The organism is Pseudomonas sp. B5(2017), from assembly GCF_002112825.1.
Lineage (GTDB): Bacteria > Pseudomonadota > Gammaproteobacteria > Pseudomonadales > Pseudomonadaceae > Aquipseudomonas > Aquipseudomonas putida_Z.
This window is the reverse complement of the sequence record NZ_NEIR01000002.1, coordinates 1-57,671: the sequence shown is the minus strand read 5'-3', so window position 1 is coordinate 57,671 and position 57,671 is coordinate 1. Positions and strand designations below refer to the sequence as shown.

General features: G+C 64.1%; 49 protein-coding genes (1 of these 49 running past the window's edge). 23 read left to right on the top strand and 26 right to left on the bottom strand.

What is annotated here, in order from left to right; genetic code table 11:
• The 5 genes from betA to trxC all read left to right on the top strand — a co-directional run.
• On the top strand, window positions 1-858 hold the 3' portion of the coding sequence (gene betA / locus CAG00_RS03050) for a choline dehydrogenase (RefSeq protein WP_085587752.1). 840 nt of this gene lie to the left of the window's left edge; the window shows 858 of its 1,698 coding nt (coding positions 841-1,698); its start codon lies off the left edge, out of view; its stop codon occupies window positions 856-858.
• A gap of 264 nt (window positions 859-1,122) precedes the next feature.
• The gene (locus CAG00_RS03045) at window positions 1,123-2,865 is read left to right on the top strand and encodes a potassium/proton antiporter (RefSeq protein ID WP_013974590.1); all 1,743 of its coding nucleotides are present in this window, start codon (window positions 1,123-1,125) and stop codon (window positions 2,863-2,865) included.
• A 35-nt stretch (window positions 2,866-2,900) separates the two neighbouring features.
• Entirely contained in the window at window positions 2,901-6,236 is a 3,336-nt protein-coding gene (gene mscK / locus CAG00_RS03040; RefSeq protein WP_085663475.1) for a mechanosensitive channel MscK, read from the top strand.
• Window positions 6,237-6,416: 180 nt separating this feature from the next.
• Window positions 6,417-7,877, top strand: a complete 1,461-nt coding sequence (selO, locus tag CAG00_RS03035; protein WP_023660966.1) for a protein adenylyltransferase SelO — start codon at window positions 6,417-6,419, stop codon at window positions 7,875-7,877.
• A gap of 127 nt (window positions 7,878-8,004) precedes the next feature.
• On the top strand, window positions 8,005-8,439 hold the full coding sequence (gene trxC / locus CAG00_RS03030; protein WP_085663474.1) for a thioredoxin TrxC: 435 nt from the start codon (window positions 8,005-8,007) through the stop codon (window positions 8,437-8,439).
• Here trxC and CAG00_RS03025 read toward each other — a convergent pair.
• Both CAG00_RS03025 and CAG00_RS03020 read right to left on the bottom strand, forming a co-directional pair.
• Window positions 8,436-9,209 carry a ParA family protein gene (locus tag CAG00_RS03025; protein WP_025340949.1) on the bottom strand — a complete coding sequence of 258 codons (774 nt, stop codon included), beginning with the start codon at window positions 9,207-9,209 and terminating at the stop codon, window positions 8,436-8,438. The two genes, trxC and CAG00_RS03025, sit on opposite strands and share 4 nt — an antisense overlap.
• A 165-nt stretch (window positions 9,210-9,374) precedes the next feature.
• The gene (locus tag CAG00_RS03020) at window positions 9,375-10,286 is read right to left on the bottom strand and encodes a LysR family transcriptional regulator (RefSeq protein ID WP_085663473.1); all 912 of its coding nucleotides are present in this window, start codon (window positions 10,284-10,286) and stop codon (window positions 9,375-9,377) included.
• 166 nt (window positions 10,287-10,452) lie between these two features.
• Between CAG00_RS03020 and CAG00_RS03015 the strand changes: the two genes are divergently transcribed.
• Complete coding sequence (locus tag CAG00_RS03015; RefSeq protein WP_256578952.1) at window positions 10,453-11,640, top strand: MFS transporter; 1,188 nt, start codon at window positions 10,453-10,455, stop codon at window positions 11,638-11,640.
• A 100-nt stretch (window positions 11,641-11,740) separates the two neighbouring features.
• Here CAG00_RS03015 and CAG00_RS03010 read toward each other — a convergent pair whose 3' ends face one another.
• From CAG00_RS03010 to pilM, 11 genes are all read right to left on the bottom strand, one after another.
• On the bottom strand, window positions 11,741-12,088 hold the full coding sequence (locus CAG00_RS03010; RefSeq protein WP_039612521.1) for a NirD/YgiW/YdeI family stress tolerance protein: 348 nt from the start codon (window positions 12,086-12,088) through the stop codon (window positions 11,741-11,743).
• Between the two features lie 116 nt (window positions 12,089-12,204).
• On the bottom strand, window positions 12,205-13,269 hold the full coding sequence (hemE, locus tag CAG00_RS03005) for a uroporphyrinogen decarboxylase (protein WP_025340953.1): 1,065 nt from the start codon (window positions 13,267-13,269) through the stop codon (window positions 12,205-12,207).
• A 237-nt stretch (window positions 13,270-13,506) separates the two neighbouring features.
• Window positions 13,507-14,925, bottom strand: coding sequence for an FAD-dependent oxidoreductase (locus CAG00_RS03000; protein ID WP_013974599.1), 1,419 nt, complete (start codon window positions 14,923-14,925; stop codon window positions 13,507-13,509).
• A gap of 106 nt (window positions 14,926-15,031) precedes the next feature.
• Window positions 15,032-19,477 (bottom strand): glutamate synthase large subunit, encoded by a 4,446-nt coding sequence (gene gltB, locus CAG00_RS02995; protein WP_025340954.1) that lies wholly within the window; start codon window positions 19,475-19,477, stop codon window positions 15,032-15,034.
• 372 nt (window positions 19,478-19,849) lie between these two features.
• A complete protein-coding gene (locus tag CAG00_RS02990) occupies window positions 19,850-21,484 on the bottom strand; it encodes an AAA family ATPase (protein WP_085663471.1) in 1,635 nt (544 codons plus the stop codon).
• 15 nt (window positions 21,485-21,499) lie between these two features.
• Window positions 21,500-22,597, bottom strand: a complete 1,098-nt coding sequence (aroB, locus tag CAG00_RS02985) for a 3-dehydroquinate synthase (protein ID WP_015272135.1) — start codon at window positions 22,595-22,597, stop codon at window positions 21,500-21,502.
• A 96-nt stretch (window positions 22,598-22,693) separates the two neighbouring features.
• Window positions 22,694-23,212 carry a shikimate kinase AroK gene (aroK, locus tag CAG00_RS02980; protein WP_025340956.1) on the bottom strand — a complete coding sequence of 173 codons (519 nt, stop codon included), beginning with the start codon at window positions 23,210-23,212 and terminating at the stop codon, window positions 22,694-22,696.
• Window positions 23,213-23,216: 4 nt separating this feature from the next.
• Entirely contained in the window at window positions 23,217-24,485 is a 1,269-nt protein-coding gene (locus CAG00_RS02975; protein WP_085663470.1) for a type IV pilus secretin PilQ, read from the bottom strand.
• A complete protein-coding gene (locus tag CAG00_RS02970) occupies window positions 24,409-25,410 on the bottom strand; it encodes a pilus assembly protein PilP (protein ID WP_176240853.1) in 1,002 nt (333 codons plus the stop codon). The genes CAG00_RS02975 and CAG00_RS02970 overlap by 77 nt, the downstream gene beginning before the upstream one ends.
• A gap of 11 nt (window positions 25,411-25,421) precedes the next feature.
• The gene (locus tag CAG00_RS02965) at window positions 25,422-25,958 is read right to left on the bottom strand and encodes a PilN domain-containing protein (RefSeq protein ID WP_085663468.1); all 537 of its coding nucleotides are present in this window, start codon (window positions 25,956-25,958) and stop codon (window positions 25,422-25,424) included.
• Complete coding sequence (gene pilM, locus CAG00_RS02960) at window positions 25,955-26,836, bottom strand: type IV pilus biogenesis protein PilM (protein ID WP_085663467.1); 882 nt, start codon at window positions 26,834-26,836, stop codon at window positions 25,955-25,957. The genes CAG00_RS02965 and pilM overlap by 4 nt, the downstream gene beginning before the upstream one ends.
• A gap of 207 nt (window positions 26,837-27,043) precedes the next feature.
• Here pilM and CAG00_RS02955 point away from each other — a divergent pair, with 207 nt between their 5' ends.
• On the top strand, window positions 27,044-29,494 hold the full coding sequence (locus tag CAG00_RS02955; RefSeq protein WP_371915762.1) for a penicillin-binding protein 1A: 2,451 nt from the start codon (window positions 27,044-27,046) through the stop codon (window positions 29,492-29,494).
• 214 nt (window positions 29,495-29,708) lie between these two features.
• Here the strand turns inward: CAG00_RS02955 and CAG00_RS02950 are convergent, their stop codons facing one another.
• The 3 genes from CAG00_RS02950 to rpmE form a co-directional block, all read right to left on the bottom strand.
• On the bottom strand, window positions 29,709-30,977 hold the full coding sequence (locus CAG00_RS02950; RefSeq protein ID WP_024087853.1) for a malic enzyme-like NAD(P)-binding protein: 1,269 nt from the start codon (window positions 30,975-30,977) through the stop codon (window positions 29,709-29,711).
• A gap of 177 nt (window positions 30,978-31,154) precedes the next feature.
• On the bottom strand, window positions 31,155-31,976 hold the full coding sequence (locus CAG00_RS02945; RefSeq protein ID WP_085663465.1) for a thermonuclease family protein: 822 nt from the start codon (window positions 31,974-31,976) through the stop codon (window positions 31,155-31,157).
• Window positions 31,977-31,978: 2 nt separating this feature from the next.
• The gene (gene rpmE / locus CAG00_RS02940) at window positions 31,979-32,194 is read right to left on the bottom strand and encodes a 50S ribosomal protein L31 (RefSeq protein WP_003257833.1); all 216 of its coding nucleotides are present in this window, start codon (window positions 32,192-32,194) and stop codon (window positions 31,979-31,981) included.
• A 167-nt stretch (window positions 32,195-32,361) separates the two neighbouring features.
• On the opposite strand from rpmE, the gene CAG00_RS02935 reads away from it, so the two are divergent.
• The 3 genes from CAG00_RS02935 to CAG00_RS02925 all read left to right on the top strand — a co-directional run bounded on the left by CAG00_RS02935 (window position 32,362) and on the right by CAG00_RS02925 (window position 37,247).
• Window positions 32,362-34,581, top strand: a complete 2,220-nt coding sequence (locus tag CAG00_RS02935) for a primosomal protein N' (protein WP_085663464.1) — start codon at window positions 32,362-32,364, stop codon at window positions 34,579-34,581.
• 229 nt (window positions 34,582-34,810) lie between these two features.
• A complete protein-coding gene (gene argS, locus CAG00_RS02930; protein ID WP_013974613.1) occupies window positions 34,811-36,547 on the top strand; it encodes an arginine--tRNA ligase in 1,737 nt (578 codons plus the stop codon).
• Window position 36,548: 1 nt separating this feature from the next.
• A complete protein-coding gene (locus tag CAG00_RS02925; RefSeq protein ID WP_025340965.1) occupies window positions 36,549-37,247 on the top strand; it encodes an SPOR domain-containing protein in 699 nt (232 codons plus the stop codon).
• Between the two features lie 147 nt (window positions 37,248-37,394).
• On the opposite strand, the gene CAG00_RS02920 is transcribed toward CAG00_RS02925, so the two are convergent.
• Entirely contained in the window at window positions 37,395-37,814 is a 420-nt protein-coding gene (locus tag CAG00_RS02920; RefSeq protein WP_085663463.1) for a TM2 domain-containing protein, read from the bottom strand.
• A gap of 166 nt (window positions 37,815-37,980) precedes the next feature.
• Between CAG00_RS02920 and CAG00_RS02915 the strand changes: the two genes are divergently transcribed.
• Complete coding sequence (locus CAG00_RS02915) at window positions 37,981-38,616, top strand: C40 family peptidase (protein WP_085663462.1); 636 nt, start codon at window positions 37,981-37,983, stop codon at window positions 38,614-38,616.
• Window positions 38,617-38,743: 127 nt separating this feature from the next.
• Here the strand turns inward: CAG00_RS02915 and CAG00_RS02910 are convergent, their stop codons facing one another.
• On the bottom strand, window positions 38,744-39,742 hold the full coding sequence (locus CAG00_RS02910) for a type IV pilus twitching motility protein PilT (RefSeq protein WP_085663461.1): 999 nt from the start codon (window positions 39,740-39,742) through the stop codon (window positions 38,744-38,746).
• Between the two features lie 65 nt (window positions 39,743-39,807).
• On the opposite strand from CAG00_RS02910, the gene CAG00_RS02905 reads away from it, so the two are divergent.
• From CAG00_RS02905 to CAG00_RS02865, 9 genes are all read left to right on the top strand, one after another.
• On the top strand, window positions 39,808-40,494 hold the full coding sequence (locus CAG00_RS02905; RefSeq protein ID WP_085663460.1) for a YggS family pyridoxal phosphate-dependent enzyme: 687 nt from the start codon (window positions 39,808-39,810) through the stop codon (window positions 40,492-40,494).
• Between the two features lie 38 nt (window positions 40,495-40,532).
• Window positions 40,533-41,351 carry a pyrroline-5-carboxylate reductase gene (gene proC / locus CAG00_RS02900; RefSeq protein ID WP_085663459.1) on the top strand — a complete coding sequence of 273 codons (819 nt, stop codon included), beginning with the start codon at window positions 40,533-40,535 and terminating at the stop codon, window positions 41,349-41,351.
• A gap of 10 nt (window positions 41,352-41,361) precedes the next feature.
• Window positions 41,362-41,952 carry a YggT family protein gene (locus CAG00_RS02895; RefSeq protein ID WP_013974619.1) on the top strand — a complete coding sequence of 197 codons (591 nt, stop codon included), beginning with the start codon at window positions 41,362-41,364 and terminating at the stop codon, window positions 41,950-41,952.
• 99 nt (window positions 41,953-42,051) lie between these two features.
• A complete protein-coding gene (locus CAG00_RS02890) occupies window positions 42,052-43,191 on the top strand; it encodes a homoserine O-acetyltransferase (protein WP_085663458.1) in 1,140 nt (379 codons plus the stop codon).
• 7 nt (window positions 43,192-43,198) lie between these two features.
• On the top strand, window positions 43,199-43,819 hold the full coding sequence (metW, locus tag CAG00_RS02885; protein ID WP_015272149.1) for a methionine biosynthesis protein MetW: 621 nt from the start codon (window positions 43,199-43,201) through the stop codon (window positions 43,817-43,819).
• 22 nt (window positions 43,820-43,841) lie between these two features.
• The gene (locus tag CAG00_RS02880; protein ID WP_025340971.1) at window positions 43,842-44,276 is read left to right on the top strand and encodes a DUF4426 domain-containing protein; all 435 of its coding nucleotides are present in this window, start codon (window positions 43,842-43,844) and stop codon (window positions 44,274-44,276) included.
• Window positions 44,273-44,869, top strand: a complete 597-nt coding sequence (gene rdgB, locus CAG00_RS02875; RefSeq protein WP_003257822.1) for an RdgB/HAM1 family non-canonical purine NTP pyrophosphatase — start codon at window positions 44,273-44,275, stop codon at window positions 44,867-44,869. The genes CAG00_RS02880 and rdgB overlap by 4 nt, the downstream gene beginning before the upstream one ends.
• On the top strand, window positions 44,866-46,041 hold the full coding sequence (hemW, locus tag CAG00_RS02870) for a radical SAM family heme chaperone HemW (protein WP_085663457.1): 1,176 nt from the start codon (window positions 44,866-44,868) through the stop codon (window positions 46,039-46,041). Before rdgB ends, hemW begins: the two co-directional genes overlap by 4 nt.
• A gap of 9 nt (window positions 46,042-46,050) precedes the next feature.
• Window positions 46,051-46,377: a DUF3392 domain-containing protein gene (locus CAG00_RS02865; RefSeq protein ID WP_003257821.1), complete on the top strand. Its 327-nt coding sequence runs from the start codon at window positions 46,051-46,053 to the stop codon at window positions 46,375-46,377.
• Window positions 46,378-47,175: 798 nt separating this feature from the next.
• Here the strand turns inward: CAG00_RS02865 and trmB are convergent.
• From trmB to CAG00_RS02845, 4 genes are all read right to left on the bottom strand, one after another.
• Window positions 47,176-47,898 carry a tRNA (guanosine(46)-N7)-methyltransferase TrmB gene (gene trmB / locus CAG00_RS02860; RefSeq protein ID WP_013974624.1) on the bottom strand — a complete coding sequence of 241 codons (723 nt, stop codon included), beginning with the start codon at window positions 47,896-47,898 and terminating at the stop codon, window positions 47,176-47,178.
• 9 nt (window positions 47,899-47,907) lie between these two features.
• Window positions 47,908-48,702 carry a thiazole synthase gene (locus CAG00_RS02855; protein ID WP_013974625.1) on the bottom strand — a complete coding sequence of 265 codons (795 nt, stop codon included), beginning with the start codon at window positions 48,700-48,702 and terminating at the stop codon, window positions 47,908-47,910.
• 53 nt (window positions 48,703-48,755) lie between these two features.
• The gene (gene thiS / locus CAG00_RS02850; RefSeq protein WP_003257817.1) at window positions 48,756-48,956 is read right to left on the bottom strand and encodes a sulfur carrier protein ThiS; all 201 of its coding nucleotides are present in this window, start codon (window positions 48,954-48,956) and stop codon (window positions 48,756-48,758) included.
• A gap of 103 nt (window positions 48,957-49,059) precedes the next feature.
• Complete coding sequence (locus CAG00_RS02845; RefSeq protein WP_015272153.1) at window positions 49,060-49,431, bottom strand: DUF423 domain-containing protein; 372 nt, start codon at window positions 49,429-49,431, stop codon at window positions 49,060-49,062.
• 64 nt (window positions 49,432-49,495) lie between these two features.
• Here CAG00_RS02845 and mtgA point away from each other — a divergent pair, with 64 nt between their 5' ends.
• The gene (mtgA, locus tag CAG00_RS02840; protein ID WP_015272154.1) at window positions 49,496-50,206 is read left to right on the top strand and encodes a monofunctional biosynthetic peptidoglycan transglycosylase; all 711 of its coding nucleotides are present in this window, start codon (window positions 49,496-49,498) and stop codon (window positions 50,204-50,206) included.
• 183 nt (window positions 50,207-50,389) lie between these two features.
• Here mtgA and rpoH read toward each other — a convergent pair whose 3' ends face one another.
• The 4 genes from rpoH to ftsY all read right to left on the bottom strand — a co-directional run bounded on the left by rpoH (window position 50,390) and on the right by ftsY (window position 54,575).
• Complete coding sequence (gene rpoH / locus CAG00_RS02835; RefSeq protein ID WP_015272155.1) at window positions 50,390-51,244, bottom strand: RNA polymerase sigma factor RpoH; 855 nt, start codon at window positions 51,242-51,244, stop codon at window positions 50,390-50,392.
• 111 nt (window positions 51,245-51,355) lie between these two features.
• The gene (gene ftsX, locus CAG00_RS02830) at window positions 51,356-52,378 is read right to left on the bottom strand and encodes a permease-like cell division protein FtsX (RefSeq protein ID WP_013974629.1); all 1,023 of its coding nucleotides are present in this window, start codon (window positions 52,376-52,378) and stop codon (window positions 51,356-51,358) included.
• Window positions 52,375-53,046: a cell division ATP-binding protein FtsE gene (ftsE, locus tag CAG00_RS02825; protein ID WP_013974630.1), complete on the bottom strand. Its 672-nt coding sequence runs from the start codon at window positions 53,044-53,046 to the stop codon at window positions 52,375-52,377. The genes ftsX and ftsE overlap by 4 nt, the downstream gene beginning before the upstream one ends.
• Window positions 53,047-53,048: 2 nt before the next feature.
• Window positions 53,049-54,575, bottom strand: coding sequence for a signal recognition particle-docking protein FtsY (gene ftsY, locus CAG00_RS02820; protein WP_085663456.1), 1,527 nt, complete (start codon window positions 54,573-54,575; stop codon window positions 53,049-53,051).
• Between the two features lie 230 nt (window positions 54,576-54,805).
• Here ftsY and CAG00_RS02810 point away from each other — a divergent pair, with 230 nt between their 5' ends.
• Both CAG00_RS02810 and CAG00_RS02805 read left to right on the top strand, forming a co-directional pair.
• Window positions 54,806-56,161: a pitrilysin family protein gene (locus CAG00_RS02810; protein ID WP_025340974.1), complete on the top strand. Its 1,356-nt coding sequence runs from the start codon at window positions 54,806-54,808 to the stop codon at window positions 56,159-56,161.
• Entirely contained in the window at window positions 56,154-57,644 is a 1,491-nt protein-coding gene (locus CAG00_RS02805; RefSeq protein ID WP_025340975.1) for a pitrilysin family protein, read from the top strand. Before CAG00_RS02810 ends, CAG00_RS02805 begins: the two co-directional genes overlap by 8 nt.
• Window positions 57,645-57,671 lie beyond the last annotated feature (27 nt).

Below are 57,671 nucleotides of genomic sequence, written 5' to 3'. Positions count from 1 at the left end.
GAAAGCCTCGACATCCCGGTTGTGCACGACCTGCCGGGCGTCGGCGAAAACCTGCAGGACCACCTGGAACTGTACCTGCAGTACGCCTGCACCCAACCGGTGTCGCTGTACCCGTCGCTGCTGTGGTGGAACCAGCCGGCCATTGGTGCCGAGTGGATGTTCAACGGCACCGGCATCGGCGCCAGCAACCAGTTCGAGGCCGGTGGTTTCATTCGTACCCGCCCTGAATTCAAATGGCCGAACATTCAATACCACTTCCTGCCGGTGGCCATTAACTACAACGGCTCCAACGGCGTGAAGGAACACGGCTTCCAGGCGCACATGGGTTCCATGCGCTCGCCTGCTCGCGGCCGCATCCAGGCCAAGTCGAAGGACCCGCGCCAACACCCGAGCATCCTGTTCAACTACATGTCCACTGAGCAGGACTGGCAGGAATTCCGTGACGGCATCCGCCTGACCCGCGAAATCATGGCCCAGCCGGCACTGGACCCGTACCGTGGCCGTGAGATCAGCCCGGGCGCGCACGTGCAGACCGATGAAGAGCTGGACAAGTTCATCCGCGAGCACGCCGAAACCGCCTTCCACCCGTCCTGCTCGTGCAAGATGGGCACCGACGACATGGCGGTGGTCGACGGCGAAGGCCGCGTGCATGGCATGAAGGGCCTGCGCGTGGTCGATGCGTCGATCATGCCGCTGATCATCACCGGCAACCTCAACGCCACCACGATCATGATCGCCGAGAAAATCTCGGACAAGATCCGTGGCCGCAAGCCGCTGCCGCGCAGCACCGCCAAGTACTACGTGGCGGGCGACGCACCGGTGAAGGGCAAGCCGATGCGTGAAGTCAAGCAGGCGTAAACTGCACCGGCCCTTTCGCGGGCATGCCCGCTCCCACAGGACTCTCACAGAACTTGAGATTTGTGATTCACCTGTGGGAGCGGGCGCGCCCGCGAAGAGGCCCACCCAGGCAACACCCGAAAAGGCACCCACCGCGGTGCCTTTTTTTCATCTGCAGAAACGCTTTACAGCCTGCCAATTCATCAGGTTAGAATCATTTGGCACGCGACCTGCTAGCGTCATGCTATCAAGTCCCCTCCCCCGCGGTCCCCGGAGTACCTGCCTTTGGATGCAAGCACCATCAACAGCCTGTTCCTGATCGGCGCATTGCTGGTGGGCGCAAGTATCCTGGTCAGTTCGCTGTCGTCGCGCCTGGGCATCCCTATCCTGGTCATCATCCTTGCGGTCGGCATGATCGCCGGCGTCGATGGTGGCGGCATCATCTTCAACAACTATCCGACCGCCTACCTGGTGGGCAACCTGGCTCTGGCCGTGATCCTGCTCGACGGTGGCCTGCGCACACGGGTGGCGAGCTTCCGCGTGGCGCTGTGGCCGGCGCTGTCGCTGGCCACCATCGGCGTAATGATCACCACCGCCCTCACGGGCCTGGTCGCCGCCTGGCTGTTCGACCTGAGCCTGATCCAGGGCCTGCTCATCGGCGCCATCGTCGGTTCCACCGACGCTGCGGCGGTGTTCTCGCTGCTCGGCGGCAAAGGCCTGAACGAGCGGGTCACGGCCACCCTGGAGATCGAGTCGGGTAGCAACGACCCGATGGCAGTTTTCCTCACCGTCACCCTGATCGACATGATCGCCAGCGGCCAGACCGGCCTGCACTGGAGCCTGCTCACCCACCTGCTGCGCGAATTCGGCATCGGCGGGCTGGTGGGCCTGGGCGGCGGCTGGCTGATGCTGCAACTGGTCAACCGCATCAAGCTGGCTGGCGGCCTGTACCCAATCCTGGTGATCGCTGGCGGCCTGGTGGTGTTCTCGCTGACCAACGCCCTGCACGGCAGCGGATTCCTTGCCGTGTACCTGTGCGGCCTGGTGCTGGGCAACAAGCCCATCCGCAGCCGCCACGGCATCCTGCACATGCTCGACGGCATGGCGTGGCTGGCGCAGATCGGCATGTTCCTGGTGCTGGGGCTGCTGGTCACGCCCCATGACCTGCTGCCCATCGCCCTGCCGGCGCTGGGCCTGGCGCTGTGGATGATCCTGGTAGCGCGCCCGCTGTCGGTGGTCGCCAGCCTGTTGCCGTTCAAGGCCTTCCACGGCCGTGAAAAGGCCTTCATTTCCTGGGTCGGCCTGCGCGGTGCGGTACCGATCATCCTCGCGGTGTTCCCGCTGATGGCCGGCCTGCCGGACGCCCAGCTGTTCTTCAACCTGGCCTTCTTCATCGTGCTGGTGTCGCTGCTGGTGCAAGGCACCAGCCTGCCGTGGATGGCCAAGCTGCTGAAAGTGACGGTACCGCCAGACCCGGCGCCGATCTCCCGTTCGGCGCTGGAAGTGCACATCACCAGCGAGTGGGAAATGTTCGTCTACCGCCTGGGTGCCGAAAAATGGTGCATCGGCGCCGCCCTGCGCGAGCTGAAGATGCCCGAAGGCACGCGAATCGCCGCGCTGTTCCGGGGCGAGCAACTGCTGCACCCGTCCGGCAGTACGGTACTGGAAGTAGGCGACATGCTCTGCGTGATCGGCCACGAGCACAACCTGCCGGCCCTGGGCAAGCTGTTCAGCCAGGCACCACAACGTGGCCTCGACCTGCGTTTCTTCGGCGACTTCGTGCTCGAAGGCGATGCCGAACTGGGTGCGGTGGCAGCGTTGTACGGCCTGAAACTCGACGGCCTGGACGCGAAAATGCCACTGGCCCAGTTCATCCGACAGAAGGTCGGAGGCGCTCCAGTAGTAGGTGACCAGGTCGAATGGCATGGCACGATCTGGACCGTGGCCACCATGGACGGGAACAAGATTCAGAAAGTAGGCGTCAGATTCCCCGAAGGAACGCGACCCGGACCAGGATTGTTCCTCTAAACTTCGTTTCTGCCGGATCCACAAGTAGTCTGCCTATGTCCCTGCGCGTGTACCTCCGCACAGCCCTGCTCGGGCTGTGCCTGTCTCTCTCGTTCGCCGCTGGTGCGGCCGAGCTTCCCACCACGACCAGCATCCAGAGCAGCCTGAACAAGATTTCCCAGCCCAAGGGTGCCGAGGCCGACCCCAAGGCTGCGCAACAGACACCGGAGCAGAAGGCCCAGCAACAGGTGCTGGAACAGACCTTGGCACTGCTGCTCAGCAAGGAAGACAGCGAAAAGAAGCTTGAGGCACTCAAGCAGCAATTGGCTGACGCGCCCAAGGAAACCGCCGACAGCCAGCGCGAGCTGATCAAGCTCAAGGCCAGCAAACCACTGCCGGTGGCCCAACGCTACGCCACCCTGAACGTGCCACAGCTGGAGCAGATGCTCAGCGAGCGCAGTACGCAACAAGGCGAACTGCAAAAGGCACTGTCGGATGCCAACAGCCTGATCATCAACTCGCAGACCCGCCCAGAGCGGGCTCAGGCAGAAATCAGCAACAACCAGACACGTACCCAGCAGATCAACCTCAGCCTCAAGAGCGGCAAGGAGAACGGCAAGCCACTCAACAGCGACCAACGCAACAAGCTCAATGCCGAGCTGGCGTCGCTAAATGCCCTGACCTCGTTGCGCCGCCAGGAACTGGCTGGCAACGGCCTGCTGCAGGACCTGGGCAATGCCCGTCACGACCTGCTGATCGAGCGCGCCACACGAATGGAGCAGGAAATCCAGGACCTGCAATCGCTGATCAACGAAAAGCGCCTGGCCCAGTCGCAGCAGGCGGTCACCCAGCAATCGATCGAAGCGCAGAAAGCCGGCGGCAGCACCCTGCTGGCCAACGAAAGCGCTGCCAACCTGAAACTGTCCGACTACCTGCTCAAGAGCACCGACCGCCTCAACGAGCTGACCCAGCAGAACCTGCGCAGCAAGCAGCAGCTGGACAGCCTGACCCAGGCCGACCAGGCCTTGGACGAACAGATCAGCGTGCTCAAGGGCAGCCTGCTGCTGTCCAAGATCCTCTACAAGCAGAAGCAGGCCCTGCCGCACCTGAAAGTCGACCGCGACCTGGCTGACCAGATCGCCGATATCCGTCTTTACCAGTTCGAAGTGAACCAGCAACGCGAGCAGATGAGCAGCCCCGCCGCGTACGTCGACAACCTGCTGCTCGGCCAACCGCAGGAGCAGGTTACCCCTCAGCTGCGCAAGGCGCTGCTGGAGGTGATGATTACCCGCGTCGACCTGCTCGAACGCCTCAGCCGGGAGCTGTCGGCACTGCTCAACGAATCGATCACCCTGCAGCTCAACCAGAAGCAGCTGCTCGGCACCGCCCAGGGCTTGCGCACCACGCTCGAAGAGCAGATGTTCTGGATTCCCAGCAACAAGCCACTGGACTGGGAATGGCTGAGCCTGGTGCCGGCACGCTTCGCCGACCAGGTAGCCAGCCTGCCCTGGGGTTCGGGCCTCAAGGAATTGGCCGATGGGCTGGGCCAGCGACCGCTGCTGTTCCTGCCCTTGCTGCTGGTGATCGGCGCCCTGCTGTGGCGGCGCAAGTACCTGTACCAACGGCTGGGCAAGGTGCATCAGGACATCGGCCACTTCCGCCGTGACAGCCAGTGGCACACGCCACAGGCGATCCTCATCAACATCCTGCTGGCGATGCCGGTCAGCCTGGGCCTGGCCCTGTGCAGCTACGCCCTGCAGATCGACGCCCGCGGGCAGAATGCCAACCTCGGCGCCGCCCTCTGGCAACTGGCCCAGGCCTGGCTGGTGTTCTACACCGCCTACCGCATCCTAGCCCCGGGCGGCGTGGCGGAAATCCACTTCCGCTGGCACAAGCCGCAGGTCGAGTTCCTGCGCGGCTGGGTGCGCCGCCTGGGCACCGTGGTACTGGCACTGGTCGGCGTGGTGGCAGTGGCCGAACATCAGCCTTCGGCGCTGGCCGATGATGTGCTGGGTATCGGCGTGGTGCTGACCTGCTACGCACTGATGGCCTGGCTACTCAGCCGCCTGCTGCTCAGCAGCCCGGCGCACCGCGACACCTCGCTGTTCCGCAAGGCCGTAGGTGTGGCCTTCACCGCCCTGCCCATCGCCCTGTTCGTGGCCGTGTGCTTCGGCTACTACTACACCGCACTGAAACTTACCGACCGGCTGATCTACACCCTTTACCTGCTGCTGTTCTGGCTGGTGATCGAAGCCGCGTTCGTGCGGGGCCTGTCGGTGGCAGCACGGCGCCTGGCCTACCAGCGCGCGCTGAGCAAGCGGGCGGCGGCCAAGGAAGGGCTGGATGGCGAAGTCATCACCGAAGAACCAACGCTGGACATCGAACAGGTCAACCAGCAGTCGCTGCGCCTGATCCGCCTGGCCCTGCTCGGCGGCTTCATCGCCGGCCTGTACTGGGTGTGGTCGGACCTGATTTCGGTGTTCGCCTACCTCAACAATTTCACCCTGTACGAGTACTCCAGCGGCACCGGTGCCACCGCCAGCATGGTGCCGATCAGCCTGGGCGACTTCCTCGGTGCGCTGGTCATCATCGGCATCACCTTCGCGCTAGGACGGAACTTGCCCGGTCTGCTCGAAGTACTGGTGCTGTCGCGGCTCAACCTGGCCCAGGGCAGTGCGTATGCCACTACTACCTTGCTGTCCTATGTCATCGTCGGCGTCGGTATCGTCAGCACCCTGTCGACCCTCGGGGTCAGCTGGGACAAGCTGCAATGGCTGGTGGCCGCGCTGTCGGTGGGCCTGGGCTTCGGCATGCAGGAAATCTTCGCCAACTTCATTTCCGGCATCATGATCCTGTTCGAGCGCCCGGTGCGGATTGGCGACACCATTACCATCGGCAACCTGTCGGGCACGGTGAGCAAGATCCGCATCCGCGCCACCACAATCACCGACTTCGACCGCAAGGACATCATCGTCCCCAACAAGACCTTCATCACCGGTCAGCTGATCAACTGGTCGCTGACCGACACGGTCACCCGGGTAACGCTGAAGCTGGGCATCGACTATGGCTCCGACCTGGACCTGGTCCGCGACCTGCTGCTCAAGGGGGCCCACGAAAACCCGCGCGTGCTCAAGGACCCGGAGCCGATCGTGTACTTCCTCAACTTCGGTGAGAGCTCGCTGGACCACGAGCTGCGCATGCACGTACGCGACCTGGGCGACCGCAACCCGACGCTGGACGAGATCAACCGCTACATCAACCGCGAGTTCAAGGCCCACAACATCAAGATCTCGGTGCGACAGGTCGAGGTGTTTCTGATGGATCCGAAGGGCGGCAAACAGCAGCTGATTCCGGTGGAGCAGCCGAAACCGGATGGCACTGCTTCGGCCTGAGTGGGCTCTAATACTTTATTCTGTGCAGAATCCCTGCGAGGGCTTCGCCCTCGTTCGCGGGCGCGCCCGCTCCCACAAGGGCCGCGCCGCTCTCAGGCACTGCGCAATACCTGTGGGAGCGGGCTTGCCCGCGAAGGGCCGCAAAGCGGCCCCAGTCCATCAATTTCTGGAGCCGGCCCCGTGAAAGCCCTCGACCAACTCACCTTCGACAATCGCTTCGCCCGCCTGGGCGACGCGTTCTCCACCCAGGTCCTGCCCGAACCCATCGCAGACCCACGCCTGGTGGTAGCGAGCGAGTCGGCCATGGCGCTGCTCGACCTCGACCCAGCCCAGGCAGACCTGCCGGTTTTCGCCGAGCTGTTCAGCGGCCACAAGCTATGGGAAGAGGCCGACCCGCGGGCGATGGTCTATTCCGGCCATCAGTTCGGCTCCTACAACCCACGCCTGGGTGATGGCCGCGGCCTGCTGCTGGCCGAAGTGCTGAATGACCAGGGCGAGCACTGGGACCTGCACCTCAAGGGTGCCGGCCAGACGCCCTACTCGCGCATGGGCGACGGCCGCGCCGTGCTGCGTTCCTCGATCCGCGAGTTCCTCGCCTCCGAGGCCCTGCACGCCCTGGGCATTCCCAGCAGCCGGGCACTGTGCGTGATCGGCTCGAGCACCCCGGTTTGGCGCGAAACCCGCGAAAGTGCGGCAATGCTCACCCGCCTGGCGCAAAGCCATGTGCGCTTCGGGCATTTCGAATACTTCTACTACACCAGGCAACCAGAACAGCAGCGGGTGCTAATCGACCATGTGCTGGAGCAGCACTATCCGGAATGCCGCGACGCCGAACAGCCCTACCTGGCCATGTTCCGCACCATCGTCGAACGCAATGCCGAACTGATCGCCCGCTGGCAAGCCTATGGTTTCTGCCACGGGGTAATGAACACCGACAACATGTCGATCCTCGGCATCACCTTCGACTTCGGCCCGTATGCCTTCCTCGACGACTTCGACGCCAACTTCATCTGCAACCACTCCGACGACCGTGGCCGCTACAGCTACGCCAACCAGGTACCGATCGCCCACTGGAACCTCAGTGCGCTGGCCCAGGCGCTGACCACGGTGATCGAAGTCGAACCGCTCAAGGAGGCGCTGGGCCTGTTCCTGCCGCTGTACCAGGCACACTACCTGGACCTGATGCGCCGCCGCCTGGGCCTGACCACCGCGGAAGAGGACGACATGGCGTTGGTCGAGCGCCTGTTGCAGCGCATGCAGAGCGGTGGTGTGGACTACAACCTGTTCTTCCGCAAGCTGGGCGATCAGCCCGTGGCCGAGGCGCTGAAGGTGGTGCGTGACGACTTCATCGACCTGGCCGGTTTCGATGCCTGGGGGGCGGACTACCTGGCCCGTTGCGAGCGCGAAGCGGATAATGTCGAAGGACGGCGTGAGCGCATGCATGCGGTGAACCCGCTGTATGTGCTGCGCAACTACCTGGCACAGAAAGCTATCGAAGCGGCCGAAGCGGGGGACTACAGTGAAGTGCGACAGCTGCATCAGGTGTTGAGCAAACCGTTCGAGGAGCAGGCCGGGATGCAGGGCTATGCCGAACGCCCGCCGGAATGGGGCAAGCACCTGGAAATCAGCTGCTCATCATGAATCCTAGGGCCGCTGCGCGGCCCATCGCGACACAAGGCCGCTCCTACAAGGGTACGCGGACTCCTGTAGGAGCGGCCTTGTGTCGCGATGGGCTGCAAAGCAGCCCCAAAAACCTCAAGGAAACGACATGTCCGACCCACTGATAATCCCCTGCCCCCACTGCAACGGCCTCAACCGCCTGCCCGCCGAGCGCCTGGGCGACGCGCCGAAATGCGGCCGCTGCAAACAGGACGTGCTGCTGAGCACCCCCTTCGAACTCACCGAAGCCAGCTACGCCAGCCAGATCAAAGGCGACCTACCACTGCTGGTCGACATCTGGGCCGACTGGTGCGGCCCGTGCAAATCCTTCGCCCCCACCTTCGAACAGGCCGCCCAGCAACTGGCCGGCCGCTGCCGCCTGGCCAAGCTCGACAGCGAAGCCAACCGCAACCTGGCAGGGCAACTGGGCATCCGCTCGATCCCCAGCCTGCTGCTGTTCAAGAATGGCCGTGAAGTCAGCCGTCAGGCCGGGGCGTTTCCACTCCAGTCGTTGCTGGAGTGGTTGCGTAGCCAGGGGGTCTAAGCGTTCTCTTCGAGCAGCGAATGCAACTCGACAAACTGCTGGGTCAGCTTGTGCCTGGGCTCCAGGTGAATCAGCGGAAGGCTGGCATGGTGCGACTCACGCATCTTCACCGAGCTGCCCAGGTACACCGGTAGCACCGGGAGCCCTTCGGCCAGCAGCTCGTCGAGCATCTGCTGTGGCAGGCTGGCGCGGGACTGGAACTGGTTGACCACGATGCCTTCGACCACCAGGTCTTCGTTGTGGTCTTCCTTGAGTTCTTCGATCTCGGCCAGCAGGCCATACAGGGCCTGGCGCGAGAAGCTGTCGCAGTCGAAAGGAATCAGCACGCGATCGGCGGCGATCAGTGCGGAAACCGCATAGAAGTTCAGCGCTGGCGGGGTATCGATGTAAATGCGCTCGTAGTCCTCGTCCAGTTCGTCGAGCAACTTACGCAGCTTGTTGATCTTGTGCTTCGCCTCAAGCTTCGGCTGCAGATCGGCCAGCTCGGCCGTGGCGGTGACCACGTGCAGATTGTCGAACGGGGTTTCGTAGATATCGACCTGGTTCTTCTTGCTGAACGGCCCGCTGGACAGGCTTTGCTTGAAGAAGTCGGCGATGCCCATGGGGATATCGTCGCCGGTCAGGCCAGTCAGGTACTGGGTCGAGTTGGCCTGGGCATCCAGGTCGATCAGCAGGGTCCGATAACCTTCGCTGGCGCTCACCGCCGCTAGGTTGCAAGCGATGCTCGACTTGCCCACACCACCTTTCTGATTGAACACCACGCGCCGCATGATTGACCTCCGTGTATCAACGAATGCCCGAGTATGTGGCGCCGCTGCGGCAATGACCAGTGCCATTTGCCCGGAGCAACAGCCTTGTGCTGCCTGTCCTGGCCCTATCGCCGGCAAGCCAAGCGCGTCCCCTGTGGGAGCTGGCTTGCCGGCGATAGGGCCCGATCAGGCAACTACACTGCCCCCGCCAGCCACCTGCCCTGTGAGCAACTCGGCAAATGCCCGTGCCATCGCCGACCCACCATGCTCGCGCTGCACCAACCACACCGCCGACATCGCCCCTTCATCCAGCAGCGTGCGATAGACCACCCCCTCGATGCGCATACGCTGGAACGACGCCGGCAGCACCGACACCCCAAGCCCTGCCGATACCAGCCCGATGATGGTCATCGCCTCCCCCGCCTCCTGGGCAAAATGCGGGCTGAAACCCGCCTGGCGCGCCAGGCTCAGCAACTGTGCGTGCAACCCGCTGCCATAGCTGCGCGGGAAGAACACGAACGGCTCATTGGCCAGGGCGGTCATGTGCACGCCATGCTCCGTGCCCTCGGCCAATGGATGCGAGGCATTGATCACTGCCACCAGCGGCTCGCGAAACAACTCGGTGGCCACCAGCCCTTCCGGCAGCGGCATTGGCCGCATCAGCCCGACCTCGATGGACTCGTCGAACACCCCTTCTGCCACGTCGCGACTGCTCATTTCCTTGAGGTTCAGGTGCACCGCCGGGAAGCGCTGGCGAAACGCGTGGATGGCCTTGGGGATCTTCGAGGTGAACGGTGCCGAGGAGGTAAAGCCGATCTTCATCTCCCCCAGCTCCCCCAACTGCGCACGCCGGGCGACATCGGCGGCCTTTTCCACCTGCGCCAGCACCTGGCGGGCTTCCTCGAGGAACAACCGCCCCGCCTCGCTCAGCTCGACCCGACGATTGGTACGCTCGAACAGCCGGGCCCCCAGCTCCTGCTCCAGCGCCTGGATCTGCTGACTCAAGGGTGGCTGCGAAATGCCCAGCTGCTGGGCGGCGCGGCCAAAATGCAGCTCTTCGGCCACGGCGATGAAGTAACGCAGATGGCGCAGTTCCATGATCAGCTCCAAACAGGTCGTACAACGTCTCAAATAGGTCGAACAATATATTGGATCTAATCATTAGCCAGCTATATGCTTTTTTTCATTGCGCCAGAGGTACCCGCCCGTGAAAACTGCTGTAGCTCCCCTTCCCGCCGAGCCAGAACCTGCCCCGCTGAACGAAATGTGGATCGAAAAAGGCACCCCCGCCTTCATGAAGACCGTGCTGGCGCTATTCAGCGGCGGCTTCGCCACCTTCGCCCTGCTGTACTGCGTGCAGCCGATGATGCCGTTGCTGTCGAAGGAATTTGCCATCAATGCGGCGCAGAGCAGCCTGGTGCTGTCGGTCTCCACAGCCATGCTGGCGTTCGGCCTGCTGATCACCGGCCCTATCTCCGACCGCATCGGGCGCAAGCCGGTGATGGTGTTTGCCCTGGTCTGCGCCGCCCTTTCCACCCTGGCCAGCGCGGTGATGCCGAGCTGGGAGCTGGTACTGGCCACCCGCGCCCTGGTCGGCCTGTCGCTGAGCGGCCTGGCGGCGGTGGCGATGACCTACCTGAGCGAAGAGATCCACCCGCAGCACATCGGCCTGGCCATGGGCCTGTACATCGGCGGCAACGCCATTGGCGGCATGAGCGGGCGCCTGATCACCGGCGTGCTGATCGACTTCGTCAGCTGGCACACGGCGATGCTGACCATCGGCGGCCTGGCCCTGGTGGCGGCGCTGGTGTTTTGGAAGGTGCTGCCCGAGTCGCGCAATTTCCGCTCGCAGGCGATGAACCCACGCAGCCTGCTGGATGGCTTCGTCATGCACTTCAGGGATGCCGGCCTGCCCTGGCTGTTCCTCGAAGCCTTCCTGCTGATGGGCGCCTTCGTCACCCTGTTCAACTACATCGGCTACCGCCTGCTGGCCGAGCCCTATCACATGAACCAGGCGCTGGTCGGCTTGCTGTCAGTGGTGTACCTGTCTGGCATCTACAGCTCGGCACAGGTCGGCGCACTGGCGGATAAACTGGGCCGGCGCAAGGTGTTCTGGGCCAGTATCGTGGTGATGGCGGGCGGTTTGCTGATGACCCTGGCCAGCCCGCTGGTGATGGTGATCCTCGGTATGCTGGTGTTCACCTTCGGCTTTTTTGGCGCGCACTCGGTGGCCAGCAGCTGGATCGGCCGCAGGGCATTGAAGGCCAAGGGACAGGCGTCGTCGCTGTACCTGTTCAGCTATTACGCCGGGTCGAGTGTGGCCGGTACGGCGGGCGGGGTGTTCTGGCACCAGTGGGGCTGGAATGGCATCGGGCTGTTCATTGGCAGCCTGCTGGCGGTGGCGTTGCTGGTGGCGCTGCACCTGAGCAAGTTGCCACCGAAATCGGGCTGAACCCCATCGCGACACAAGGCCGCTCCTACAGCAGAACGCAATTTCCTGTAGGAGCGGCCTTGTGTCGCGATGGGCTGCAAAGCAGCCCCAAAATCTCGGATCAGTTGATGATCTCGACCATATCCACATCCACCTCCCGGCTCATCAGGTGCTTCTCCACCTCACCGGTCAGCTTTACCTTTGTCTTGTCGTTGAACGGCGTCGGCGGCAGGTCTTCATCATCGATTTCCACGGTGATGGTGCCGGTGTTGTCCTTGAACTCGTACTTGTCGTCGTTGTTGATCTTCTTGGTCACGAAGCCCTGCAGCACCACTGGGGTGTCGTCGGCAGCATCGTTGGCCGCAGCTACGGTGGTGACCGACTGGGCGCCGGGGCCGGTGTAACCGGCAGCCAGGGCGGCAGTGCTGAACAAGGGGGCGAGGATCAACGCAAGATAACGTGCTTTCATGAGGAACAGGTCCTGTTTCGGTTTCGATGGGACCAGATTAACGACGATCGCTGAATTAAAACTTAATGCAACAAAAAGCCCGGCACATGGCCGGGCTTTCGTGTTCAGAGATCAATTCACTGATGGTATTGCGCCGACAGCTCATGTACGGCGTTGATGAACACGCCAGCGTGCTCCGGGTCGACTTCCGGTGTGATGCCATGGCCCAGGTTGAACACGTGGCCCGTGCCGTGGCCATAGCTGGCCAGGATGCGCGCCACTTCCTTGCGGATAGCTTCGGGCTTGGCGTACAGCACGGTCGGGTCCATGTTGCCCTGCAGCGCAACCTTGTCACCCACGCGGCGGCGGGCATCGCCGATCTCGCAGGTCCAGTCCAGGCCCAGCGCGTCGGCGCCGGCTTCAGCGATGCTTTCCAGCCACAGGCCGCCGTTCTTGGTGAACAGGATCACCGGCACCTTGCGCCCCTCGTGCTCGCGGATCAGCCCGCTGACGATCTTGCGCATGTAGGCCAGGGAGAACTCCTGGTAAGCCGCCGCCGACAGGTTGCCGCCCCAGGTGTCGAAAATCTGCACGGCCTGGGCACCAGCGAGGATCTGGCCGTTGAGGTAGCTGGTGACCGACTGGGCCAGCTTGTCCAGCAGCAGGTGCAGGGCCTGCGGGTTGTCGTAGGCCATGGCCTTAGTCTTGCGGAAGTCCTTCGACGAGCCGCCTTCGACCATGTAGGTGGCCAGGGTCCACGGGCTGCCGGAGAAGCCGATCAGCGGCACGCGGCCGTTGAGCTCACGGCGGATGGTGCTGACCGCGTCCATCACGTAGCCAAGGTCTTTCTGCGGGTCGGGGATCGGCAGCGCTTCGATGTCGGCCGGGGTGCTGATGACCTTCTTGAAGCGCGGGCCTTCGCCGCTTTCGAAGTACAGGCCCAGGCCCATGGCATCCGGGATGGTGAGAATGTCCGAGAACAGGATCGCCGCATCCAGCGGGTAGCGGTCCAGCGGCTGCAAGGTGACCTCGCAGGCGAACTGCGGGTTCATGCACAGGCTCATGAAGTCACCGGCCTTGGCGCGGCTGGCGCGGTACTCCGGCAGGTAGCGGCCGGCCTGGCGCATCATCCACACCGGGGTGACGTCTACGGGTTGCTTGAGCAGTGCACGCAGGAAACGATCGTTCTTCAGGGCAGTCATGTCGGCATCCGGAAAAATAGTGCGGGCATTTTCTCAGACGCCAGCGCAAAAGGCACGGTCAAGGCCATGCGTTTTGTCTATTGGATGCCATGGATCAAGGATTTTTGTATACAAAAATGCCTTTGGGGGCTGCTTTGCAGCCCATCGCGACACAAGGCCGCTCCTACAGGAAGTACGCGATCCCCTGTAGGAGCAGCCTTGTGTCGCGATGGGCCGCAAAGCGGCCCCGACAATCGATCAGACTTCCAGGTAGTCCAGGATACCCTCAGCAGCAGTACGCCCTTCGAAGATAGCCGTCACCACCAGGTCCGACCCACGCACCATGTCGCCACCGGCAAACACTTTCGGGTTGCTGGTCTGGTGCTTGAACTTGCCCTTCTCCGGTGCCACCACGCGGCCCTGGCTGTCCAGCTGGATGCCATGCTGCTCGAACCACGGCGCCGGGCTTGGGCGGAAGCCGAAGGCGATGACCACGGCATCGGCCGGCAGGATCTCTTCGGACCCCGGGATCGGCTCCGGGCTGCGGCGGCCACGGGCATCCGGCTCGCCGAGACGAGTCTCGACCACCTTCACGCCTTCGACCTTGTCCTCGCCGACAATGGCGATAGGCTGGCGGTTGTAAAGGAACTTCACGCCCTCTTCCTTGGCGTTTTTCACCTCACGACGCGAACCCGGCATGTTGGCCTCGTCACGGCGATAGGCGCAGGTCACCGACTTGGCGCCCTGGCGGATCGAGGTGCGGTTGCAGTCCATCGCGGTGTCACCACCGCCCAGTACCACCACCTTCTTGCCCTGCATGTCGACGAAGTCTTCCGGCGACTTCTCGAAGCCCAGGTTGCGGTTGACGTTGGCGATCAGGAAGTCCAGCGCGTCATGCACGCCCGGCAGGTCCTCGCCCGGGAAGCCGCCCTTCATGTAGGTGTAGGTACCCATGCCCATGAACACCGCGTCGTACTCGGCGAGCAGTTGCTCCATGGTCACGTCCTTGCCCACCTCGGTGTTCAGGCGGAACTCGATGCCCATGCCGGTGAACACTTCACGGCGGTTGCTGAGCACGGTCTTTTCCAGCTTGAACTCGGGAATACCGAAGGTCAGCAGGCCGCCGATTTCCGGGTTGCGGTCGAACACCACCGGGGTCACGCCGGCACGCACCAGCACGTCGGCACAGCCCAGGCCGGCCGGGCCGGCACCGATGATGGCGACGCGCTTGCCGGTTGGCTTGACCTTGGACATGTCCGGGCGCCAACCCATGGCGAAGGCGGTGTCGGTGATGTACTTCTCCACCGAGCCGATGGTCACCGCACCGAAGCCGTCGTTCAGGGTGCAGGCACCCTCGCACAGGCGGTCCTGCGGGCATACGCGGCCGCACACTTCCGGCAGGGTGTTGGTCTGGTGCGACAGTTCCGCCGCGGCCAGGATGTTGCCTTCGGAGACCAGCTTCAACCAGTTGGGGATGAAGTTGTGTACCGGGCACTTCCATTCGCAATACGGGTTACCGCAGCCCAGGCAGCGGTGCGCCTGCTCCACGGACTGCTGCGGCTTGAACGGCTCGTAGATTTCCACGAACTCCTTCTTGCGCTGGCGCAGCAGCTTTTTCTTCGGGTCCTTGCGGCCCACTTCGATGAACTGGAAGTCGTTGTTCAGACGTTCAGCCATTTTTCAAAACCTCTTTACCGCAGTTGCCAGCCTCAGGCTGCAAGCTGCAAGACGATCACTTGAGCACGACAGGCCCCGCGCACGGGGCCGTCACTTGCAGCTGTTGTTACTGCGGGTTGGCACGGGTGCTGGACAGCAGTTGCTTCAGGTTGGCTGCCTTCGGCTTGACCAGCCAGAAGCGCCGCACGTAATCGTCCAGGTTCTCCGAGAGCTCACGCCCCCACTCGCTGCCGGTCTCTTCCACGTACTCGGCAAGGACCCGCGCCAGGTGGCTGCGGTAGGCCTCCATCGCTTCACCACTGATACGCTGGATTTCCACCAGCTCATGGTTGAGCTTGTCGACGAAGGTATTGTCCATGTCGAGCACGTAGGCGAAGCCGCCAGTCATGCCAGAACCGAAGTTGTAACCGGTCTTGCCCAGCACGCAGACAAAGCCGCCGGTCATGTATTCACAGCAGTGATCGCCAGTGCCCTCGACAACAGCGTGGGCGCCGGAGTTACGTACAGCGAAGCGCTCGCCAGCAGTACCAGCGGCGAACAGCTTGCCGCCGGTGGCGCCGTACAGGCAGGTGTTGCCCACGATGGCGCTGTGCTGGGTTTCGAACGGGCTACCGGCTGGCGGCACGATGGTGACCTTGCCACCGGTCATGCCCTTGCCGACGTAGTCGTTGGCGTCGCCTTCCAGGTGCAGGTTCAGGCCACCGGCGTTCCACACGCCGAAGCTCTGGCCCGCAGTACCCTTGAAGCGGAAGGTGATCGGCGCCGCGGCCATGCCCTGGTTGCCATGCAGGCGGGCGATTTCGCCCGACACCCGCGCACCGATGGAGCGGTCGCAGTTGCAGATGTCGAGGCTGAACTCGCCACCGGCCTGGTCGCGGATGGCCGGCATGGCCATTTCCACCATCTTCTCGGCCAGCTCGCCCTGGTCGAACGGCGGGTTCTTGTCGACTTCGCAGAACTGCGGCTTGTCAGCCGGGATGTGCGAGCTGCCCAGCAGCGGCGACAGGTCCAGGTACTGCTGGCGCTCGGTGTCGCCTGGCAGCACGTCGAGCAGGTCGGTACGGCCGATCAGCTCGCCGAGGCTACGCACGCCCAGCTTGGCCAGCCACTCACGGGTTTCTTCGGCGACGAAGGTGAAGAAGTTGATCACCATGTCGACGGTGCCGATGTAGTGGTCCTTGCGCAGCTTGTCGTTCTGGGTGGCCACGCCGGTGGCGCAGTTGTTCAGGTGGCAGATGCGCAAGTACTTGCAGCCCAGGGCGATCATCGGCGCGGTACCGAAGCCGAAGCTTTCGGCGCCGAGGATGGCTGCCTTGATCACGTCCAGGCCGGTCTTCAGGCCGCCGTCGGTCTGTACCCGTACCTTGCCGCGCAGGTCGTTGCCGCGCAGGGTCTGGTGGGTTTCGGCCAGGCCCAGCTCCCATGGGGCGCCGGCGTACTTGATCGAGGTCAGCGGCGAAGCACCGGTACCACCGTCGTAGCCGGAGATGGTGATCAGGTCGGCATAGGCCTTGGCCACACCGGCGGCGATGGTGCCGACGCCAGCTTCTGCCACCAGCTTGACCGAAACCAGGGCCTGCGGGTTGACCTGCTTGAGGTCGTAGATCAGCTGGGCCAGGTCTTCGATCGAGTAGATGTCGTGGTGCGGCGGCGGCGAGATCAGGGTCACGCCCGGTACCGCGTAACGCAGCTTGGCGATCAGGCCGTTGACCTTGCCGCCTGGCAGCTGGCCGCCTTCACCGGGCTTGGCGCCCTGGGCAACCTTGATCTGCAGCACTTCGGCGTTGACCAGGTACTCCGGGGTCACGCCAAAGCGGCCGGTGGCCACCTGCTTGATCTTCGAGCTCTTGATGGTGCCGTAACGCGACGGGTCTTCACCGCCCTCGCCAGAGTTGGAGCGCGCGCCCAGGCGGTTCATCGCCTCGGCCAGCGCTTCGTGGGCCTCTGGCGACAGAGCACCCAGCGAGATACCGGCGGAGTCGAAGCGCTTGAGGATCGCCTCCAGCGGCTCGATCTGCTCCAGCGGCAGTGGCTGGTCGGCCACTTTCACCTTCAGCAGGTCGCGGATCATCGACACCGGGCGCTGGTCGACCAGCGTGGTGTATTCCTTGAACTTGGCGTAGTCGCCCTGCTGCACGGCGGCCTGCAGGGTGTTGACCACGTCCGGGTTGTAGGCGTGGTATTCGCCACCGTGGACGAACTTCAGCAGGCCGCCTTGCTGGATCGGCTTGCGCGCGCTCCAGGCTTCGGCTGCCAGCAGCTTCTGGTCGCTTTCCAGGTCTGCGAAACGCGCACCCTTGATGCGGCTGGAAACGCCCTTGAAGCTCAGGCCCACCACTTCCTCGGCCAGGCCGATGGCTTCGAACAGCTGCGCGCCACGGTACGAGGCGATGGTGGAGATACCCATCTTCGACAGGATCTTCAGCAGGCCCTTGGAGATGCCCTTGCGGTAGTACTTGAAGACTTCGTCCAGGTCGCCCAGCACTTCGCCAGTACGGATCAGGTCAGCCAGCACTTCATAGGCCAGGTACGGGTAAACGGCCGAGGCACCGAAGCCCAGCAGCACGGCGAAGTGGTGCGGGTCGCGGGCGGTGGCGGTTTCCACCAGGATGTTGCTGTCGCAACGCAGGCCCTGTTCGGTCAGGCGGTGGTGCACCGCACCGACGGCCAGCGAGGCGTGCACCGGCAGCTTGCCCGGGGCAATGTAGCGGTCGCTCAGCACCAGCTGGGTCTTGCCAGCGCGCACGGCTTCTTCAGCCTGGTCGGCGATGTTGCGGATGGCCGCTTCCAGGCCGACGCTCTCTTCATAGTTGAGGTCGATCAGCTGGCGGTCGAAGCCTTCGCGCTCCAGGTTCATCAGCGAACGCCACTTGGCGGGCGAGATGACCGGCGAGCTGAGGATTACCCGCGAAGCGTGCTCCGGGGATTCCTGGAAGATGTTGCGCTCGGCACCCAGGCAGATTTCCAGGGACATGACGATCGCTTCGCGCAGCGGGTCGATCGGCGGGTTGGTCACCTGGGCGAACTGCTGGCGGAAGAAGTCGTACGGTGAACGCACGCGCTGCGACAGCACGGCCATTGGCGTGTCGTCCCCCATCGAGCCGACCGCTTCCTGGCCCTGCTCGCCGAGCGGGCGCAGCACCTGGTCACGCTCTTCGAAGGTGACCTGGAACATTTTCATGTACTGCTTGAGCTGGTCAGCGTCGTAGCTGGCCACGCCCTGGTCATCGGTCAGCGTCGCCTGGATGCGCGTGGCGTGCTGACGCAGCCAGCGCTTGTACGGGTGGCGCGACTTAAGACGGTTGTCGATGGCGTCGGTGTCGAGGATCTGGCCGGTTTCGGTGTCCACGGCGAAGATCTGACCCGGGCCGACGCGGCCCTTGGCGATGACGTCCTCGGGCTTGTAGTCCCATACGCCGATTTCCGACGCCAGGGTGATGTAGCCGTTCTTGGTGGTCACCCAGCGCGCCGGGCGCAGGCCGTTACGGTCGAGCAGGCACACCGCATGGCGGCCTTCGGTCATCACGATACCGGCCGGGCCATCCCACGGCTCCATGTGCATGGAGTTGTATTCGTAGAAGGCACGCAGGTCGGCGTCCATGGTCTCGACGTTCTGCCAGGCTGGCGGTACCAGCATGCGCACGCCACGGAACAGGTCGATGCCGCCAGTGACCATCAGCTCCAGCATGTTGTCCATGCTCGAGGAGTCGGAACCGACGCGGTTGACCAGCGGGCCGAGCTCGTCGAGGTCGGGGATCAGGTCGTTGGCGAACTTGGTGCGACGAGCCATGGCCCAGTTGCGGTTGCCGGTGATGGTGTTGATCTCGCCGTTGTGGGCGAGGAAGCGGAACGGCTGCGCCAGCGGCCATTTCGGCAGGGTGTTGGTGGAGAAGCGCTGGTGGAACACGCAGATTGCGGTTTGCAGGCGCTCGTCACCCAGGTCTGGGTAGAAGGCCGCGAGATCGCGCGGCATCATCAGGCCTTTGTAGATGATGGTCTTGTGCGAGAAGCTGCAGATGTAGTGGTCGGCGTCGTGGGCGTTGGCCACGGACGAACGGCGACGGGCACTGAACAGCTTGATGGCGAATTCCTGGTCGCTCAGGCCTTCACCGCCGATGAACACCTGCTCGATCTGCGGCAGGCGCTCAAGGGCCAGGCGGCCGAGCACGCTGGTATCGATCGGCACCTTGCGCCAGCCGACCAGCTTCAGGCCAGCAGCGAGGATTTCGCGGTCCATGTTGGCGCGAGCGGCTTCGGCTTTGACCGGGTCCTGGTTGAAGAACACCATGCCGACTGCGTACTGCTTGGGCAGCTCGACAGCGAAGTGCTCCTGGGCCACGGCACGCAGGAATTGATCGGGCTTCTGCATGAGCAGACCGCAACCGTCACCGGTCTTGCCGTCGGCGTTGATACCGCCGCGGTGGGTCATGCAGGTCAGTGCCTGCATGGCGGTTTGCAGAAGGTGGTGGCTCGGTTCGCCCGTCATATGGGCGATCAGGCCAAAACCACAGTTGTCCTTGAATTCTTCGGGATGGTACAGACCTGTTTTCATAGACACATTCTCACCAGGTTCACCTCTCAACGGAGGTAAATCTCTTTTTTAACAACCACTTACCATCCACGCCGATCAAACGCCAGCTTTTTTGCGGTGGCCATGGAAAACCATTGTTGCACAGCGACAGCGATGCCCACAAATTTTCATGTCTCACCATTGAAAATTTATGTCGCAATTTTGAATGTGTTTGCGCCATGCGCCGTGATAGCGGCTTGGCTCGAGTCTGAAGCGTTTCAGCCATGACTGCAAGTAAGGCTTGTGGCCGGCAGTCTGGGACAGAAAAGCCTGCCGCGTGACAACGCAGCAGGCTATTCGAAAGTCAGTAATCGCTCAGCAACTGGGCGGCGGGGTGGTGCCGCCCGGAAGGTATCAGCGGGCCGAGGCCAGCTCTTGTTGGACGCTGGCGACGGTACGTGGCCAAGGTTTACCAGCCTGGACCTTCGCTGGCAAGTTCTTGATTGCCGCAACCGCTGCGTCGCGGTTGGCGAAGTTGCCGTAAGTGACTACGTACAGCGGCTTGCCCTGCAGGTTTTTCTTGAAGTAGCGATAGTCGCCACCCTGGGCCTTGACGAACGCCTGGGCCGATGCCTCGGAGCTGGTACCCAGGATCTGCACCACGTAATTGCCCGGTTTCTGCCCGGCGTACCAGCCGCTGTTGCCGCTGCCACCGGCTGCCGGCTTCTCGACAGGCTTGGCGGCCGGCTTGGCCACGGCGACCTGGGTCGGTGCTGGTGCAGGCTTGGCTGGTGCAACCGGCTTGGCAGGCTGGGTTGCGACAGGCTTTGGTGCAGGCGCAACCGGCTGCGATTGCGGCTGTACCGGCTGGGCCGGCGCCGTGGCTACAGGCTGGGCAGGTACCGGTGCCGGGCCCGCCGGCACACCTTGCGGCGGTGCGATGGTGGTCACGGTTGGCGGCGGGTTGCCTGGCTGCAGGGCGGTATCACCGGCCGGGCTACCCTCTTCACCCTCACCCATGCCCGCGGCCTGGGCCAGCGGCTCGCGCATCACCGGCTGCGACTGGCCAACCAGCGGCAGCGGCATCGGCTGGGACGAACCCGAGAACTCGATGGCTGGGTTGCCACCATTGGCCTGGCCCTCGCCAAGCGGCAACTGGGCCTGGGCGGCCGGCGCTTCGGCAGGCGCCTTGTCACCTTTCTTCGGCATCAACACCGCGGCCGCAACGGCGACCACAACCACAGCGGACAGCGCGAGCACATGTTTTTTAGGCATCTTGAACCCCATGGATGGTCGCTTGGCCGTCGAGCGGCTGGCGATCATGGCTTCGATCAAAGTGTCACGGGCGACCTGGTTGATGTTGCCAGGCCAGCCGTCGGAGTTTTCATGGATATCGACGATCTGTTCACGGCTGAACACCTCGATGCCCCGGCCAGCACCTTCCAGGCGCTGCTCCAGGTACTCGCGGGTTTCTTCTTCACTGTAGGGGGCGAGTTCGATGATGTGGAAGCGTTCTTCCTCGACATTGATCTCGTCCAGCCCGGCAATCAGCGACGGCTCACCGAACAGGAACACATGCGGGCGCCCTTCCGGCACGCCCGCCGCCAATTCCAGCAACGCTTGGAGTGCCGACTCGTCGAGTTGTTCCGCATCGTCCACCAGCAAGTACACTTCCTGGCCGGTCAGTGCCAGTTGCACCACCTTGGCCAGGATCGCCTGCATTTCGGCCTCGGCCACATCCAGGCTCTGCGCAACCTGGCCGAGTACGCTGGCGGCATCGCTGGCGCCACGGGCGGACACCACCACGCTCTGCACCGCCTGCTTGTTGGTACTGGCCACCAGGGCCTGGCGCAGCAGGGTCTTGCCGCTGCCCAGCGGGCCGGTGACAACCAGCATCAGCTGGCTGTAGCGCGCCAGGTGGTGCAGTTGGCCGAGCACGGGCTTGCGCTGGGCCGGGAAGAACTTGAAGCCGGGCACGCGGGGCGCGAACGGATCGTGGCTCAACTGGTAATGGTCGAGAAAGGCCTCATCGGCATGCAAACTGGTCATTGCGCTGTCACAACCTCAAAGCTGGGCCACGATCGCGCGGTAATCCGCCGACAACGTGGCCTGTAGAATCTCTTTCGGATAGTCGTCGGTCACCACGGCCTCGCCCATCTGGCGCAGCAGCACCAGACGCAGACGGCCGTCGAGCACCTTCTTGTCGACCGCCATGTGCTCCATGAAATGCGCCGGGGTCATTTCCTGTGGTGGCACCACCGGCAAACCTGCGTCCTGCAACAGGCGGATTCCGCGATCGCGCTCGGCCTGGTCGATCCAGCCAAGGCGCATGGACATCTCCAGGGCCATCACCGTGCCCGCCGCCACGGCTTCGCCGTGCAGCCACACGCCATAACCCATGTGGGTCTCGATGGCATGCCCGAAGGTATGCCCCAGGTTCAGCGTGGCGCGTACGCCAGACTCGCGCTCGTCGGCACCCACCACCGCGGCCTTGGCCGCGCAGGAGCGGCGGATGGCTTCGGTCAGCGCCACCGGGTCGAGGGCACGCAGCGCCTGCATATTGTCCTCGAGCCAGGCGAGGAACGGCTTGTCGCAGATCAGGCCGTACTTGATCACTTCGGCCAGGCCTGCGGACAGCTCGCGCGCCGGCAGGGTCTTGAGGCTGGTGGTGTCGATCAGCACCGCATTGGGCTGGTAGAAGGCACCGACCATGTTCTTGCCCAGCGGGTGGTTGATGCCGGTCTTGCCGCCGACCGAAGAGTCGACCTGGGACAGCAGGGTTGTCGGCACCTGGATGAAGTCGACGCCGCGCTGATAGCAGGCGGCAGCGAAGCCGGCCATGTCACCGATCACGCCGCCACCCAGGGCGACCACGGTGGTGCGGCGGTCGTGCCGTGCAGTCAGCAGGCCATCGAAGATCAGTTGCAGGGTTTCCCAGTTCTTGTGGGCTTCGCCATCGGGCAATACCACCGGCAGCACCGAATAGGCACCCAGGGTCTTGCTCAGGCGTTCTAGATACAGAGGCGCGACGGTCTCGTTGGAAACGATGGCAACCTGCCGCCCGGCGATGTGCGGCGCCAGCAGCTCGGGCTGGTCCAGCAGGCCTTCGCCAATGTAGATCGGGTAGCTACGCTCGCCCAGGTCGACCTTTAGTGTCTGCATGTATCCCCACAATGTACTTGGGCGCGGCGCTGTTCAGGCACCCGCGCGGTAACGTTGAACCTCGCCTCGGCGCTGGTGGCCGAGAATAGTCCCGGGCTAACGGGGCGGCAACTGCTGCAAGCGCTCGAGAATATCGATCACCACCATGCGTGGCGGCCGCTCGTCGGTTTCCACCACCAGGTCGGCGATCTCGCGGTAGAGCGGGTCGCGGGTTTCCAGCAGGGCGCGCAAGGTCGCCTCGGGATTGGCGGTGCGCAGCAGGGGGCGATTGCGATCACGCGCGGTGCGGCCAACCTGCTGTTCCACCGAGGCATGCAGGTAGATCACCCGGCCACCCTGGTGCAGGGCCTGGCGGTTGGCTTCGCGCATTACCGCGCCACCGCCGGTCGCCAGGACCACGCCGTCGAGTGCGCACAGCTCGGCGATCATCGCCTGCTCGCGATCACGGAAACCCGGCTCGCCTTCCTTGTCGAAAATCCACGGGATGTTGGCGCCGCATCGCAGTTCGATTTCCTTGTCGGAATCCTTGAACAGCAGGCGCAGCTCTTTGGCCAATAGGCGTCCGATGGTGCTTTTACCAGCGCCCATGGGCCCCACAAGTATCAAATTTCGCACAGAATCAACGACTCACAGCAATCGCCTGGTCACTCATGATACGCGGAGTCAGGAAGACCAGCAGCTCGGATTTTTTCTCTTGTAATGCATCGCGTCGAAACAGCCGCCCAACATACGGCAGATCGCCGAAAAATGGCACCTTGTCGACCACATTGTTTTGCGAAGTCGAGTACACGCCACCAATCACGATCGTTTCACCGTCCACCACGCGAACCTTGGCATTGACCTCGTTCTTGCGGATCGGCGGTACGTTGTTCAAGGCATTGACGTAATCCGGCTCGTCCTTGGTCACCCTGACGGTCATGATCACCTTGTTGTCCGGGGTGATCTGCGGGGTCACCTCCAGCGACAACGAGGCTTCGCGGAACGCTACCGAGGTGGCGCCGCTCTTGCTGGTTTCCTGATACGGCACCTCGGTACCCTTGAGGATCCTGGCCGTTTCCTTGTCGGCCGTGACCACCTTGGGCTGCGAGATGATTTCGCCGTTGCCGCTCTTTTCCATGGCACTGAGCTCCAGGTCGAGCAGCACGTCGCCACGCAGCAGGCCCAGGCCGATGCTGCCGCCCACCCGCTCCACCCCGAGGTCGACGAACAGGTCCTTGCCCGGCAGCGGGTCTTCAACGTAAAGCGGCCCACCCCAGCGCACCCCCAGGCTTTTTTCGTAATCGACGTTGGCCTCGACGATACGCGCCTCGATCGCCACCTGGCGCACCGGTACGTCCAACTGCGCCACCAGTTGCCTCAGCTCGGCAAGGCGGTCGGCCGGCAGGTGCACCACCAGCGTATTGGTGCGCTCATCGACACTCAGGCTGCCCCGACCGGCGAGGATGCCGTCATCCGCCAGGCTCGCCAGCAGCAGCTCCGCCAGTTCGGCAGCCTTGGCGTGATGGATGGGCAACAGCTCCCGGCGCAACGGCTGCAACTGCGCATCCAGCGCCTGGCCCACACGGGCATCGACAGACTGCGCGGCAAACTCGGCCGCAGGCGCCACCAACAGCACATTGCCCTCCTGGCGCCGGGCCAGGCCCTTGCTGCGTAGCACCAGGTCCAGCGCCTGATCCCATGGCACATCCTGCAAGCGCAAGGTGACGCTACCCTGCACGGCATCGCTGGCGACCAGGTTGACGCCAGCATAGTCAGCCAGCACCTGCAGCACCGAGCGCACTTCCACATCCTGGAAGTTCAGCGACAGTGGTTCACCCTGATAAGGCGTCGCCGACGCCAGCGGGACCGGTAGCAGGGCTGCCAGCATCCATCTCATCAATGTTTTCATCGTCGTCCGGGGCCTCCTTGCCCAGGTGCTTTGCGAGTGTGATGAACGCCGTGCGTTCATGCCACACCCCTGCCATGAACAGCCGTTCGCGTACTTCGACCTGGGTTTGATCAACCCTCGCCACCACCCCCTGGTCACGCCCGACCCGGTCCCCAGGGCGCACGCGATAGAGCCTGCCGGCCGCCATCAGCAGCGCTTCGTGCTCCGCCCCACGCGACAGGCTGCCGACCATCTCCAGTTGCGCCAAAGGCACGTCGGCCAACCCGCTGCCCGTCAATCGCGTCGCCCCGGGCGCAAACGGGTCGACCGGGGGCGCTGCCGTCACGCCCCTGGCTGGCATGCGCGCAAGCATCGCAGGCTCCGGCACTGGCGCCAGCGCCTGATAGGCATCAAACCGGAACTGCAGGCGCAGCAGGCCAGGCTTGCCATCTGCTGGAGCCAGCTGCAGGTCACCGCCGCGGAGCACACGCGCCTGGCCCAACCAATCGCCCAGCCACTGGCGCAAGGCCGCGTATCGCCCCACCACCTGTAGCTCCAGCGGTACCTTGCGCAAGCCCGCCTGTTGTTCATCTTCATGTACATCGAAGCGCTCGATGAGCAAGCCGTGCTCATGCCCCGACGCCGCCAGGCGCTCGAGCAGGTCGCTCATGCCCTCCCCGGCCGCCAGGTGCCAGTACGCCTCCCGCAAGCGTCGCTCGGCAATGGCCACAGACGCGTGGAGCTGCTCCAGTTCGGCCAGCTGCACCGCGCCGGATGAATGCTGTTCGTGCAACTCGGCGTGCCGAGCCTCCTCCTGCGCCTGCTGCTGCAGCGCTGCCGGGAGACGTATGGCGCAGCCCAGGCCGAACAACGCCAAGGCCACCAGCACTGGCGCCAGCTGCCTGAAGCGGCTGGAGCGCTCGGCCATGGCCAGCCAGCCGAGCACCTGTGCAGCATTCACGACCAGAACGCCGAAACGCGCGCGCCCAGCAGGAATTCATCGCCGCCCGGCAGGCTCCTGATGCGCTTGAGCTCCAGACCAACCAGCGCACTCGAGCGGCTCAGGTCCCGCATGAACTGCGCGACCACGGCACCGGACGTAGCCAGCCCGGTCATCTGCAGGCTGCCGCCTTCCAGGCTGAGGTCGAGCAGTTGCACACCCACTGGCAACGCCCGCTCGAGGTCAGCGAACACCCCGGCCAGCACATCCTGGTTGGCACGCAGGCCTTCCAGCGCCACCGCACGTGCCAGTAACGCCTCATGCTGCGCACGCACATCGGCCAGCGGCTGCAATTGCTCGCCCAACACCTCAAGGGCCGCCTGGTGGCGGATATTGGCCAGCGCCTGCTGCTGCCCGCGCTGGCGGGCCAGCTGGTCGACCAGCGTCACGCCACACAGGGCCAGCAGCGCGCCGGCGACCAGTCGCCTGCGGAAAGACCGCAAGGCGGCCTGGCGTTGCCGTTCGCGCCAGGGCAGAAGGTTCAGCCGCATCATCGGCGCAACCCTCCGAGAGCCAGGGCGCACGCCAGAATCATCGCGCCATCGACGTGTTCCAGGCGCGCCAGGTCGGGCACCAGGCGACACGGCAGGTTCAACCGGGAGCCGAGGCTCTGCAACTGGCCCGGCTCGATCGGAGAACGGCTGGCGATCAACAGACAATCGGGCAAAGGCTCACCGGCGAGCAGGGCCAGCAGGCGCTCCGGCAGCGCCCCGGCTATCGCCGACAGCCCCAGGTTCAGCTCACGCCGTTGCCGAGGCCGACCCGACTGCCAGCCATGAAGGGTGGTGCTTTGCGCCTCGATACGCAGCAACGCCGAGCTTTGGTGCCTGGCCAGCGGCAGCATGCGCCCCAAGGCAATGCTGTCGACCTCCACGGCCTCCAGTTGCAACCCGGCCTCCTCGACGATGCCCTCAAGTGGCGCCAGTGCACTCTGCCGACACGCAGCCACCATCACCTCGGCGCAGCCTGGCTGGACGCTAGAGCCTCCCAGCACCTGAAAATCCAGGGCCAGGTCTTCCAGCGGAAATGGAAACAGCCGTTCGGCGTCAGCCAGCAGCTGCGCCTCCATTTCTGCCCCGCCCTGCTCCACTGACAGGTGGCACAGCTTGCAGATCACCTGGTTGCCCGGCAGTGCCAGCGCGACCCGGCGCTGCCTGAGGCCGCTGCGTCGGTAGGCGCGCCTCAAGGCAGCCGCCACGGCGCCAGGCTCTGCCGCCCAGTCACTGCCAGCCGGTGATTCGAACGGTTCTTGTACCGAGGCAAGCACCCGGCAGCGCCGGTTACGCCGCTGCAGTTGCACAATCCGAACGGAGTCGGGGGCAATTTCCACCCCCACGAGTGAACCGGCATCCTTGCCGAAGCGTCCTAGCATCGTGGCATCCTTGTTGTCTGTCGCCGCCATCTGTCGCGGCTACCTGCCCCAACCCCGCGTCAACACTAGGCCGCGCCGGCCCATCGAGGCGACGGGCAGCCTGGCCGGTAACCCGGAGAGGCGAAAAAATGCTTATAATGCCCAGCGTTTTTTGGTCCGCCGGACCTGCGTGCAATCCACTCCCAACCTGGACACCGAAAAGCCTTGATACGTCTGCTGAAGTTCTTCTGGTGGTCTTCCGTCGCAGTCATCTGCGCGCTCGTACTCGGTGTGAGCGGTGCGTTTCTGTATCTTAGCCCCAGCCTGCCCTCGGTCGAGTCGCTCAGAAGCATCCAGTTGCAGATCCCCCTCAGGGTGTACAGCAGCGACGGCAAGCTGATTGCCGAGTTCGGCGAAATGCGCCGCTCGCCGATCCGCTTCGCGGAAATTCCCCCACAATTCATCCAGGCGCTTCTGTCGGCCGAGGACGACAACTTCCTCAACCACTACGGTGTCGACCCGAGCAGCCTGATGCGCGCCGCGACCCAGCTGGTGAAAACCGGCCATATCCAGACCGGCGGCAGTACCATCACCATGCAGGTGGCGAAGAACTTCTTCCTCACCAGCGAGCGCAGCTTCTCGCGCAAGACCAACGAGATTCTGCTGGCCCTGCAGATCGAGCGCGAGCTGACCAAGGACGAGATCCTCGAGCTGTACGTGAACAAGATCTACCTGGGCAACCGCGCCTACGGTATCGATGCCGCCGCGCAGGTGTACTACGGCAAGTCGATCCGCGACGTGAGCCTGGCGCAGATGGCGATGATCGCCGGCCTGCCCAAGGCACCATCGCGCTTCAACCCGCTGGCCAACCCGGTGCGCGCCAAGGAGCGCCGCGACTGGATCCTCGGCCGCATGTACAAGCTTGGCAAGATCGACGAAGCCAGCTACCAGGCAGCCCTGGCCGAGCCGCTCAACGCCAGCTACCACGTGCCCACGCCTGAAGTGAATGCGCCTTACATCGCCGAAATGGCCCGCGCCGAAATGGTCGGCCGCTACGGCAGCGACGCCTACACCGAAGGCTTCCGCGTCACCACCACGGTGCCCAGCGACATGCAGGAAATGGCCAACAAGGCCATCCTCAACGGCCTCTCCGACTACGATGAGCGCCACGGCTACCGCGGCCCCGAAGCACGCTTCCCGGGCCGCACCCAGGCGGCCTGGCTGCAGGAACTGGGCAAGCAGCGCAGCCTTGGCGGCCTGGAGCCGGCCATCGTCACCCAGGTCGAAAAAACCGGCCTCAAGGTGCTGACCCGCAGCGGCCAGGAAGAGCTGGTAGCCTGGGACACCATGAAATGGGCGCGCCCGTTCATCAATAGCAACTCCCAGGGCCGTGCGCCGCAGTCGCCGGCAGACGTGGCCCAGGTCGGCGACCTGGTGCGCCTGCAGCGCCTGGAGGATGGCAAGTTCAAGTTCAGCCAGGTGCCTGGCGCGCAGAGTGCGCTGGTCACCCTCGACCCTTACAACGGCGCCATCCGCGCCCTGGTCGGCGGCTTCTCGTTCGAGCAGAGCAACTACAACCGCGCCATGCAGGCCAAGCGGCAGCCAGGCTCGAGCTTCAAACCGTTCATCTACAGCGCCGCCCTGGACAGTGGCTACACCGCATCCAGCCTAGTCAACGATGCACCGATCGTGTTCGTCGACGAGTACCTGGACAAGGTCTGGCGACCGAAGAACGACACCAACACCTTCCTTGGCCCGATCCGCATGCGCGAAGCGCTGTACAAGTCGCGCAACCTGGTGTCGATCCGCCTGCTGCAGGCCATGGGCGTGGACCGCACCATCGACTACATCGCCAAGTTCGGCTTCAACAAGCAGGACCTGCCGCGCAACCTGTCGCTGGCACTGGGCACCGCCACCCTGACCCCGATGGAAATCGCCACAGGCTGGAGTACTTTCGCCAACGGCGGCTACAAGATCACCCCGTACCTGATCGATCGCATCGAAAGCCGCAACGGCGAGACGCTGTTCACCGCCAACCCGGCCCGGGTACCGCAGGGTGCCGAGGACCAGGCAGGTGTGGCCGCGCCCGAACAGCCGATCAGCACCGCCGCCATGCCGGGCGAGGCACCCGCAGCCTTCAGCCAGGTGGCGCCTGCACCGCAGGTGCCGGCCGTGGCCGAGCAGATCATCGACGGGCGCACCACCTACATCCTCACCAGCATGCTGCAGGACGTGATCAAGCGCGGTACCGGCCGCCGGGCGCTGGCCCTGGGCCGCACCGACCTGGCAGGCAAGACCGGTACCACCAACGAGTCCAAGGACGCCTGGTTCTCCGGCTACAACGCCGACTACGTGACCACCGTGTGGGTCGGTTTCGACCAGCCCGAAACCCTTGGTCGCCGCGAGTACGGCGGCACCGCGGCACTGCCGATCTGGATGAGCTTCATGGGCGCGGCACTCAAGGACAAGCCTGCGCATGCGCCGGCAGAGCCGGAAGGCATCCTCAGCCTGCGCGTCGACCCGGTCAGCGGCCGTGCCGCTTCGCCGAGCACACCGAATGCCTACTTCGAGCTGTTCAAGGCCGAAGACTCGCCGCCGTCGGTGGACGAGCTGGGCACTGGCGCAGCACCGGGCAGCCCGTTGCCGGCGGATGAAGCGGCGCCGATGGATCTGTTCTGAAGGTTAACGCCGTCCGTGTAGGAGCGGCCTTGTGTCGCGAAAGGGCCGCAAAGCGGCCCCAGCAATGTCTGCTTGATGCATGAACCCCGTGGGCGCTTCGCACCCCTTTCGCGACACAAGGCCGCTCCTACAAGGGACCGCATCATCAGTGCAGCGTGTAAACAAAAGCCCCGGCTCATAGGAGCCGGGGCTTTTTTGTGTCGCCAGGCAGCAATCAGCCTTTGAACACGTCATCCACGCTGGTCAGCGGGTAGTGCTTCGGATACGGCAGGGTAGCCACGCCGGATTCGATGGCGGCCTTGGCCACAGCGTCGGAAACGACGGTGATCAGGCGAGCGTCCAGCGGCTTCGGAATGATGTACTCACGGCCAAATTCCAGAGCCTGTACGCCGTAGGCGTCGCACACTTCCTTCGGCACTGGCAGCTTGGCCAGGTCTTTCAGGGCGATGGCGGCGGCGATCTTCATTTCTTCGTTGATGCGCTTGGCGCGAACGTCCAGGGCACCACGGAAGATGAACGGGAAGCCCAGTACGTTGTTGACCTGGTTCGGGTAGTCGGAACGACCGGTAGCCATGATCACGTCGCTGCGAGTAGCGTGCGCCAGCTCTGGCGAGATTTCCGGGTCCGGGTTCGAGCAGGCGAACACGATCGGGTTGGCAGCCATCGACTTCAGGCCTTCGGCGCTCAGCAGGTTCGGGCCGGACAGGCCTACGAACACGTCGGCACCGTCGAGGGCGTCAGCCAAGGTGCGCTTGTCGGTGGCGTGGGCGAACTGCGCCTTGTACTGGTTCAGGTCGTCACGGCCAGCGTGGATCACGCCGCTGCGGTCGATCATGTAGATGTTCTCGACCTTGGCACCCATGCTCACCAGCAGCTTCATGCAGGAGATGGCGGCAGCGCCGGCACCCAGGCAGACGATCTTGGCGTCTTCCAGCTTCTTGCCGGCGATTTCCAGGGCGTTGATCATGCCGGCCGCGGTGACGATGGCGGTACCGTGCTGGTCATCGTGGAATACCGGGATGTCGCACTGTTCGATCAGGGTGCGCTCGATTTCGAAGCACTCAGGCGCCTTGATGTCTTCGAGGTTGATGCCACCGAAGGTGATCGAGATGCGGCGAACGGTGTCGATGAACGCCTGCGGGCTTTCCGATTCCACTTCGATGTCGAACACGTCGATACCGGCGAAACGCTTGAACAGAACACCCTTGCCTTCCATGACCGGCTTGGAAGCCAGTGGGCCGAGGTCACCCAGACCGAGGATGGCGGTGCCATCGGAAATCACCGCAACCAGGTTGCCTTTGCCGGTGTATTTGTAAGCCAGCTCTGGATCACGGCCGATTTCACGCACGGGCTCAGCAACACCTGGGCTGTAGGCCAGGGCGAGGTCACGGGCGGTGGCGGTGGGCTTGGAGAGTTCGACGCTCAGTTTCCCCGGACGAGGTTGAGCGTGATATTCGAGAGCGGCGGTTTTCAGGTCTGACATGGTGGGCATTCCGCTATTTACTGTTCTGACGGACCGCCGAGGATACGCAAAGAGCCGGGGAGCCACAAGACTGGTCGGTCACTTGTGTCAAGGCCTTTAGCCTACGACTTTACGCTATAACCCACGGGGCATACGGCTAACAGTGTGTACAATCCAATAGCGAAATGTCTACATCTTTTAGCCTGAAATGCGCTCCAACATGCTCGGATCGGTCAACGGCAACAGCCAGCGTCGCTGCCCGGGCTTGAGGCCGCCCTTGCGGGAACGATCCAGCACCCAGCCACGCGCCTCGACCTGGCGTCCCTTGAGGTTATCGAAGAAGCTGGCGGGGAAGTTGCGCTGCAGACGAGCGGGAACCTGCAGCACCACCGCACTGTCCAGGTTCAGCCAGACCCCGCCACGGTTGCGCTCCACGTCTTCGATGCGGCCCGCAATGACCGCGAAACCCGACTGCCGGACATCCCCGGCACGCACCACCGGCGAACGACGCCACAGCCCGGAGCCAGCCTTGCGCGCAGCCTGCTCGGCAAGCTGCTGGCAAGCGCTGAGGCGCACATTTGGGGCAACCGCGACGCGATAGCCCAAGCCCTCGCTGAGCAGCTGTGCTTCGATATTGTCGCCATTGCGGCCGTAGATATGCGCCAGCGTGCGGCCGTATTTGTCCTTGGCCTCTACGCCCGGCTCCAGCCCGACACGCCCGTCGCTGGCCTTGACCAAGGCCTGCAAACGCTGCCTGGCGGCCTCGGCATAGGGCTCGCTGGTGCGCCCGTTACGGCCGATTTCCGGGGCATTGATGCCGATCAGTCGCACGCTGCGGCCATCGACCAGACGCAAGGTATCGCCATCGACCACCTGGCGCACCGCCACCTGCTGAGGGCTGCCTGGTAGCGGGCAGAACGCCAGGGCCGGGAAATGCCAGATGACGCCCATAAAAAAGGCGCCCACAAGGGGCGCCTTTTTTTGCAGCAATGCGAAACCCGATGGGTTCGCCATGCGCATGATTACTTCTTGGTACCGAACATACCGAAGCGATCGGCGAACTTCTGTACGCGACCACCGGTGTCCAGGACTTTCTGCTTACCGGTGTAGAACGGGTGGCACAGGTTGCAAACGTCGATCGCCAGGGTGCTGCCCAGGGTCGAACGGGTTTCAAACTTGTTGCCGCAGCTGCAGGTGACTGCAACTACTTCGTAGTTCGGATGAATATCTGCTTTCATGGTCACTTCCTCGAGCTGCGTGCCGCCACCCAACACCAATTGTTGAATACCGCACGTAATTAGGCGGCGAATAATACCAGAGCATCACGCCAACGCAAGTTGTCGCTTGCACCGACCGTCGTCTGCTAGGCTCGCCAGTCTTTGAAACGCCCTCCGAGACTTTCCGCGTGTCCGACGTCATCCTGCGCCTTGCCCTGCCCTCCCCGCTGCGTCGCCTGTTCGACTACAAGGCGCCGGCAAGCATGGCGCGCCAGGCCTTGACCCCGGGCATGCGCATTCGCGTGCCATTCGGCCGCCGCGAAATGATCGGCGTGCTGGTGGAGGTGTGCGAGCAGAGCGAAGTGCCCGCCGACAAGCTCAAGCCGGCCAGCGCCCTGCTCGACCCGGTGTCGCCGATCCCGCCGTCGCTGTTCAAGTTGTGCCTGTGGACCGCCCAGTACTACCAGCACAGCCTGGGTGACACCCTGAGCTGGGCCTTGCCGACCCTGCTGCGCCAGGGCGAACCCGCCGAGATGCGCCAGGAGCGCTTCTGGCACGTCGCCCCCGGCGCCCGCCTGGAAGACCCGCGCATCGCCCGCGCACCACGCCAGCGCGATGCCCTCAAGACCTTGGCCCAGCACCCGCACGGCGTGGCCCACAGCTTGCTGGCCAAGCTCAACCTGAACAAGGACAGCCTCGACCTGCTGCTGGCCAAGGACCTGGTGCAGATCGAGGTCCGCCGCCACCTGCCGTCGCTGCGCCACGAACACTGGCTGGCACAGCCGGAACTGCCGCTCAACGAAGAGCAACGCGACGCCTTCGACGCCGTGCGCGAAGGCTTTGGCGGCTTCGGCGCCTTCCTGCTGGCCGGTGTCACCGGCAGCGGCAAGACCGAGGTGTACCTGCAGCTGATCCGCGAAACACTGGAAGCCGGCAAGCAGGCCCTGGTGCTGATCCCGGAGATCAACCTCGGCCCGCAGACCCTGGCCCGCTTCGAGCAACGCTTCAACGCCCGCATCGCCCTGCTGCATTCGGCGGTGAACGACCGCGAACGCCTGGATGCCTGGCTGGCAGCCCGGGACGGCGAGGCCGACATCATCATCGGCACCCGCTCGGCGCTGTTCACGCCGATGAAGAACCCCGGTCTGATCATCATCGACGAGGAGCACGACGGTTCCTATAAACAGCAGGAAGGCCTGCGCTACCATGCCCGCGACCTGGCACTGGTGCGCGCCCACCAGGAAAACGTCCCGATCCTGCTCGGTTCTGCCACGCCATCGCTGGAAACCCTGCACAACGCCCTGACCGGTCGCTACCGCCTGCTGCGCATGAACCAGCGCGCCGGCGGTGCCCGCCCGCCACGCATGCTGCGCCTGGATGTGAAGAGCCTGCCGCTGGACAGCGGCATCAGCGGCCCACTGCAGCAGGCCATCCGCCAAACCCTGGAAGCGGGCCAGCAAGTACTGGTGTTCCTCAACCGCCGCGGTTTCGCCCCGACCTTGCTGTGCCACGATTGTGGCTGGCTGTCAGAATGCCCGCGCTGCGATGCGCGCATGACCGTGCACCAGCGCTCCGGCGTGCTGCGTTGCCACCATTGCGGCTATGACGAGAGCCTGCCGCAGCAGTGCCCGCAGTGCAACCACGTTGACCTGCGCCCGGTCGGCGCCGGCACCGAGCGTGCCGAGGAACGCCTGAAAGTGCTGTTCCCGGATTACCCGATCCTGCGTGTGGACCGCGACAGCACGGCGCGCAAGGACGCCATGCACAACCTGTTCAGCACCATCCAACGCGGCCTGCCGAGCATCCTCGTCGGCACCCAGATGCTCGCCAAGGGCCATCACTTCCCGCGGGTGACCCTGGTGGCCATCCTCGATGCCGATGGCGGGCTGTTCTCCGGCGATTTCCGCGCCAGCGAACGCATGGCGCAGCTGATCGTGCAGGTTGCCGGACGGGCCGGGCGGGCCGAGGAGCCGGGCAAGGTCATCATCCAGACCCACCTGGCCGACCATCCGCTGCTGGTGCAGCTTACCGAGCAGGGCTACTTCGCCTTCGCCGAGCAGGCCCTGGACGAACGCCGCGCCGCCGGGCTGCCGCCTTACTCGCACCTGGCGCTGCTGCGCGCCGAAGCGCACAAGCCCGGGCAGGCCGAAGGTTTCCTCGACGAGGCCTGCGCCGCCGCCGAGCGCCTGGTGGCCGAACAGCGCCTGCCCGGCATCGAGTTGCTGGGGCCGGTACCAGCACCGATGGAGCGCCGCGCCGGGCGCTTCCGCGCGCAACTGTTGATACAGGCCAATACGCGGGCGCCTTTGCATCGACTGATCAGCGCCTGGTTGCTAGTGTTGGAGCAGATGCCGAGCGGGCGCCAGGTGCGGTGGTCGCTGGATGTCGATCCAGTCGACCTGTACTGACGTTGGGGCTGCTCTGCAGCCCATCGCGGCACAAGGCCGCTCCTACACGGGGGCGCGTAACGCCTGTAGGAGCGGCCTTGTGTCGCGATGGGCCGCAAAGCGGCCCCGGCATTCTCAAGGCAAGCAACCCCCAAAGGTTGGCAACCCGCCCCCAGCCACGGATAATGCCCAGTTTTTCCACCTGCGCATCCAAGCGCTCCACCGCGCTTGCGGTCGAAAAGAGATCCCCATGAAAGACACCATTCGCCAGCTGATCCAGCAAGCCCTCACCCAACTCGTCACCGACGGTGTGCTGCCTGAAGGGCTGTCGCCGGCGATCCAGGTGGAAAACGCCCGGGACAAGACCCACGGCGACTTCGCCAGCAACATCGCCATGATGCTGGCCAAGCCGGCCGGCATGAAGCCGCGCGACCTGGCCGAGAAACTGATCAATGCCCTGCCGGCCAGCGCCGACATCAGCAAGGTCGAGATCGCCGGCCCCGGCTTCCTCAACTTCTTCCAGAACACCGACGCCCTGGCCAACCGCCTGGATGCCGCACTGGCCGACGCCCACCTGGGCGCGCGCAAGGCCGGCCCTGCGCAAAAGGTTGTGATCGACATGTCGGCACCCAACCTGGCCAAGGAGATGCACGTCGGCCACCTGCGTTCGACCATCATCGGTGACAGCGTGGCGCGCGTGCTGGAGTTCCTCGGCGATGACGTGATCCGCCAGAACCACGTGGGCGACTGGGGTACCCAGTTCGGCATGCTGCTGGCCTACCTGGAAGAAAACCCGATCACCAGCGACGAGCTGTCGGACCTGGAGAACTTCTACCGCGCCGCCAAGAAACGCTTCGACGAGTCCGAAGAATTCGCCACCCGCGCCCGCGGCCTGGTGGTCAAGCTGCAGGCCGGCGACCCGGACTGCATGGCCCTGTGGACGCGCTTCAAGGACATTTCGCTGTCGCACTGCCAGAAGACCTACGAGCTGCTCAACGTCAAGCTGACCATGGCCGACGTGATGGGTGAAAGCGCCTACAACGACGACCTGGCCAACGTGGTCGCCGACCTCAAGGCCAAGGGCCTGCTGGTCGAAGACCAGGGCGCGCAGTGCGTGTTCCTCGACGAGTTCAAGAACAGCGAAGGCGAACCACTGCCGGTGATCGTGCAGAAGGCCGACGGCGGCTACCTGTACGCCACCACCGACCTGGCTGCCGTGCGCTACCGCAGCAACGTGCTCAAGGCAGACCGCGCCCTGTACTTCGTCGACCAGCGCCAGGCCCTGCACTTCAACCAGGTGTTCGAAGTTGCACGCCGCGCAGGCTTCGTCGGCCACCCGATGCAGATGGAGCACATGGGCTTCGGCACCATGAACGGCGCCGATGGCCGCCCGTTCAAGACCCGTGACGGCGGCACCGTGAAGCTGATCGACCTGCTCACCGAGGCCAAGGAGCGCGCCTACGCGCTGGTCAAGGAAAAGAACCCGAGCCTGGCCGACGAAGAGCTGCGCCACATCGGCGAAGTGGTTGGCATTGGCGCAGTGAAGTACGCCGACCTGTCCAAGCACCGCACCAGCGACTACAGCTTCAACTTCGAGCTGATGCTCAACTTCGAAGGCAACACCGCGCCTTACCTGCTGTACGCCTACACCCGCGTGGCCGGCGTATTCCGCAAACTGGGCAAGGGCTTCGATGAAGTCGACGGCAACATCGTGCTGCAGGCTGCCCACGAGCAAGACCTGGCCGCGCGCCTGGCGCAGTTTGGCGAAATCCTCAACAACGTCGCCGACAAGGGCACGCCGCACGTGCTGTGCAGCTACCTGTACGACCTGGCCGGCCTGTTCTCCAGCTTCTACGAGAATTGCCCGATTCTTGCCGCCGAAACCCCGCAGCAGCAGCAGAGCCGCCTGCGCCTCGCGGCGCTGACCGGCCGCACTCTCAAGCAAGGTCTGGAACTGCTCGGCCTGGAAACCCTGGAGCGCATGTAAGTTGGCTGCCAAGAAAAAACCCGCACCCAAACGCGGCGCCAGCCGCCAGACGGCGCCGGCCAAGCAGCCGATCCCCGGTTGGGTATGGCTGGCGGTTGGCCTGACCGTAGGCGCGTTCATCGTGTTCCTGATGAAGCTCGAGCCCGGTGGCGAAGACATCAAGCGCACCAAGCCCGAGCAGCAGAAGGCCGAGAAAGTGGCCGAAGCCGGCAAGCCGGCGCAGGCCACCCCGCAGCAGCCGGTGAAGCCGAAGTACGACTTCTACACGCTGCTGCCGGAGTCGGAGGTGATCGTGCCGCCGGAGGCCGTGCCAGAGAAGACGCCACCCGTCCCGGCCCAGCCGGTGACCCCGGTGACGCCGGCTGAAGCGGCGAAAATCGACACGGCGCGAGCCCAGGCGGCGCTGATGGGCCAGACCCCGCCACCGGCACCACCGGTGATCAAGCCGGCGGCAACCACCCAGTTCTTCCTGCAAGCCGGTTCGTTCCGCAAGCAGGCCGATGCCGACAAGGTGCGCGCGCAGATCATCCTGCTGGGTCAGTCGGTGAAGGTGGAGTCGGGCACGGTCAAGGACGAAACCTGGTACCGCGTACTGGTGGGCCCGTTCAGCAACCGCGAGCAGCTGACCGGGGCGCAGAAGCAACTGGCTGGGGCAGGTTTCAGCAACCTGCTGCTGCAACAGCGGCAGACCCGTCAGTAACCTGCGTTCGGGGGGCGCTTTGCGCCCCTATCGCGACACAAGGCCGCTCCTACAATGTGCGGGTAAACCTGAAAGTCGGGTTTACGCGATCCCTGTAGGAGCGGCCTTGTGTCGCGATAGGGCTGCAAAGCAGCCCCCCATGTGAACTCAACCCCGCCCCGCATTCCGCTCGGAAACCTGGCTGTTCAGCGTCCAGAAGTCATACAGCACCCCCACCAGGAACAGCCCGCCGGTAAAGAAGTAGATGATCGCGGTGATCCACTTGCCCTGATACAGCCGGTGCAACCCAAACACCCCGAGGAAGGTCAGCAGGATCCAGGCGATGTTGTAGTCAATGCGCCCGGACTGGAACCTGAGGTCGGCTTCACGGTCCATGGACGGGATCAGGAACAGGTCGATCAACCAGCCGATGCCCAGCAGGCCCAGGGTGAAGAACCAGATGGTGCCGGTTACTGGCTTGCCGTAATAGAAACGATGCGACCCGGTAAAGCCGAAAATCCATAGCAGGTAGCCAATGGTCTTGCTGTGGGTGTCGTGAAACGGCGCCCCTTGTTGATACCTGTTCATTCATAGCCCCCGTGGGTTATCCGAAAATTTTCTAAGAAAAAATGTGACTTTCTTGTCGCAGGCCGACGTACGGCACCTGGACAATCGACCAACGGATCAAAGATTGATCAAAAAGCTGTTATAAAGTTGCGCGCCCAACACATAACTATTCATAAGAGCTTCATCTATGCCGCCTTTACTCAAGACATGGCTGACCCTCTGCCTATTATTGCCCCTGGCCGCCCACGCCACCAATCGTGAGCAACGTCTTCCCAATGGTTTTACCGGCTACACCACCAATGCCTCGGTAAGACACGCACCGGTCAAGCAGACCGCGCTGCGCACCCGCCCAAGCAATGCCGCCAGCAGCCGCAGCGTGCCCGGTGTACCGGTCGCCGCCATGTCGCCGAAGCAGAGCAGCGATGTGCTCAGCCGTGCGGTGAATGTGCTCGGCACCCCTTATGTCTGGGGCGGCAGCAGCCCGAAGAAAGGCTTCGACTGCAGCGGGCTGGTCAAATACGCTTTCAACGACGTCGCCGACGTCGACCTGCCGCGCACCTCCAATGCCATGGCCCAGGGCCACGGCGTCAAGGTAGCCAAGGGTGACCTGAAGCCAGGTGACCTGATTTTCTTCAACATCAAGAGCCGCCGGGTGAACCACGTTGCCATCTACCTGGGCAACGACCGCTTCATCCATGCTCCACGCCGTGGCAAGCGGGTAAGCATCGACACCCTGAGCAAGCCTTACTGGCAGAAGCATTACGTGGTGGCCAAGCGAGTGCTGCCGAAAGAACAGCAGCAGCTGAACCTGGCCAAGCGCTGATCTGATCGGCGCTCTCCTGTCCGGGCCTCTTCGCGGGTAAACCCGCTCCCACAGGTACACCACAGCATTCGAAGGCTGTGTTATCCATGTGGGAGCGGGTTTACCCGCGAAAGGGCCAGCACAGGCACTATAGATCGCTGATCAGCCCCCTCTCCTTCAACCCCCGCATCGCCCCTTCCATCGTCCGCATCCCGTCCGCACCACCCGCCTGCATCACCGAACACAACTGCGCCATCCGCCCTTCCCGAACCAGGTTACGCACCGCTGGCGTCACCACCAGCACTTCCCGCGCAGCAACCCGCCCACCGCCCGCACGCCTGACCAGCACCTGCGCCACCACCAGGCGCAACGACTCGGCCAGCATCGCCCGCACCAGCGGCTTCTCTTCGGCAGCGAACACCTCCACCAACCGGTCAATACTGCTCACCGCCGAACGCGTATGCACGGTCGCCAGCACCAGGTGTCCGGTCTCGGCCGCGCGCAAGGCCAGGCGAATGGTTTCCAGGTCGCGCAGCTCACCGATCATGATCACATCCGGGTCCTGACGCAGGGCACTGCGCAGCCCCTGGGCGAACCCACCACAATGGCGGCCGACCTCACGCTGGTTGACCAGGCTGCGCTGGCTACTGTGGATAACTTCGACAGGGTCTTCGAGGGTGATGATATGCAGAGCCCGACCGCGGTTCAGCTGGTCAAGCAGTGTCGCCAAGGTGCTGGTCTTGCCGCTGCCGGTCGGCCCACCCACGAGGATCAAGCCATCGCTGCATTGCGCAACAGCTTGAAACACATCCCCCAGGTCGAGTTCATCGAGCGTGGCGATATGCCCCGGGATCAGGCGGAAGGTGGCCGCAGGGCCATGCAACTGGCGAAACAGGTTCAGCCGAAAGCGCCCCAGCACCGGCAATTCCAGCGCCAGGTCCAGCTCATCACCCTGGGCCCACTGTCGGCGCTGGTCTTCATCCAGCATGGGTGCCATGCCCTCGGTCAAGGCGGCAGGGCCCAAGGTCGGCAGGGCCATGCGCTGCAGCTCGCCATCCAGGCGCAGCATCGGTATCTGGCCCGCCGCCAGGTGCAGGTCGGAAGCCCCCGCATCCACGGCCCGGGCCAACAGGTCGGTCACATCCATGAGACTCCCCAAAGGCCTTCAAGTAGGTAGAATGCCGCAAACCCCACAGCCGCCGGCATCAGTCCATGTCCACCCTAGCAGACAACCTTTCCGCTATTTCCGCCCGAATCGCCGGCGCTGCCCAGGCTGCCGGGCGTGATCCGGCCAGCGTCCAGTTGCTGGCCGTGAGCAAGACCAAGCCAGCCAGCGCCATCCGCGAGATCCACGCCGCCGGCGTGTGCGATTTCGGGGAAAACTACCTACAGGAAGCGCTGACAAAGCAGCAGGCACTCGGCGACCTGCCCTTGATCTGGCACTTCATCGGCCCCATTCAGTCGAACAAGACCAAAGCCATCGCCGAGCATTTCGACTGGGTACATTCCGTGGACCGCCTGAAAATCGCCCAACGCCTCTCGGAGCAGCGCCCGGCCGGGCTGGCGCCACTGAACATCTGCCTGCAGGTGAACGTCAGCGGCGAAGACAGCAAGTCCGGCTGCGCCCCCGCCGACCTGCCGGCCCTGGCCAAGGCGGTAGCCGCGCTGCCCAACCTGCGCCTGCGCGGGCTGATGGCCATCCCAGAACCCACTGATGACCGCGCCGCCCAGGAAGCCGCCTTCGCCACCCTGCGCCAGTTGCAGGAAGGCCTTGGCCTTGGCCTGGACACCCTTTCCATGGGCATGAGCCACGACCTGGAAGCGGCCATTGCACAGGGTGCGACCTGGGTGCGTATCGGTACCGCCCTGTTCGGTGCCCGCGACTACGGGCAGCCCTGATTCCATGCTTTACTCACTCTTTCCCACAAGGACCTGACATGAGCAAGACTCGTATTGCCTTCATCGGCGCCGGCAACATGGCCGCCAGCCTGATCGGTGGTCTGCGTGCCCAGGGCCTGGACGCCTCGCAGATCCGCGCCAGCGACCCGGGCGCCGAGACCCGCAGCCGCATCCAGGCCGAGCACGGCATCGAAACCTTCGAGAACAACGCCCAGGCCATCGATGGTGCCGACGTCATCGTCCTGGCGGTCAAGCCCCAGGTCATGAAAGCCGTGTGCCAAGCCCTGCAACCGAACCTGCAGGATGGCCAGCTGATCGTTTCCATCGCTGCCGGCATCACCTGCGCCAGCCTGCAAAGCTGGGTCGGCGCTCGCCCTGTGGTGCGCTGCATGCCCAACACCCCGGCACTGCTGCGCCAAGGCGTCAGCGGCCTGTACGCCACCGCGGAAGTATCCAGCGAACAACGCCAGCAGGCCGAGCAACTGCTGTCGGCCGTGGGCACCGCCCTGTGGCTGGAGCAGGAACAGCAACTGGACGCCGTGACGGCTGTCTCCGGCAGCGGCCCGGCGTATTTCTTCCTGCTGATCGAAGCCATGACCGCGGCCGGCGAAAAACTTGGCCTGCCACGTGAAACCGCCTCACAGCTGACCCTGCAGACAGCGTTGGGCGCCGCACGCATGGCGGTTGCCAGCGATGTCGACGCTGCCGAGCTGCGCCGCCGTGTCACCTCGCCTGCCGGCACTACCGAAGCGGCGATCAAGTCGTTCCAGGCCAGCGGCTTCGAAGGCATCGTCGAACAGGCGCTGCAGGCTGCGGCTACACGTTCCGCCGAGCTGGCCGAACAACTGGGCAAATAAGGAGCCTTAGATGAATGCACTGTCCGGCGCCGCGATCTTCGTGGTGCAAACCCTGGTCAGCCTGTATCTGGTGATCGTCCTGCTGCGCTTCGTCCTGCAGCTGGTCAAGGCCAACTTCTACAACCCGCTGTGCCAGTTCGCCGTGCGCGCCACACAACCGCTGCTCAAGCCGATCCGCCGGGTCATCCCAAGCGTTGGTGGGCTGGATACCTCGTCGCTGCTGTTGTCGGTGGTCATCCAGGCGTTGCTGATGGCTTTCGTGCTGATGGTCACCTACGGCACCTTCGGTGACATCCTGCACCTGCTGATGTGGGCCATCATCGGTATCACCTCGCTGTTCCTGAAGATTTTCTGGGTCGCGATGATCGTCATGGTGATCGTATCCTGGGTTGCTCCCAACAGCCACAATCCGGCGGCCGAGCTGGCCTACCAGATCAGCGAACCGGTGCTGGCGCCGTTCCGCCGCATCGTGCCCAACCTGGGCGGCATGGACATCTCGCCGATCTTCGCCTTCCTCGCGATCCAGGTGATCCAGTCGTTTGTCATGCCGCCGCTGGCCGCCTATGCCGGCATGCCACAAGAGCTGTGGCGGATGATCTGAGCCTCACCTGACCCTGGTTGCTTCCAGCGACAAGCCTCTGCTTGCCGCTGGGGGTAGCGCTCTTTAGACTTACGCCTCCGTCAAGCGTGAGCAGGGTCGATGTCCACTGTCTTTCCCGAAGATTCCGTCGGTCTGGTAGTACCGCAAACCGCCCGGTTCGATGAACCGCTGGCACTGGCTTGTGGCCGCTCCCTGGCCAGTTACGAACTGGTCTACGAGACCTATGGCACCCTGAACGCCAGCGCGAGCAACGCCGTGCTGATCTGCCATGCGCTTTCCGGCCACCACCATGCCGCTGGCTACCATGCCACCACCGACCGCAAGCCGGGCTGGTGGGACAGCTGCATCGGCCCTGGCAAGCCGATCGACACCAACCGCTTCTTCGTGGTCAGCCTGAACAACCTGGGCGGCTGCAACGGCAGCACCGGCCCCAGCAGCATCAACCCGGCCACCGGCAAGCCCTATGGCGCCGACTTCCCGGTGCTGACCGTGGAAGACTGGGTGCACAGCCAGGTGCGCCTCGCCGAGCGCCTGGGCATCCAGCAGTGGGCCGCCGTGGTCGGTGGCAGCCTGGGTGGCATGCAGGCGCTGCAGTGGACCATCAGCTACCCCGAGCGCGTGCGCCATTGCGTCGACATCGCCTCGGCGCCCAAGCTGTCGGCACAGAACATCGCCTTCAACGAAGTGGCACGCCAGGCCATCCTCACCGACCCCGAATTCCACGGTGGTTCGTTCCAGGACCAGGGCGTGATCCCCAAGCGCGGCCTGATGCTGGCGCGCATGGTCGGCCACATCACCTACCTGTCGGATGACTCGATGGGTGAAAAATTCGGCCGCGAGCTGAAGAGCGACAAGCTCAACTACGACTTCCACAGCGTCGAATTCCAGGTCGAGAGCTACCTGCGCTACCAGGGCGAGGAGTTTTCCGGGCGCTTCGACGCCAACACCTACCTGCTGATGACCAAGGCGCTGGACTACTTCGACCCCGCCGCCGCCCAGGGTGGCGACCTGGCGGCCACCCTGAGCCACGTCAAGGCGGATTACTGCATCATGTCGTTCACCACCGACTGGCGCTTCTCCCCGGCCCGTTCGCGCGAGATCGTCGACGCCCTGATGGCCGCGCGCAAGAACGTCTGCTACCTGGAGATCGACTCGCCTTACGGGCACGACGCCTTCCTGATCCCCACGCCTCGCTACATGCAGGGTTTCTCGAACTACATGAACCGCATTGCCATCTGAGGACAGCATGAGAGCCGATCTGGAAATCATCCACGACTGGATCCCCGCCGGTAGCCGGGTACTCGACCTGGGCTGCGGCAGCGGCGAACTGCTGGCCTCGCTGCGCGACCGCAAGCAGGTCACCGGCTATGGCCTGGAGATCGACGCCGACAACATCGCCGCCTGCGTGGCCAAGGGCGTCAACGTCATCGAGCAAGACCTGGACAAGGGCCTGGGCAACTTCGCCAGCAACAGTTTCGACGTGGTGATCATGACCCAGGCCCTGCAGGCCGTGGAGTACCCCGACCGCATCCTGGACGAGATGCTGCGCGTGGGCCGCCAGTGCATCATCACCTTCCCCAACTTCGGCCACTGGCGTTGCCGCTGGTACCTGGCGACCAAAGGCCGCATGCCGGTTTCGGACTTCATGCCGTACACCTGGTACAACACGCCAAACATCCACTTCTGCACCTTCGCCGACTTCGAAGAGCTGTGCCACGAGCGCCGCGCCAAGGTGCTAGACCGCCTGGCGGTCGACCACTTGCACCGCAACGGGTGGGGTGGCCGGCTTTGGCCTAATCTTCTAGGTGAGATCGGCATCTACCGCGTCAGCAGCCCGGGCCTGCAAGAACATCAGCTCGCGGTCTGACGCCCACCGGAGGAATCACCCCATGCGTCGCCTAGCCCTGTTCCTGATCAGCCTGTGCCTGGCCCTGCCGGTACTGGCTGCCGATGCTGCCCGTCCCGAGCGCAAGGAAGTGTTTGGCGACGTGACGGTGCACTACAGCGCGTTCACCTCGAGCATGCTGACACCGGAGGTGGCCGCAGCCACCGGCTTGGTACGCAGCAAGAACCAGGGCGTACTCAACATCGCCGTGCTCAAGGCCAACAAGCCCGCCACGGCGGTGGTCAGCGGCACGGTCAAGGATCTGACCGGGCGCAGCAGCCCGCTGTCATTCAAGCAGATCACCGAACAGGGCGCGGTGTACTACATCGCCCAGTTCAAGATCGACCAGCCAGAAACCGTCACCTTCGACCTGAATATCGAAACCGGCGGCATCAGCAACTCCCTCAGCTTCAATCAGGACGTTTTCCCAGGCGAATGATGAATTTCCAGCAACTCGTATTGGCCAGCCACAACGCCGGCAAACTCAAGGAACTCCAGGCCATGCTCGGCGCGTCCGTGCAACTGCGCTCGATCGGCGAGTTCAGCCAGGTCGAGCCGGAAGAAACCGGCCTGTCGTTCGTCGAGAATGCCATCCTCAAGGCGCGCAACGCCGCACGCATTTCCGGCCTGCCGGCCCTGGCCGACGATTCGGGCCTGGCGGTGGACTTCCTCGGCGGCGCGCCGGGCATCTACTCGGCGCGCTATGCCGACGGCAAGGGTGACGCGGCGAACAACGCCAAGCTGCTCGAAGCACTGAAAGACGTGCCTGAAGCCGAGCGCGGCGCACAGTTCGTCTGCGTCCTGGCACTGGTGCGCCATGCCGACGACCCGCTGCCGATTCTGTGCGAAGGCCTGTGGCACGGGCGCATCATGTTCGAGGCCAGTGGCGAGCACGGCTTTGGCTACGACCCGCTGTTCTGGGTACCGGAGCGCAGCTGCTCCAGCGCCGACCTGGCCCCTGTGGACAAGAACCAGCTCAGCCACCGCGCCCGCGCCATGGCCCTGCTGCGCCAACGTCTGGGCCTGGCATGATCGAAACGCTGTCCACCCCCGGCGCGGCGGGCTTCACCAGCCTGCCGCCGCTGGCGCTGTACATCCACATCCCGTGGTGCGTACGCAAATGCCCTTACTGCGACTTCAACTCCCACGCTGCCGGGCCTGAACTGCCGGAAGATGCCTACGTCGCCGCCCTGCTGACCGACCTCGACCAGGAACTGGCCGCCGTGCAAGACCGGCCGATCAGCTCGATCTTCTTCGGCGGCGGCACCCCCAGCCTGTTCAGTGCCGACGCCCTTGGCCGACTGCTGCGTGGCGTAGAGCAACGCATCCCGTTTGCGCCGGACATCGAAATTACCCTGGAGGCCAACCCGGGCACTTTCGAGCAGGACAAGTTCAAGGCCTACCGGCAAACCGGTATCAATCGTCTGTCCATCGGTGTGCAGAGCTTCCAGCCAGCCAAACTGCAGGCGCTGGGGCGCATCCACAATGGCGATGAAGCGGTCCGCGCCGCCGGCATGGCACGCGCCGCCGGCTTCGACAACTTCAACATGGACCTGATGCACGGCCTGCCCGACCAGTCGCTCGACGACGCGCTGGGCGACCTGCGCCAGGCCATCGACCTGGGGCCGACGCATTTGTCGTGGTACCAGCTGACCGTGGAGCCGAACACGGTGTTCTGGAACCAGCCGCCCGAGCTGCCCGAGGACGACATCCTCTGGGATATCCAGGAGGCCGGCCAGGCACTGATGGGCGAACACGGGTTCCGCCAGTACGAGGTCTCGGCCTATGCCCAGGCGGGGCGTGCTGCCCGGCACAACCTCAACTACTGGCGCTTTGGCGACTTCATCGGCATCGGCGCTGGTGCCCACGGCAAGCTGACCTTCGCCGACGGGCGCATCCTGCGCACCTGGAAAACCCGCCTGCCCAAGGACTACCTGAACCTGGCCAAGCCGTTCAAGGCCGGCGAAAAGCTGCTGCCAGTCGACGAGCTGCCGTTCGAGTTCCTGATGAACGCCCTGCGCCTGATCGATGGGGTGGAAGCCGAACTGTTCACCCAGCGCACCGGTTTGCCGCTGGCACAACTGCGCGAGGCACGCCGCGCTGCCGAACAAAAGGGCCTTTTGCAGGTCGAACTGGATCGGCTGGTGGCCACGCCGAGGGGCCAGTTGTTCCTCAATGACCTGCTGCAGTATTTCTTGACCTAAGGATGACCCATGGATCTGGTACTTGATCTGCTCGCGACGGTTTCTCGCTGGAGCCGCAGCAACCTGTCGGAGATTTCACTGGCCTTGGTAGGCTGCCTGCTGGTGCTGTTCGGCACCGATATCAAGGGCTGGGTGGAACAGCGCCTGGGCGGCCTGGCGGGCGCCCTGCGCGTACCGTTCATGGCTTTGCTGGTGATGATCGGCAGCGGTGCGGCGCTGATCTATGCCACGCCTTGGGTGGTGAAAGGGCTGAGCCAGTTCAACAACTACGCGCTGGCGCCAGTGTTGCTGGTAGTACTGGTGCTGATCGGGGTGGTGGCGGATCGACGGGGCTGAGCCACGGCCTTGCACTGAACCTTGCAGGAGCGGCCTTGTGTCGCGATGGGCCGCAAAGCGGCCCCAACAATTGCTGCCTCACCGCTGACATCCTGGGGCCGCTACGCGGCCCATCGCGACACAAGGCCGCTCCTACAATGACCGCGTAATCTGGCGAGTACAGAGATGGGTTGTAAAAGCTGCCCCGGCGAACCAGGGCAGCCCTACCACCTGACTAGCCCTTACTGGACATCATCGAAGTGATCGCGCATGAAGTCCCGAACGGTCTTGAGCACAGTCAAGATCCGGATGAACGTCCAAACGCGGCTCAGCGCATCAAGCAAACGCTTCATATGCCTTGGCCTCCGTGTTGGCGGGCCAATCTTCCAGCATCTAACCGGTACTTCGATGCCTTCGAAAACTGTGTGAGAGTCTTCTGTGAAGTGGCCAGGTCAATGGCCCTTCGAAGAGGTGCACCGGCACGGTTCTCAGGCCGTGTCGAAGGGGCCGGAAAGCAGAATTCTTCTCCTACCCGGCCCATCACTGATTCATCCACACAGGAGCAGCGCGATGATACTTGGAATGCTCACCCAAGACTGTTAACCGCTCCGACACACGTGATGCCGGATATTTCTGAGCATTGACGTTCCCCCGCTACGCTGCCTATGATCAGCCAACTGTGTGAGGGTTTTCTGTGAAACCTCAGAGCGAAGGATTCTCAGTCCTGTCGCTCACATAAAAAAACCGCCCTTCTCAAGGCGGTTTTTTTTCGCCTGCATTTCTGCAGGCATCGGCATATCGAAAGGCCGTATCAGCCGGTCAATCCACCTTCTCGAACTTCAAATCCCAAACCCCGTGCCCCAGCCGCTCGCCACGGCGTTCGAACTTGGTGATCGGGCGTTCTTCCGGGCGTGGCACGTAAGTACCGTCGGCCGCACGGTTGCGATAGCCCGGGGCAGCGCTCATCACTTCCAGCATGTACTCCGCATACGGTTCCCAGTCGGTGGCCATGTGGAACACGCCACCGGGCTTGAGCTTGCGCCGTACCAGTTCGGCGAACTCCAGCTGGACGATGCGGCGCTTGTGGTGGCGCGCCTTGTGCCATGGGTCGGGGAAGAACAGCATCAGGCGGTCGAGGCTGTTGTCCGCCACGCAGCGGTTCAGCACTTCGATGGCATCGCAGTCATATACCCGCAGGTTCTTCAGGCCCTGGGTCAGCACGCCGTTGAGCAGCGCGCCAACACCCGGGCGGTGTACTTCCACACCGATGAAGTCCTGTTCAGGCGCGGCAGCAGCCATTTCCAGCAGGGAATGGCCCATGCCGAAGCCGATCTCCAGGGTGCGCGGCGCCGAGCGGCCGAACACCTGGTCGTAGTCCACCGGGCTGTCGGCCAGCGGCAGGATGTACAGCGGGCCGCCCTGCTCCAGGCCACGTTGCTGGCCTTCGGTCATGCGCCCGGCGCGCATCACGAAACTCTTGATGCGGCGGTGCGGGCGGGCTTCGCCGTCGGGGGTGATCGGCGTATCGTGCGATTCAGTCATCAGGGGCTCTTACTTGATCAGACCATCCAGCGGCGAAGAGGCGCTGGCATAGAGTTTCTTCGGCATACGGCCGGCCAGGTAGGCCATGCGACCGGCGACGATGGCGTGCTTCATGGCCTCGGCCATCAGCACCGGCTGCTGGGCGTGGGCGATGGCCGAGTTCATCAGCACCGCTTCGCAGCCCATTTCCATGGCGATGGTGGCGTCGGACGCGGTACCCACGCCAGCATCGACCAGCACCGGAACCTTGGACTCTTCCAGGATGATCTGCAGGTTGTAGGGGTTGCAGATACCCAGGCCGGTACCGATCAGGCCAGCCAGCGGCATGACCGCGATGCAGCCGGCTTCGGCCAGCTGGCGGGCGATGATCGGATCGTCGCTGGTGTAGACCATCACGTCGAAACCATCCTTGACCAACACTTCGGCGGCCTTGAGGGTTTCGATCACATTGGGGAACAGGGTTTTCTGGTCAGCCAGTACTTCCAGCTTGACCAGGTTGTGGCCATCCAGCAGTTCGCGGGCCAGGCGGCAGGTGCGCACGGCTTCGACCGCGTCGTAGCAGCCAGCGGTGTTCGGCAGGATGGTGTAGCGGTCCGGTGGCAGCACATCGAGCAGGTTCGGCTCGCCCGGGTTCTGGCCGATGTTGGTGCGGCGCACGGCAACGGTGACGATCTCGGCACCCGAGGCTTCGATGGCCAGGCGGGTTTCTTCCATGTCACGGTACTTGCCGGTACCGACCAGCAGGCGCGACTGGAAAGTACGCCCGGCCAGGGTAAAGGGCTTGTCGCTACGAACGTTGCTCATGGTTGTTCCTCGGGAAAAGGTTGCTGGGCTTGCAGGTGAATCGCCGGCCGGAATCAGCCGCCACCGATGGCGTGGACCACTTCGACCTGGTCGCCGTCGTTCAACAGCGTGCTGTCGTGCTGGCTACGCGGCACGATATCCAGGTTAAGTTCCACCGCGACGCGGCGCCCGGTCAGCTCCAGGCGGGCCAGCAGGGCCGCGACGCTTTCGCCAGCGGGCAATTCGTAAGGTTCACCGTTCAGTTGAATGCGCATGCGCACGGCCACCATTGTTCTTTGGGGGCCCGCATTCTAGCGCTGAACCGCCCTGCAACCCAAGGGCGCTGCACGCCATTAGTCGCGATTGTGGACCACTCGGTCAACCGAGCCGCCAGGCTGCCAGGCCCAGGCACAGCCAGCCGGCGAGGAAGCACAGGCCACCAATCGGGGTGATGATGCCGAGCTTGCCCAGGCCGCTGAGGGTCAGCAGGTACAGGCTACCGGAGAACAGCACTATCCCCACGGCAAACAGGCCGCCAGCCCAGCCGACCAGGCGCCCTGGCAGGTGCACCGAGAGCACGGCGACAGCGAAGATCGCCAGGGCATGCACCAACTGGTAGGTCACACCAGTCTGAAAGATCGCCAGATAGTCGGCCGTCAGCCGGCTTTTCAGGCCATGGGCAGCGAAAGCGCCCAGAGCGACACCGGTGAAGCCGAAAAAGGCGGCAAGCATCAGGAAGCTGCGAAGCATGGGACGACTCCTTGGATCGGGTCTGTATAATGGCCCCTTCCACCCGTACGGCCAAGCCATCGTCATGCTGCCAACCCTTCTCCGCCGCCTCTCCCGCGCCCTGCTCTGGTTCGCTGCCGGCAGCATCGTGCTGGTGCTGGTGTTCCGCTGGGTGCCACCACCCGGCACGGCGCTGATGGTCGAGCGCAAGGTGCAGTCCTGGGTGAATGGCGAGCCGATCGACCTGCAGCGCGACTGGGAGCCGTGGGAGAACATCTCCGATGACCTCAAGGTCGCGGTCATTGCTGGCGAGGACCAGAAGTTCGCCAACCACTGGGGGTTCGACATCCCGGCCATCCAGGCGGCGCTGGCCTACAACGAGCGCGGCGGCAGCATTCGCGGTGCCAGCACCCTGACCCAGCAGGTGGCCAAGAACCTGTTCCTTTGGTCCGGGCGCAGCTGGTTCCGCAAAGGGCTGGAGGCCTGGTTCACCGCGTTGATCGAGCTGTTCTGGTCGAAAGAGCGGATTCTCGAGGTCTACCTGAACAGTGCCGAATGGGGCAAAGGTGTGTTTGGCGCCCAGGCGGCAGCTCGCTACCACTTTGGCGTCGATGCGAGCAGGCTTAGCCGCCAGCAGGCGGCGCAGCTGGCGGCGGTGTTGCCGAGCCCGATCAAGTGGAGTGCCAGCCGGCCGAGTGCCTATGTGGCCAGCCGGGCCGGCTGGATTCGCCGGCAGATGAGCCAGCTGGGTGGGCCCAGCTACCTGATGCAGCTCGACACTTCGCGCAAACTTTGAGCCTTTGGGGGCTGCTGCGCAGCCCATCGCGACACAAGGCCGCTCCTACAGGGGATCGCAGTCTCTTGCAGGAGCGGCCTTGTGTCGCGAAAGGGCCGCAAAGCGGCCCCAAAATCTCCCGGCCAATAAAAAAGCCGCTCGCCCTATCCGGGCCAGCGGCTTTTCCTTGCAGCCAGGGCTCGATCAAACCGCGATCAGCGCCTTGACCTTGTTCATCGCATTCTTCTCCAGCTGGCGAATCCGCTCAGCCGAAACGCTGTACTTGTCCGCCAGCTCATGCAACGTGGCCTTCTCTTCCGCCAACCAGCGCTGGTAGAGAATGTCGCGGCTACGCTCGTCCAGCCCTTGCAGTGCTTCGTGCAGGTTGCTGGTGGAGTTGTCGCTCCAGTCGGCATCCTCCAGCTGCACTGCCGGGTCGTAACGGTGGTCTTCCAGGTAATGCGCAGGCGACTGGAAGGCACTGTCGTCGTCAGCTTCCGCTGCCGGGTCGAACGCCATGTCCTGGCCGCTGAGGCGGCTTTCCATCTCGCGCACTTCACGCGGCTCCACGCCCAGGCTTTCCGCCACGCGGTGCACTTCGTCGTTGTTCAGCCAGGCCAGACGCTTCTTCTGGCTGCGCAGGTTGAAGAACAGCTTGCGTTGGGCCTTGGTGGTGGCCACCTTGACGATGCGCCAGTTGCGCAGGATGAACTCGTGGATCTCTGCCTTGATCCAGTGCACGGCGAACGACACCAGGCGCACGCCCATTTCCGGGTTGAAGCGCTTGACGGCTTTCATCAGGCCGACGTTGCCTTCCTGGATCAGGTCGGCCTGGGCCAGCCCGTAGCCGGCATAGCTACGGGCGATATGTACGACGAAACGCAGGTGGGCCATCACCATTTGACGAGCGGCCTCGACATCCTGCTCATAATAGAGACGCTCGCCCAGATCACGCTCCTGCTCGACAGTCAGCAGCGGGATGCTGTTGACCGTGTGCACGTAGGCTTCCAGGTTTGCACCGGGTACCAGGGCATAGGCAGGTTGCAACGATGTGGTCATTCAAGAACCTCCGACTTACAGAACTCACGCCTTGTGGGCGCTGCCAACATTGACCTGGAACGACGGTACAAGTTCCATAGTGAAGAATTTGTCAATGCTGGCACGTAAAAACTATCGCGGCGCCAGCTCGTTCAAATGGCGGGCCACTGCGATCCATGCACCGATATACCCCAACAGCACCGCTCCGATCAAGAGCGACAGACCATCGGACGCCGGCACCCCGCCCAGGGCGAAGTCGCTGCCGTACAGCCCGGAAAGCCCTACCACCGCCTCGTTCAGCCAGTTCAGGCCAAACGCCAGGATGCCCCATGCGATCACCCCTGCACCCAGGCCATACAGCGCGCCCATGTACAGGAAAGGCCGACGTACGTAGGCATCCGTGCCACCGACCAGCTTGATCACTTCGATCTCGGTACGGCGGTTTTCAATGTGTAGACGAATTGTGTTACCGATTACTAACAGCAGGGCGGAAATCAGCATCACGGCCAGGCCAAAGACAAACCGGTCACCCAGTTTGAGGATGGCCGCCAGGCGCTCGACCCAAACCAGGTCAAGTTGCGCCACTTCCACCCGCGGCAGCTCCGACAGGCGCTGACGCAATGCTTCCAAGGCCGGCTTGTCGACTTCGGTAGGGGTCACCACCACCACGCCAGGCAGCGGGTTGTCAGGCAGTTCACGCAGGGCTTCGCCCAGGCCGGACTGCTGCTGGAACTCCTCCAGCGCCTGCTCGCGGCTGACATACTGCGCGTCGGCCACGCCAGGCATGCCCTTGATCTCGTCGCGTAGCGCCTCGCCTTCGCGGCTGCCTGCATCGAGCTTGAGGTACAGCGAAATCTGCGCGGCGCGCTGCCACGAGCCGCCAAGCTTCTCGACGTTCTTCAGCAGCAGCGACAGGCCCATGGGCATGCTCAGCGCCACCGCCATCACCAGGCAGGTGAAGAAGCTGCCGATCGGCTGCTTGCCCAGCCGGCGCAGGCTGTCGGCCATGCTGGCACGGTGGCTTTCCAGCCAGGCATGCAGCAGCGTGCGGAAATCCGGGCCGTCATCGTCGTCGTGCTTTTTCTTCGCCGGTTGCGGGTCGGCCGGTTTCGGCGCAACCCGTTCGGAAACCTTCGGCGTACGTGTAGTGCTCATTGCCCGGCCTCCCCATCGCCGATCAAGCGGCCGCGCTGCAAGGTCAGCATGCGGTGGCGCATGCGCGCAATCAGTGCCAGGTCGTGGCTGGCGATCAATACCGTGGTACCCAGGCGGTTGATGTCCTCGAACACCCCCATGATCTCCGCGGCCAGGCGCGGGTCGAGGTTACCGGTGGGTTCGTCGGCCAGCAGCAGGGCTGGCTGGTGAACGATGGCGCGGGCGATGCCCACCCGTTGCTGCTGCCCGGTGGACAGGTCGGCCGGGAACAACTCGCCCTTGTCGGCCAGCGACACTCGCTCCAGTGCCGAGTCCACGCGCTTGGCGACCTCGGCCTTGGACAGGCCGAGAATCTGCAGCGGCAAGGCGATGTTGTTGAACACCGTGCGGTCGAACAACAGCTGGTGGTTCTGGAACACCACGCCGATCTGCCGGCGCAGGAACGGGATCTGCGAATTGCTGATCTGGCCCAGGTCCTGCCCGGCCAGCATCAGCTTGCCGCTGGTCGGGCGCTCCATGGCCAGCAGCAGGCGCAGCAAGGTGCTCTTGCCCGCGCCCGAGTGGCCGGTGACGAACAGGAATTCGCCCCGGCGCGCCCGGAAACTCAGCTCATGCAAACCCACATGACCATTGGGATAGCGCTTGGCAACCTGTTCGAATCGGATCATGTTCAGTCTCGCTCGGCGAACAGAGCCTTGACGAACGGCTCGGCTTCGAAGGTACGCAGGTCGTCGATGCCTTCACCGACACCGATGAAGCGGATCGGCAGCTTGAACTGCTTGGCCAGGGCGAAGATCACCCCGCCCTTGGCAGTGCCGTCCAGCTTGGTCAGGGCCAGGCCGGTCAGTTCGACGCTCTGGTTGAAGTACTTGGCCTGGCTGATGGCGTTCTGGCCGGTGCCCGCATCGAGTACCAGCAGCACCTCGTGCGGCGCCTCGGCGTCGAGCTTGCCGATGACCCGGCGGACCTTCTTCAGCTCTTCCATCAGGTTGTCTTTGGTGTGCAGGCGGCCAGCGGTGTCGGCGATCAGCACGTCGACGCCACGGGCCTTGGCGGCCTGTACGGCATCGAAGATCACCGAAGCGGAGTCGGCGCCAGTGTGCTGGGCGATCACCGGGATCTGGTTACGCTCGCCCCACACCTGCAGTTGCTCGACCGCAGCGGCACGGAAGGTGTCGCCAGCAGCCAGCATCACTTTCTTGCCTTCGAGCTGCAGCTTCTTGGCCAGTTTGCCGATGGTGGTGGTCTTGCCGGCGCCGTTCACACCGACCACCAGGATCACATAGGGCTTGTTCTGCGCCTGTACCACCAGCGGCTGCTCGACCGGGCGCAGCAGCGCAGCCAGTTCTTCCTGCAGCGACTTGTACAGGGCATCGGCGTCGGCCAGCTGCTTGCGGGCAACCTTCTGGGTCAGGTTCTGGACGATGGTGGAAGTGGCTTCCACGCCAACGTCGGCGGTCAGCAGTCGGGTTTCGATTTCGTCGAGCAGGTCGTCATCGATGACTTTCTTGCCCAGGAACAGGCTGGCCATGCCCTCGCCGATGCTGGCGCTGGTCTTCGACAGGCCCTGCTTGAGGCGGGCGAAGAAGCCGGGCTTGGCCTGCTCGGCCTGCGCGGCGACCGGGGCTGCAGCCACAGGGGCAGCAAGCTCTGGTGCAGGGCGCTCCGGGATGGCGGGCGGCGCTTTCGGCGCCAGATCCGGCACCAGGGCCACAGGCTCTTCAGCAACCGGCAGCACCAGGTTGCTGACCGGCGCGACCGGCTCGACGACCGGGGCCGCCTCGACAGGGGCTGGCTCGACCGGGGCCGCCTGCAAGGGCATGGACGCGACCGGCTGCGGTGCAGGTGCCACCAGCGGCTGGGACGCGACCGGCTCGGGTTCAGGGGCCTGCAACGGTTGGGAAGCAACCGGTTCGGGGACAGGGGCCTCGACCACCGGGGATTGGACGGGTGCGGCGACCTGCTGCGGTTCTGTCAGCTGTGGGGCCGCAGGGGCCTGAACGGGCTCAGGGGCCTGTGGCGCTTCGGCGGTAGAACCCTCGACCGGAGCGGTTGCAGGCTGCTCGACGGCTGGTAGTTCATTCGCGGGCACGCCCGCTTCCACAGGTTGCTGCGGTTTCTTGCGAAACCAGCTGAACAGGCCTTTCTTCTCACCAGCCTCGGCCGGCGCTTTTTTGTCGTCGTTGGAACCAAACATGGAAGACGGCTATCTCAGGGTAGCGATGGGCCAGCTATGGCGCATCGGGAATTCTCTCTACGCAGAACAGACTATCTTGAAGCCGGCTGGTTCATGCGCAACGTTTTGTCTTAGTGTCCTGCGGGCCAGAACGGCGACAGGCATGGTCGCCAGGCAACCGGATCAGTATCCTAGCACCTCCTGGCCCGCCGACGCTAAACCAGCGGGCCGCCGAACAGGTTAAACACCGTATGAATGCTCTAGCCCGCCGCGCCGCTGGCCTGTTGCTCGGCACGCTCTGCCTGCCGCTCGCGGCCTTCGCCGCCGATGTGCAACCCACCCACGAATTCATCCTCGACAACGGCCTGAAAGTAGTCGTGCGCGAGGACCACCGCGCCCCGGTGGTGGTCTCGCAGATCTGGTACAAGGTTGGCTCCAGCTACGAAACCCCGGGCCAGACCGGCCTTTCCCACGCGCTGGAACACATGATGTTCAAGGGCAGCGCCAAGGTCGGCCCCGGCGAGGCCTCGCGCATCCTGCGTGACATTGGCGCCGAAGAAAACGCCTTCACCAGCGACGACTACACCGCCTATTACCAGGTGCTGGCGCGCGACCGCCTGCCGGTGGCCCTGGAACTCGAGGCCGACCGCCTGGCCAGCCTGCGCCTGCCCGCTGACGAATTCAGCCGTGAAATCGAGGTGATCAAGGAAGAACGCCGCCTGCGCACCGACGACCAGCCCAACTCCAAGGCGTTCGAGCTGTTCCGCGCCATGGCCTACCCGGCCAGCGGCTACCACACCCCGACCATCGGCTGGATGGCCGACCTGGAGCGCATGAAGGTCGAGGAACTGCGCCACTGGTACGAATCCTGGTACGCCCCCAACAACGCTACCCTGGTGGTAGTCGGCGATGTCACCGCCGATGAGGTCAAGGGCCTGGCGCAGAAGTACTTCGGCAGCATCCCCAAGCGTGCCGTGCCGCCGGCCAAGTTGCCGCTCGAACTGGCCGAACCAGGCCAGCGCCAGCTGACCCTGCACGTGCGCACCCAGTTGCCGAGCCTGATCTACGGTTTCAACGTACCTGGCCTGTCCACCGCCAAGGACCCGCGTACGGTGCATGCCCTGCGCCTGATCTCGGCGCTGCTCGACGGCGGCTACAGCGCCCGCATGCCGGCACGCCTGGAACGTGGCCAGGAGCTGGTGGCCGGTGCTTCTTCCAGCTACAACGCCTTCACCCGCGGCGACAGCCTGTTCCTGATCTCGGCCACGCCGAACGTGCAGAAGCAGAAAACCCTCGCCGATGTCGAGAAAGGCGTCTGGCAGCTGCTGGATGAGCTCAAGACCACCCCACCCAGCGCCGAAGAGCTGGAGCGCGTACGCGCCCAGGTCATTGCCGGCCTGGTCTACGACCGCGACTCCATCAGCAGCCAGGCCACTACCATCGGCCAGCTGGAAACCGTCGGCCTGTCCTGGAAGCTGATCGACAGCGAGCTGGACGAGCTCAAGCGCGTTACCCCGCAGGACATCCAGAACGCCGCGCGCACCTACTTCACCCGCGAACGCCTGAGCGTTGCCCATGTACTGCCCGAGGAGTCCGCTCATGAGTGATCGCCGCGCACCACGCCCAACCCTGCTGGCCACGGGCATCCGCGCCCTGGCGCTGGCGGCGGTGCTGGCCGCCCCGGCCATGGCCGACAACGCCGCCAAGGCCGACAGCAACGCGGCACGCCCGGCCAACACCTTGCAGTCGCTGGCCGAGCTGGATGGCAAGGCGCCCAGCCGGCGCCAGTTGAACATCCAGCACTGGAACACCGCCGAAGGTGCCCGGGTACTGTTCGTCGAGGCTCGCGAACTGCCGATGTTCGACCTGCGCATCACCTTCGCCGCCGGCAGCAGCCAGGATGGCGGAACGCCAGGCCTGGCTGCCCTGACCAACGCCATGCTCAACGAAGGCGTGGCCGGCAAGGACGTGACTGCCATCGCCGAAGGCTTCGAGGGCCTGGGCGCCGACTTTGGCAACGGCTCCTACCGCGATATGGCCGTGGCCTCGCTGCGCAGCCTCAGCGCCAAGGACAAGCGCGAACCGGCGCTCAAGCTGTTCGCCGAGGTGGCTGGCAAGCCGACCTTCCCCGAAGACGCCCTCAAGCGCATCAAGAACCAGATGCTGGCCGGCTTCGAGTATGAAAAGCAGAACCCCGGCAAGGTCGCTGGCAAGGCCCTGTTCGCCAAGCTCTACGGCGACCACCCCTACGCCCACCCGAGCGACGGCACCGCCGAAAGCATCAGTGGCATCACCCTGGCACAGCTGCGCGCCTTCCACGCCAAGGCCTACACCGGCGGCAACGCAGTCATCGCCCTGGTCGGCGACCTCAGCCGCGCCGAGGCCGAAGCCATCGCCGCCCAGGTATCAGCTGGCCTGCCCAAGGGCCCCGCGCTGGCCGCACCGGCCCAACCCGGCGAAGCCAAGGCAGGCCTGACCCACATCGACTTCCCGTCCAAGCAGACCCACCTGATGCTGGCCGAACTCGGCATCGACCGCCAGGACCCGGACTGGCCGGCCCTGTCACTGGGCAACCAGATCCTCGGCGGCGGTGCGTTCGGCACCCGGCTGATGAGCGAGGTGCGTGAAAAGCGCGGCCTGACCTACGGCGTGTACTCGGTGTTCAGCCCGATGCAGGTGCGCGGGCCGTTCATGATCAACCTGCAGACCCGTGCCGAACTCAGCGAGGGCACGCTCAAGCTGGTGCAGGATATTCTCGCCGACTACCTCAAGGCCGGCCCCACCCAGCAGGAGCTGGACGATGCCAAGCGCGAACTGGCCGGCAGCTTCCCGCTGTCCAATGCCAGCAACGCCAGCATCGTCGGCCAACTGGGTGCCATTGGCTTCTACAACCTGCCGCTGACCTGGCTGGAGGACTTCATGCAGCAGTCCCAGGCCCTCACCGTCGAGCAGGTAAGAACGGCCATGAACAAACACCTGTCAGCCGATAAACTGGTGATCGTCACCGCTGGCCCGAAAGTGCCGCAAAAACCGCTGCCAGCACCCACTGACAAGCCCTCCGAGCAGCCGCTCGGGGTACCGGAGCACTAATGCCAAGATCCACCCCTCCCGCCCGCC

Bases quoted from the DNA above. Each gene is read 5' to 3' on its own strand.
- mscK (WP_085663475.1), top strand. From the start codon at position 2,901: ATGTCCCTGCGCGTGTACCTCCGCACAGCCCTGCTCGGGCTGTGCCTG.
- trxC (WP_085663474.1), top strand. From the start codon at position 8,005: ATGTCCGACCCACTGATAATCCCCTGCCCCCACTGCAACGGCCTCAAC.
- CAG00_RS03025 (WP_025340949.1), bottom strand. From the start codon at position 9,209: ATGCGGCGCGTGGTGTTCAATCAGAAAGGTGGTGTGGGCAAGTCGAGC.
- CAG00_RS03020 (WP_085663473.1), bottom strand. From the start codon at position 10,286: ATGGAACTGCGCCATCTGCGTTACTTCATCGCCGTGGCCGAAGAGCTG.
- CAG00_RS03015 (WP_256578952.1), top strand. From the start codon at position 10,453: ATGTGGATCGAAAAAGGCACCCCCGCCTTCATGAAGACCGTGCTGGCG.
- CAG00_RS03010 (WP_039612521.1), bottom strand. From the start codon at position 12,088: ATGAAAGCACGTTATCTTGCGTTGATCCTCGCCCCCTTGTTCAGCACT.
- hemE (WP_025340953.1), bottom strand. From the start codon at position 13,269: ATGACTGCCCTGAAGAACGATCGTTTCCTGCGTGCACTGCTCAAGCAA.
- CAG00_RS03000 (WP_013974599.1), bottom strand. From the start codon at position 14,925: ATGGCTGAACGTCTGAACAACGACTTCCAGTTCATCGAAGTGGGCCGC.
- gltB (WP_025340954.1), bottom strand. From the start codon at position 19,477: ATGAAAACAGGTCTGTACCATCCCGAAGAATTCAAGGACAACTGTGGT.
- CAG00_RS02990 (WP_085663471.1), bottom strand. From the start codon at position 21,484: ATGACCAGTTTGCATGCCGATGAGGCCTTTCTCGACCATTACCAGTTG.
- aroB (WP_015272135.1), bottom strand. From the start codon at position 22,597: ATGCAGACACTAAAGGTCGACCTGGGCGAGCGTAGCTACCCGATCTAC.
- CAG00_RS02975 (WP_085663470.1), bottom strand. From the start codon at position 24,485: ATGAAAACATTGATGAGATGGATGCTGGCAGCCCTGCTACCGGTCCCG.
- CAG00_RS02965 (WP_085663468.1), bottom strand. From the start codon at position 25,958: ATGATGCGGCTGAACCTTCTGCCCTGGCGCGAACGGCAACGCCAGGCC.
- pilM (WP_085663467.1), bottom strand. From the start codon at position 26,836: ATGCTAGGACGCTTCGGCAAGGATGCCGGTTCACTCGTGGGGGTGGAA.
- CAG00_RS02950 (WP_024087853.1), bottom strand. From the start codon at position 30,977: ATGTCAGACCTGAAAACCGCCGCTCTCGAATATCACGCTCAACCTCGT.
- CAG00_RS02945 (WP_085663465.1), bottom strand. From the start codon at position 31,976: ATGCGCATGGCGAACCCATCGGGTTTCGCATTGCTGCAAAAAAAGGCG.
- rpmE (WP_003257833.1), bottom strand. From the start codon at position 32,194: ATGAAAGCAGATATTCATCCGAACTACGAAGTAGTTGCAGTCACCTGC.
- argS (WP_013974613.1), top strand. From the start codon at position 34,811: ATGAAAGACACCATTCGCCAGCTGATCCAGCAAGCCCTCACCCAACTC.
- CAG00_RS02920 (WP_085663463.1), bottom strand. From the start codon at position 37,814: ATGAACAGGTATCAACAAGGGGCGCCGTTTCACGACACCCACAGCAAG.
- CAG00_RS02915 (WP_085663462.1), top strand. From the start codon at position 37,981: ATGCCGCCTTTACTCAAGACATGGCTGACCCTCTGCCTATTATTGCCC.
- CAG00_RS02910 (WP_085663461.1), bottom strand. From the start codon at position 39,742: ATGGATGTGACCGACCTGTTGGCCCGGGCCGTGGATGCGGGGGCTTCC.
- CAG00_RS02905 (WP_085663460.1), top strand. From the start codon at position 39,808: ATGTCCACCCTAGCAGACAACCTTTCCGCTATTTCCGCCCGAATCGCC.
- proC (WP_085663459.1), top strand. From the start codon at position 40,533: ATGAGCAAGACTCGTATTGCCTTCATCGGCGCCGGCAACATGGCCGCC.
- CAG00_RS02895 (WP_013974619.1), top strand. From the start codon at position 41,362: ATGAATGCACTGTCCGGCGCCGCGATCTTCGTGGTGCAAACCCTGGTC.
- CAG00_RS02890 (WP_085663458.1), top strand. From the start codon at position 42,052: ATGTCCACTGTCTTTCCCGAAGATTCCGTCGGTCTGGTAGTACCGCAA.
- metW (WP_015272149.1), top strand. From the start codon at position 43,199: ATGAGAGCCGATCTGGAAATCATCCACGACTGGATCCCCGCCGGTAGC.
- CAG00_RS02880 (WP_025340971.1), top strand. From the start codon at position 43,842: ATGCGTCGCCTAGCCCTGTTCCTGATCAGCCTGTGCCTGGCCCTGCCG.
- rdgB (WP_003257822.1), top strand. From the start codon at position 44,273: ATGATGAATTTCCAGCAACTCGTATTGGCCAGCCACAACGCCGGCAAA.
- hemW (WP_085663457.1), top strand. From the start codon at position 44,866: ATGATCGAAACGCTGTCCACCCCCGGCGCGGCGGGCTTCACCAGCCTG.
- CAG00_RS02865 (WP_003257821.1), top strand. From the start codon at position 46,051: ATGGATCTGGTACTTGATCTGCTCGCGACGGTTTCTCGCTGGAGCCGC.
- trmB (WP_013974624.1), bottom strand. From the start codon at position 47,898: ATGACTGAATCGCACGATACGCCGATCACCCCCGACGGCGAAGCCCGC.
- CAG00_RS02855 (WP_013974625.1), bottom strand. From the start codon at position 48,702: ATGAGCAACGTTCGTAGCGACAAGCCCTTTACCCTGGCCGGGCGTACT.
- thiS (WP_003257817.1), bottom strand. From the start codon at position 48,956: ATGCGCATTCAACTGAACGGTGAACCTTACGAATTGCCCGCTGGCGAA.
- CAG00_RS02845 (WP_015272153.1), bottom strand. From the start codon at position 49,431: ATGCTTCGCAGCTTCCTGATGCTTGCCGCCTTTTTCGGCTTCACCGGT.
- mtgA (WP_015272154.1), top strand. From the start codon at position 49,496: ATGCTGCCAACCCTTCTCCGCCGCCTCTCCCGCGCCCTGCTCTGGTTC.
- rpoH (WP_015272155.1), bottom strand. From the start codon at position 51,244: ATGACCACATCGTTGCAACCTGCCTATGCCCTGGTACCCGGTGCAAAC.
- ftsX (WP_013974629.1), bottom strand. From the start codon at position 52,378: ATGAGCACTACACGTACGCCGAAGGTTTCCGAACGGGTTGCGCCGAAA.
- ftsE (WP_013974630.1), bottom strand. From the start codon at position 53,046: ATGATCCGATTCGAACAGGTTGCCAAGCGCTATCCCAATGGTCATGTG.
- ftsY (WP_085663456.1), bottom strand. From the start codon at position 54,575: ATGTTTGGTTCCAACGACGACAAAAAAGCGCCGGCCGAGGCTGGTGAG.
- CAG00_RS02810 (WP_025340974.1), top strand. From the start codon at position 54,806: ATGAATGCTCTAGCCCGCCGCGCCGCTGGCCTGTTGCTCGGCACGCTC.
- CAG00_RS02805 (WP_025340975.1), top strand. From the start codon at position 56,154: ATGAGTGATCGCCGCGCACCACGCCCAACCCTGCTGGCCACGGGCATC.